Origin of the sequence: Tepidimonas fonticaldi, from assembly GCF_001675355.1 — a bacterium.
Classification (GTDB): Bacteria; Pseudomonadota; Gammaproteobacteria; order Burkholderiales; family Burkholderiaceae_C; genus Tepidimonas; species Tepidimonas fonticaldi.
Genome location: NZ_LZDH01000056.1, coordinates 1 through 55130, shown reverse-complemented (window position 1 = coordinate 55130; position 55130 = coordinate 1). Strand labels below are relative to the sequence as shown.

Sequence of the window (55130 nt, the reverse complement as noted above, 5' to 3'; positions counted from 1 at the left end):
CTGGAAGGGGCGGGGCGCCTGATCGGGGAAATCTTCCCCACCACGCACTTCGTCATCATCTCGCGCGGCACCTTCTCCAAGGCGCTCGAATTCGATGATCTCTGGGCCTCGTTCGTGCCGCTGCTGATCAGCGCGCCGGTGCTGGTCGGCTTGACCGCGATGCTCCTGAGGAAGCAAGCCAGATGATCCGCCAGCGCCTGCGCAACATCGGCCAACTCGGCCTGAAGGAGCTGCGCAGCCTGCTGCGCGACCCGATCATGCTGGTGCTGATCGTCTACGCCTTCAGTTTCTCCATCTACACCGCCGCCACGGCGATGCCGGAGACGCTCAACAAGGCCCCCATCGCGGTGATCGACGAGGATCGCTCGCCGCTATCCCAGCACATCATCGACGCCCTTTACCCGCCGTATTTCATGCCGCCGGTACTGATCACCCCGGCCGAGCTGGACGCGCGCATGGATGCGGGCCTCGACACCTTCGCCCTCCACATCCCGGTCGGCTTCCAGCGCGACGTGCTGGCCGGTCGCGCCCCGGCCATCCAGTTGAGCGTGGACGCCACGCGCATGAGCCAGGCCTTCACTGGCAGTGGCCACATCCAGGTCATCGTTCAGGATCAGGTCAACGAATTCGTGCGTCGCTACCGCGCCGTGGCCAGCCCACCCGTGGACCTGGCGCTGCGCGCCCGCTTCAACCCGCAGTTGAACAAGGCCTGGTTCGGCGGGGTGATGCAGATCATCAACAACATCACCATGCTGTCCATCGTGCTCACCGGCGCGGCCCTGATCCGCGAGCGCGAGCACGGCACCCTGGAACATCTGCTGGTGATGCCGGTCACGCCGTTCGAGATCATGGCCGCCAAGGTGCTGGCGATGGCCGCCGTGGTGCTGGTCGCCTCGGCGTTTGCACTCAACGTCGTGGTGCGCGGGCTGATGGGCGTGCCCATCGACGGCTCGCTACCGCTCTTTTTCAGCGGCGCGGCCCTGCACCTGTTCGCCACCACGTCGCTGGGCATCTTCCTGGCGACGCTGGCGCGCTCCATGCCGCAGTTCGGCATGTTGCTGCTGATGGTGCTGCTGCCGCTACAGATGCTCTCCGGCGGCAGCACGCCGCGCGAAAACATGCCCGAGCTGGTCCAGTGGGTGATGCTGGCCGCACCCAACACCCACTTCGTGATGCTGTCGCAGGGCATCCTCTACCGCGGCGCCGGCCTGGATGTGGTCTGGCCGCAATTGATCAGCCTGGCGGTGATCGGGTCGGCCCTGTTCATGTTCTCGCTGGCGCGGTTCCGCAAGGCCCTGGCGGCCATGGCGTAAAGGCATCGCTGTGCGCCACCCCGCAGTCGACCCTGGCCGATGCCGTTGCGCCGTTCACACAGTCCCGCCGACAAGCGGATCACGCAAAAGGCGTACCAGGACAGACGCAAAGCCCGCCTTGACCCGTGCTGATTTCCGAGGACCGACCCATGGGCACTCCCCCGCCGGTGCACGGCCTGTCCGCCGAGGAGGCGGCACGCCGCCTGGCCCGTGACGGCCCCAATGCCCTGCCCCGTCCCCCGCGGCGCACGGCGCTGCGCATCCTGGCGGAGGTGGCGCGGGAGCCGATGTTCCAGTTGCTGGCGGCGGCGGTGGCCCTGTACTGGCTGCTGGGTGACCAGACCGAGGCGCTGGGGCTCTTGGTATTTCTGGGGGTGATCGTCGGCATCACGCTGGTGCAAGAGCGGCGCACCGAGCGCGTACTGGAGGCCCTGCGCGATCTGACCAGTCCGCGCGCGCTGGTCTGGCGGGACGGACAGCCCTGCCGCATCGGCGGTACCGAGGTGGTGGTGGGCGACTGGCTGGAACTGACCGAAGGCGACCGCGTGCCCGCCGATGCCGTGCTGCGGCAGGCGAACGACCTGGCCATCGATGAATCGCTGTTGACCGGGGAATCGCTGCCCGTGGCCAAGGACGGCGCAGGAACGCCCGTGTACGCGGGCACCATGGTGGTGGCGGGCCGCGGCCTGGCCGAGGTCACGGCCACCGGCGCGGCCAGCCGCATCGGGCGCATCGGCACCCTGCTGGGGACGGTGGAGACCGAAGCCACCCCGCTGCACGTGCAGACGCGGCGGCTGGTGCGGTGGTTTTCGGTGCTGGGACTGGCCGTCAGTGTCGTGGTGGGCCTGGCCTACGCCTGGACGCGCGGCGACTGGCTGGGCGGGATGCTGGCCGGCATCACGCTGGCCATGTCGCTGCTGCCGCAGGAGTTCCTGCTCATTCTGACGGTCTTTCTGACGATGGGGGCGTGGCGCTTGTCACGCCACCGGGTGCTGACCCGGCAACCGGCTGCCATCGAGGCGCTGGGGGCGGCCACGGTGCTGTGCACCGACAAGACCGGCACGCTGACCGAAAATCGGATGGCGGTGGACACGTTGGTGGCGATGACCCCCGAGGGCGAGTCGGTGCAACGCTGGTCAGCGGCCGACGGGCCGGTGCCGGCCGACCTGTGGGGCCTGCTGACCCCGGCCCTGCTGGCCTGCGAGCCGCAGCCGTTTGACGCCATGGAACGCGCCCTGCACGCCACCGCCCGCGCGGCCGGCGTGTCGCTGCCACCGGCGTGCGAGCTGGTGCACGAGTACCCGCTGAGTGCCGAATGGCCCGTGATGACGCACGCTTGGCGTAACAAGGGGCCTGACGATGCCCGCGCAGAGGGGGGGGTCGTGGTGGCGGCCAAAGGCGCCCCGGAGGCGGTGGCTCGGCTGTGCCGCCTGCCCCCGGTGGCCGCCCAGCGCGTGGCGGCCGAGGCGCAGGCGCTGGCGGGCCGGGGCATGCGCGTCCTGGGCGTGGCGCAGGCGCGCTGGTCCGGAGGCGACTGGCCCGAATCGCCGGCCGGTTTTGCCTTCGAGTGGCGAGGATTGGTGGCGCTGGCCGACCCGCTGCGCGCCGGCGTGCCCGCGGCCGTGGCCGAGTGCCGCCGCGCCGGGATTCGGGTGGTGATGATCACCGGCGACCACGCGGGCACCGCCGCCGCCATCGCCCGGGCGGCCGGCATGGACGTCCGGCGGGTGCTGCAGGGCGACGCGCTGGAGGCCCTGGACGATGCCGCGCTGCGCGCTTGTGTGGCCGAGACCGACGTCTTTGCGCGCGTGACGCCCCCGCAGAAGCTGCGCATCGTGCAGGCCCTGAAGGCGCGCGGCGAGGTGGTGGCGATGACGGGCGACGGCGTCAACGACGCCCCGTCGCTGCGGGCGGCGCACATCGGCATTGCGATGGGAGGGCGTGGCACGGACGTGGCCCGCGAGGCGGCGGCACTGGTGTTGCTGGACGACGACTTCAGCACGCTGGTGCGGGGGGTGCGGCTGGGGCGCCGCATCGACGACAACTTGCGCAAGGGCCTGCGCTTCGTGTTCGCGGTGCATGTGCCGATCGCGGGGCTGGCCCTGCTACCGCTGCTGGCGGGCTGGCCGCTGCTGCTGACGCCGCTGCACATCGCGTTTCTGGAAATCGTGATCGACCCGGTGGGCTCGATCGTGTTCGAGGCCGAACGCGAGGAAGCCGACGTGATGGCACGCCCGCCGCACGACCCGGCGGCGCCGCTGTTCTCGCCCGCGATGATGGTGCAGAGCCTGCTGCAGGGAACGCTGGTGCTGGGAGCGGTGGCCGGCTTCTACGCCTGGTTGCTGGCCCAGCCGGTGGGCGAGGCCGCGGCGCGGGCGGCGGCCTTTGTGGCGCTGGTGGCCGGCAACATGGCGCTGGTGCTGGCCAACCGCACCCGCCACGGCGACTGGCGCACCGCGCTGCGCCCGGACAACCCGGCCCTGTTGGGGGTGCTGGGGGCAACCGGGGCCCTGCTGGCTGCGCTGCTGGGCGTGCCGCCGCTGCGCGCGCTGTTTGGGTTCGCGCTACCGCCGGCCTCGCTGCTGGGCGCGGCGGTGGGCATCGGCGTCGGTCTGCTGGCGGTGCTGCTGGTGCTGCGGCGCGCGCAAGCGAGCTGGCTGCACCGCTGAGCTGCCGGCCGGCCAAAGCCCCTGCCCTTGAAAACCGCCGCCGACACCCTTATCATTAGCACTCGTCGGCAGTGAGTGCTAACAACACTACGCTGCCGCCCTTTCCCACACTCTCATCGTCCTTTCGACAGGAGATCGCATGAAACTTCGTCCTCTCGCCGATCGCGTGATCGTCAAGCGTCTGGAAAACGAGACCAAAACCGCCTCGGGCATCGTGATCCCCGACAATGCGGCCGAGAAGCCCGATCAAGGCGAAGTGCTGGCCGTCGGTCCCGGCAAGACCAACGACAAGGGCGAAACCAAGCCGCTGAGCGTCAAGGTCGGTGACCGCGTGCTGTTCGGCAAGTACAGCGGCCAGACCGTCAAGGTCGATGGCGAAGAGCTGCTGGTCATGAAAGAAGACGACCTCTTCGCCGTCGTCGAGAAGTGACCCTGGTCCGCCCGGATCTGACACCGCTCATATCCCCATTCGCAAAGGAAACTGAAAAATGGCAGCAAAAGACGTCGTGTTTGGCGGCGAAGCCCGCGCCCGCATGGTCGAAGGTGTGAACATCCTGGCCAACGCCGTCAAGGTCACCCTGGGCCCGAAAGGCCGCAACGTGGTGCTCGAGCGCTCCTTCGGCGCGCCCACCGTGACCAAGGACGGTGTGTCCGTGGCCAAGGAAATCGAGCTCAAGGACAAGCTGCAGAACATGGGTGCCCAGATGGTCAAGGAAGTCGCTTCCAAGACCAGCGACAACGCCGGTGACGGCACCACCACCGCCACCGTGCTGGCCCAGGCCATCGTGCGCGAAGGCATGAAGTACGTGGCCGCCGGCATGAACCCGATGGACCTCAAGCGTGGTATCGACAAGGCCGTCGATGCGCTGGTGGCGGAGCTGAAGAAGATCAGCAAGCCCACCACCACCAGCAAGGAAATCGCCCAGGTCGGCGCCATCTCCGCCAACAGCGACGAGTCGATCGGCAACATCATTGCCGAAGCGATGGACAAGGTCGGCAAGGAAGGCGTCATCACCGTCGAAGACGGCAAGAGCCTGAGCAACGAGCTGGATGTCGTCGAGGGCATGCAGTTCGACCGCGGCTACCTGTCGCCGTACTTCATCAACAACCCGGACAAGCAGGTGGCGGTGCTGGACAACCCGTACATCCTGCTGCACGACAAGAAGATCAGCAACATCCGTGACCTGCTGCCGGCGCTGGAGCAGGTGGCCAAGGCCGGCCGTCCGCTGCTGATCATCGCCGAGGACGTCGAAGGCGAGGCGCTGGCCACCCTGGTGGTCAACACCATCCGCGGCATCCTGAAGGTGGTGGCGGTCAAGGCCCCGGGCTTTGGCGATCGCCGCAAGGCCATGCTGGAGGACATCGCCATCCTGACCGGCGGCAAGGTCATCGCCGAGGAAGTCGGCCTGACGCTGGAGAAGGTGACGCTGGCCGACCTGGGTCAGGCCAAGCGCGTCGAGGTGGCCAAGGAGAACACCACCATCATCGACGGCGCCGGCAAGGCCGAGGACATCGAAGCGCGCGTCAAGCAGATCCGCGTGCAGATCGAGGAAGCGACCTCCGACTATGACCGCGAGAAGCTGCAAGAGCGCGTGGCCAAGCTGGCCGGCGGCGTGGCGGTGATCAAGGTCGGCGCGGCCACCGAGGTCGAGATGAAGGAGAAGAAGGCCCGTGTGGAAGACGCCCTGCACGCCACCCGTGCGGCCGTCGAAGAGGGCATCGTCCCCGGCGGTGGCGTGGCGCTGCTGCGTGCCCGTCAGGCGGTGGGCGAGCTGCATGGCGCCAACGCCGACCAGGACGCCGGCATCAAGCTGGTGCTCAAGGCCATCGAAGCCCCGCTGCGCGAGATCGTGGCCAACGCCGGTGGCGAGCCCTCGGTCGTGATCAACAAGGTGCTGGAAGGCAAGGGCAACTTCGGCTTCAACGCCGCCAACGACACCTATGGCGACATGATCGAGATGGGCATCCTGGACCCGACCAAGGTGACCCGCACCGCGCTGCAAAACGCCGCTTCCGTGGCCGGCCTGATGCTGACCACCGAGTGCATGGTCGCCGAGACGCCGAAGGCCGAAACCCCGGCGCCGGCTGCCGGCGGCATGGGCGGCATGGGCATGGACATGTAATCGGCCAGCCCAGTCGTCTACGCTCTGCATGAAGCCCGCCAAGCACCGCTTGGCGGGCTTTTTTCATTCATGGCCCGGCGATGGCGCGGGACAGGCTGGCGTTGGGCGGGCTGCCGTTGGGAATCAGCGCGCGGATGTCGCGCTCGTAGGCCTGCAACTGGCTGGCGGCCCGGGCCCGCTGCTCTGGGGTGGCCTGGGCGTGCCAGTCGGCCAGCCAGCTACAGCCCTCAACCCATACGGCCGCCTGATGCGCGGCCAGCACCGGGTCGGGCGATTGCCAGGTCCGCGCCCACAGGGCACGCACCTCCGCGACGGCAACGTCGGGGGCTTGGCCGCGCAGGCGACGGGCCGTTTCCAGCCAGTCGTTCTGGCGGCGCTGCCGCTCCGCCCAGGCCCGGTCGGGGCGGGGGTCGACGGCCCGCAGGCGCTCGCGCAACCAGCGGCGCTGGGTCTCGTCGAGGCGGCCGTAGAACATCTCCAAACGCTCGCGGGTTCGGCCCAGGCGCACGCCCCGATCGATGTCGGACTCCCCCCAGTCGCGGCGCCATTCCCGGTCACCTTCCGCCAGGCGCTCGCGCCAGTGGGCCAGTTGGGCATCGGTCAGGGTGGGCAGCCAATGGGCCAGATCGTCGACCGTGCGGTCGGCGGCCTGGCGCAGCAGAGCGCGCACCGCGTCGGCCTCGCGGCAAACGGTGTCGGCGTCGAGGGGGCCGATCACCAGGGTCTGCCAGCGCCGCAACAGGGCGGCAATGGCGGGGAGCTGCTCGCGGCGGTGCCATTGGTGCCAGCGGCGGGTGGCCTCGTCCAGCCCCTGGCGCTGGGTGGCATCCAGGTCCCACAGGCTGTCCAGCCGCCACATCACCACGGTGGGCAGCCGGTTGTAGGCCAGCCCGATCACGCTGCATCCGGCGGCCGCTACGGCCACGGCGCCAACCGCCACCCAGCGCCCCATGGCGCGCCAGCGGTGCGGCGGCGCGGGGCGCGGCGGTTGCGGGGTGTGCATGGCGGGTGGATCGCGGTGCGCGATCAGGGTTCCGGGGCAGCCCGCTCGGGTCGGTCAGGCCCGCGCCTCCCGCTCGCGGCTGAGCGCGATGAAGCGGGCGAGGTGGTGGTCTTCGTCGCCGAATTCGTGGTCGATCATGACCAAGCGCTTGGCGTAGTGCGACAGCGGCAGTTCCCACGTCATGCCGATGCCGCCATGCAGCTGAATGCTCTCCTCGGCGACCTGGGTGCCGGCGCGGCCGATGGTGGCTTTGGCGGCCGCGATAAGGCGGTCGCGCTCGAGCGGGTCGTCCCCGTCGAAGGCGGCCGCGGCGTTGATGACGGCCGAGCGCGATTGCTCGACCGCCATCCACAGATCGACCGCACGGTGCTGCAGCGCCTGAAAGCTGCCGATCGGGCGCCCAAACTGGCGGCGCGTCTGCAGGTAGTCGCGCGTCATGCGCAACGCGACCTCCATGGCGCCGAGTGCCTCGGCGCACAGGGCGAGCGCCCCACAGGCCAGCCCATGCGCCAACACCTGGCGCGCCCGCGCCGGGCCGGCCACCAAGGCGTCGGCCGGCACTCGCACCGCGGTCAGGGTCACATCCGCGGCGCCACCGCCATCGATGCGGGGATAGGTGCGCACCGACACGCCGGGTGTGCCGCGCGGCACCCAAAACAGCGCGATGCCCTCCGCATCGCGCACGGCGCCGGACAGCCGGGCCGACACCAGCCAGCCCTCGGCCTGGCCGCCATGCGGCACGACCGCCTTGTGACCGTCGAGCACCCAGCCCCCGGCATCATGCTGGGCGGTGGTGGCGACGTGGGTGGGTTCGTAGTGGGCATCGGGCTCCTCGTGGGCCAGCGCGACGACCGCGCCGGCAGCCAGCCGCTCCAGCCACGCGGCCCACGCCTGCGGGGCGTCGGCGCGGGCCAGCATCTGCCCCACCACCGCGGCCCCGAGCAGGGGTTCGATCACCAGGGCCCGGCCCGCGCTTTCGAACACGGTGGCGATGTCAAAGCCGCCCCCGCCCAATCCCCCGGCAGACTCGGGCAGCAGCGCCGGGACGGCCCCCAGCTCCACCAGCCCGGCCCACAGGTCCACGTCGTACCCCTGGGGCGTGGCGGCCGCTGCATGGCGACGGTCGATGGGGTAGCGCTGCGCCAGATAGCGGTCCAGCGAGTCGGCCAGCATGCGCTGGTCATCGGTGAGCGAAAAGTCCATGGGTGGCCCTCCTCACAGGCCGAGCACCGTCTTGGCGACGATGTTTTTCTGAATCTCGTTGGAGCCGCCGAAGATCGACAGCTTGCGGTAGTTGAAATACTGCGCCGCGGCACTGGCCGCCCCGGCGGGACCGACCGCCTGATCGGCGCCCTCCAGCGTCAGCGCCGCCTCGATCCACGGCAGCGCATAGGGGCCCACGGCGCGGCGGGTCAGGCTCAGGATCTCCTGCCGCACCTGCGTGCCCAGGATCTTGAGCAGCGAACTCTGCGGCCCCGGCGCACCGCCACCGGCCACCGCCGCCAGCACGCGCAGGTTGGTGGTCTTGAGGTTCTCCAGCTCGATTTCCACGCGCGCCAGCCGGGCGGCGAACAGCGGATCCTCGATCAGCGGCCGTCCGCCCTTGTGCACCGCACGCGCGATGACCTTGAGCCGCTCCAGCCCCGCGACCGAAAAGCCGATGCCGGCGATGTTGGTGCGCTCGTAGGTCAACAAATACTTGGCGATCGTCCAGCCCTGGTTCTCCGCGCCGACCAGGCGGTCCGCCGGCACGCGCACGTCGGTCAGAAACACCTCGTTGACCTCGTGCTCGCCGTCCAGCGTGATGATGGGCCGCACCTCCACGCCCGGGCTGTCGAGGTCGATGAGCAGAAAACTGATGCCCTCCTGCGGCTTGGCGTTGCGGTCGGTGCGCACGAGGCAAAACATCCGGTTGGCGTAGTGCCCCAGCGTCGTCCACGTCTTTTGGCCGTTGACGACGTAGTGGTCGCCGTCGCGCACCGCGGTGGTCTTGAGCGACGCCAAGTCCGAGCCGGCCCCCGGCTCCGAGTAGCCCTGGCACCACCAGTCCGAGCCGTCCAGGATGCGCGGCAGCCAGTGGCGCTTCTGCGGCTCGGAGCCATATTTGATCAGCACCGGGCCCAGCATGTTGACGCCGAACGGCACGATGCGCGGCGCGCCGGCCAGCGCACATTCGTTTTCGAAAATAAAGCGCTGCACCGGCCCCCAGCCGGGGCCACCCCATTCGCGCGGCCAGTGGCTGGCCAGCCAACCCCGCGCGTGCAAGATGGCGTGCCAGCGCGCCATGTCGTCGCGCGTCAGGCGCAGGCCCTGCCGGACCTTGGTGGCCAGTTCGGGCGGCAGCTCGTCGCGCAGAAAGGCGCGCACCGCGTCGCGAAAGGCGCTCTCGTCGGGGGACAATCGCAAATCCATACAGGCTCCCAAGGCTACCGGCCCACGATTGTGCGCAGGCGCCGCGGACTGTGCCACAGGCGCCTGTCCAACGGGCGACGCCGGGCAGATCGGCCGATTTTGTCGCTATAATGCAGGGCTTACCGATCCCCGATAGCTCAGTCGGTAGAGCGCCGGACTGTTAATCCGTAGGTCCCTGGTTCGAGCCCAGGTCGGGGAGCCAAAAACACACCGCCAAGCCCGCCATCGCGCGGGCTTTGGTTTTTTGGCCCCCGATACCGACCAACCCCGGTATGCCCCTCACACCGATGAGCGCCAGCGCGCCAGCGTGCGCAGCAGCGCCGTATTGACGTGTGAGAGGGCGAAGCCTTCCTCCTGCATCCGGGCGGGCAGGTGTTGCGACTGCGCCGGGTCGGCCAGCCGCCGGGCCAGGTCCAGGTACACGCCGTACGGCCCCTCCCCTGCCAGCAGCGCCTCGGTGATCGCTTCGGACAGGGGCACGCGCTCCAAGGCCTGCGCCAGCGGCACGCGCAGCCAGCGATCCAGCGTGGAGAACAGCCCCGTGAGGTAGATTTCGGTGGCCAGTTCGTGTTGGGCACCGGCATCCATGAGCATTTGCATCAACTGCGCACGCAGCACCAGGGCTTGGCGCACGGGCTGCAGATCGGGGTCGGACACCGCGCCGGGCAGCAGCCGGAGCAGCGCATCGCGGAAACGCCGCTCGCCCAGCAACAGGACGGCCTGCCGCACACTGGACACCTCACGCCCGGTGCCGAAGGCATCGCTGTTGACCAACCGCAACAAGCGGTAGGTCAGCAGTACGTCGCTGTGCACCAGACCGATCACCGTCTCGATGGACGCCTCGCGCAGCAGGGCCTGCTGCACGCGCAACAGCGCGCCCTTGTCAACCCCCAGGCCGCTTGCGGGGCGGGACGCCAGCGCATCGTCATCCGGCCAGCCCACCACCCCCCAGGCTTGGCGCACATCCAGGCAGTGCGCCGCGAGGGCGACTTGGCCAATCGCCCCATACAACTGCCCCGGCAGCACGGGGCTGTCGGCAGGCCGCTGCGCGGACAGGGCCTGTCGCACATGGTCGGGCCACAGGTGCAGCAGGTAGCGGAAGCGCTCGGCCGCGCTCCCGGTGACGGGGTGCGCACGGGCCAAGGGCAGGTTTTGCACCAGCCGGTGCCCCAGGCGCCGGGCCTGCGTCAGGGCCTGCAGCAGCTCCGGCGGCATGCGCGGGCCAAAGTCCGGCACCTCGAGCCAGACGTGATCCGGCGGCGACGCCGACAAGGCCTGCAAAACGGGACGCTGGTCGGCAAACGCCACCAGCAGGAATGGCGATCCCGCAGACCACCAGTCGGCCATCGCATGCAGCAGGTGGGGGGCATCGACGCCGTCGTCCAGCAGACGCACCTGCAGGCGTGCGCCGATCAGGCGGCGCCCGTCACCCCAGATCGGCTGATACGTGAAGACCGCGTGGTCCAGCGGATTGAAGCCCATGGCGCCGACACTGTAGCCGAAGTCGGCACCGCCGCCCACGCGACGGCCGCAGCGCCGTCAAGCTAGGTATTGGAACAGCGACAGCCGCTGCACCTGCGCATACGACGACAGCCCCGCCTGGTAGGCCAGCTGCTGCGTCTGAAAACGCGAGATCGCCTCCACCATGTCGAGGTCGGTCAGCTCGGACTGCTGCTCGATGTGGTAATCCTCGCGCGCCTTCAGGGCGGTCTGCACGGCGTCGGCCCGGTTGAGCCAGTCGCCCAGCTGGCCGCGGGCGGAAAGCACGGCGTCGAGCCGCACGGCTAGATTGGCGTTCGCTTGGCCGAGCTCGGTGGCGAGTTGAGTCGCGGACAAGGCGGGGTTTTTCAGCGCGATGATGGCGCGATCGAGCGTTTCCCAGATGCTGTTGTTACCCTGTTGGCCCGGCAGGTCGGATCGCCCGAAGATACGTTCGCCATCCAGGATATGGGGCAGCGAGGTCTCGCCAGGCGCGGTCTGACCCGACAGCCCGCGCCACTCGACGATGCGGCCGTCGACGCCGTAGGATTCAGGCGTGCCACCGGTGAGGGCCTCGGCGAAGGGTCGGCCGCCGGCGGTGGTCATCCCCTGCCCCATGAACAGCGGCCGCCCCAGCGTGTCCTGCGTGTTGGAAAGCGCCAGAATGCGCTCGCGGATGCCCTCCAGCTCGTCGGCGATGGTGCGGCGGTCGCTGGCGTTGAGCGCGCCGTTGCCCCCCTGCACGATCAGTTCCTTGGCGCGCAGATACAGGTCGTTGACGTCCCCAAGGGTGCTTTCACTCAGCTCGATGTTGCGCCGCGCCGCCTCCAGCGCGCGCTGGTCGGACTGGATGCGCTGCATGCGAGCCTGCTCACGCTCGGCCAAGGCCGCGGCCGACGGGTCGTCGCTGATGCGGCGCACGCGCTTGCCGGAGGAGAGCTGGTCCTGCAGCTCCGCGAGCTGCGCGCCGCGCTGCTGCAGCCGGTTGATCGTGCTGTCGTAGCTGTAGGCCGTGGCCACGCGGTAGACGGTCGACATGATGGGCCTCGTCAACGGAAGGTGCTGATCAGCGTGTCGAAGATGGACTGCACGGTCTGCAGGTATTTGGCCGAGGCTTGATACGCCTGCTGGAACTGCAGCAAGCGCGCGGCCTCTTCGTCGAGGTTGACGCCGGCCTGGTTGGCGCGGCGCTGCTCGGCGTCGTCGGCCTGCGCCTTGGAAAAGCTGGCGCGCGTGGCAGCCTCGTTGACGCGGGAGGCGAGGTTGGAGAACACCGCCACATAGCCCTCCGACAGCTTGATGCTGCCGTCGAACATCACCTGGTCGCGCAGCGCCAGCATCGCCTGGGCGTTGCTGCCGTTGAACACAACCCCGGTGGGAGGGGTGTTCTGGAGCTGGAAGCCGTCGCCCGCATTGGGCTGCCCCCGCAGCGTGATCTTCACCTCCACCGTATCGGAACCCGAGGTGTAGGTGAAGGTCATCGGCTCGCCCGGCGTATACGCCACGGACGCGGGCGAAAACCCCGCCAGGGCAAAGGTGTTGGGCGCGATGAACGTCAGGTTGGCGGGCAGGGGCGGCGTGGCCCACGAGCCCGTCGTCACGGTGGCGGAGACGGCCTCGATCGTGGCGTTGCCGGTGTTGGAGGGGTTTTGCGACAGCGTCACCCGGCCGGCTGCGGCCAATTCCGCCGGCCGCGAGAGCGCCATGCGCAGCGAACCCGCGGCCGTGGCGCCGGGGGACAGCATGAAGCGATCCCCCGCCGCCGGTGAGGTCGGCACACTCAGCGTCAGCCCCTCCAGGGAGTAGCCGTTGACGGTGACCGGGGCGGCGGCGTTGGCCTGCCAGCCGCTGCCGTTCCAATACCACCCGTCGCTGCCGCGCCGGATCAGCGCTTGCGTTCCGGAGGTAAATTCCAGAATGTAATCCTCGGCCTTCAGCTGGGTCGGATCGGCCACCGTCGCGCTCACGCTGCCGCTGCCCGTGTTGGTGACCGCCGCTTTGCCCGCAAGCGAGCCGAATGCCAGCAGATCCGCCCCCCCGTTGCCGAGCAGGTTCAGACCGCTTTGCTGCTGGCGATTCACGGTCGTGGCCAAAGCCAGCGCCATGCGGCCCAATTCGGCCTGGGTGCGGATGACGTCGCGGTTGACGAAGTCGAGCAGGCCCTTGAGCTTGCCGCCGCTCAGAAAGTCGGCCGGCACGTCGTAGGCACTCGCCCCTTGCACGAACTGCAACTGGATCTGGCGGTCGCCGTCCAGCTCGGCGCGCGACACGCGCAGTTCGGCCGCGCGGTTGCCCAGCACCAGTGGCAGGCTGCCGGCCACGAACACCGACAGCGTGCCGTCGTCGGCACGCAGCGTGGTCACCTGCACCTGATCGTTGAGCTGCGCGATCAGGCGATCGCGCTGGTCGAGCAGGTCGTTGGGGCTGGCGCCGGTGCCCTGGGTGCGCGCGATGGCGTCGTTGACGCTGGCGATCGCCTGTGCCAGGCGGTTGATCTCCTTGGTCACTTCGGTCGCCTGCAGGCGCGCACCGGTGGCGATCTCGTCGATGCGCGCGGCACCATCGCGGATGCGCGCGGCCAGCGCATCGAACTGGTCCAGCACCACCTGCCGCGCCGCGCTGTCGTTGGGGCTGGAGGCCACATCGGTCCAGGCGTTGAGCGCATCGTTGAGCAGCTTGCCCACGCTGCCGTCCCCCAGCGGAAAAAGCGACTCCACACCCTGCAAATACTGCAGGCGCACCTGGTCGGCGGCGGCGGTCGCGCGGGTGACGTTGGACTCCCGCGTCAAAAACGCGTCATAGCCCACCCGGGTCACCGCCTCGATCTGCACCCCCTTGCCAAAGTAGCCGCTGCCCATTTGCTGCCCGGGCACGGAGTTGAGCTCCACGCGCTGGCGCGTGTAGCCCTCGGTGTTGGCATTGGCGATGTTGTGGCCGATGACCTGCAGCACGGACTGGTTGGTGGTCAGCGCGCGGGTGGCGATGTTGAGGGCGCTCATGATGTTCTCCCGCCCCTCACGCCAGGGCACGCTGCAGCTGCAGCGTGGTGTTGATGACGCGGCTCAGCTTGGCCGCGTACTGCGGGTCGGTGGCGTAGCCGGCCTGCTGAAGCTGCTGGGCGAATGCCTGCGGCGAGTGCAGGTTGCGCACCACTGCCTGGTAGCGCGGGCTGCCGGTGATCAGCCGCGCGTAGTCTCGGAACGCCTCGGCGTAGCTGTCGTAGGCGCGAAAGCGCTGCACCATCTTGCGCGGCTGGCCGTCCACGTACTCGGTGGTGGTGACCTCGGCGACCTTGCCGCTCCAGCCCGGGCCGGCCTTGATGCCGAACAGGTTGTGCGAGTTGCCGCCGTCGGCGGTGCGGATCTCGCTGCGGCCCCAGCCGGTCTCGTGCGCGGCCTGACCGATCATGAAGGCGGCGGGGATGCCGGTTTCGCGCTGCACCTGCTGCGCCGCGCTGCGGTGCTGCTCGACGAACGCGGCCTGCGACGCCGTCGGGCGCGGCACCGCCCCTGCGCTGGGGGGCGTCGCCGGGGTGGTGGCGGCGGGCGCAGCACCACCGTCCACCGCACGCGGCCGCGACGTGGGGTCGATCTGCTGCTGCAACTGGCGCTCGATCATCTCGCTCAGCCCCCCCGGCAGGCCGGTCATCTTGACCGCCCACTGCTCATCGAGCAGGTCCATGCCCAGGTCGGTGCCTTCGTTGTCCATCAAACCGCTCTTCATCGTCGCCTCGCGCATCGACTTGAGCAGTTCGCGCATGAACAGCGCCTCGAACTGACGGGCGGTCTCCTTCAGCGCCGCCTTCGGGTCGCGGCCGGCGGCGCCCTTGAGGGCGTCGAGGCTGCGGGCATCCGCCGCCAGCCCGCGCGCGGCGTCGGCCCCCAGGGTGAAGCGCACGTCGGCCACCATGTCAGATCACCTCCAGCTCGGCCTTCAGCGCCCCGGCCGCCTTGAGCGCCTGCAGGATGGCGAGCAAATCCTGCGGCGTGGCGCCCAGCTTGTTGAGCGCGCGCACCACGTCCGCCAGCTGCGCGGAGGCCTCCACCTCGATGATCTTGCCGCCGTCTTGCTGGACCTGGATGTCCGCCTTCTCGGTCACGACGGTCTGGGCCCCCGGGGGCGCCAGCGGCGGCGGCTGGCTGACCTGCGGGGTGGAGCTGATGCTGATGGAGAGGTTGCCGTGCGCGATGGCCGCTGGCGCGAGCTTGACCGCCTGGTTCAGCACCACCGAGCCGGTGCGGGCGTTGAAGACGACGCGCGCGGTCGGCGTGGCCAGCTCCACCGGCAGATCCTCCAGGCTGGCCAGGAACGCCACGCGCTCGTTGGGGTCGCGCGGCGCGCGCACCTGCACCGTGCGGCCGTCCAGCGCCTGCGCGGTGCCGTCGCCGATGGCGCGGTTGATCGCCGCCGCCACGCGCGAGGCGGTCTGGAAGTCGTCCGCCCTCAGCGCCAGCGTGACCCCCTCGCCCAGCAGCAGCGGTGTCGGCACGGTGCGCTCCACCAGCGCGCCGTTGGGGATGCGGCCGGCATTCAGGTGGTTGACGGTGACGCTGCTGCCGCCGGCCGACGCCCCGGCCCCGGCCACCACCAGGCTGCCCTGCGCCAGCGCGTAGACCTGCCCGTCGGCGCCGCGCAGCGGCGTCTGGATCAGCGTGCCGCCGCGCAGCGACTTGGCGCTGCCGACCGACGACACCGTCACATCGATCGTCTGCCCGGGCCGGGCAAACGCCGGCAGATCGGCCGTCACCAGCACCGCGGCGACGTTCTTCGGCTGCACCGTCACGCCCTGCGGCAGGCTGATGCCCATTTGCTGCATGAAATTGGCCAGGCTGCGGGTGGTGTAGGCGTTGTTGCCGTCACCCGTGCCGTCCAGCCCCACCACCAGGCCGTAGCCGACCAACTGGTTGCTGCGCACGCCCTGCACGGCGGCCACGTCCTTGACGCGCGTGGCCTGCGCCGGGGCCGGCATCAGGGCCGAGGCGGCCATGATCGTCATGGCGGCCAGCAGCCCGCGGGGGAGAAAAGTCCATCGGTTCATCGCGCATCACCTCGTGAACCGATTGTGGAAAAACTTTAGAACGGCAAAAGCGTCAAAAAGAACCGTGCCAGCCAGCCAAATGTTTGCGCATCGGCCGGCGCCCCGCGGCCGCGCGACAGCACGCGCACGTTGGCCACCTGGGTGCTGGGCACGACGTTGCCCGGCTGGATGACGCGCGGGTCCACCGTGCCGCTGAACTGCAGCACGTCCACCGCTTGGTTGACGCCGATCTGCTTTTCGCCGATGACGACCAGGTGGCCGTTGGGCAGCACCTCGGTCACCACCGCGGTGATGGAGCCGCGGAAGGTGTTGCTGGCCTCGGTCTTGCCGTCGCCCTTGAAGGTGTTGCTGGACTTGGCGCCGGTGGTCAGATCGCCCAGCACCGTGCCGGTGACGAACGGAAAGGCCGACACGCTCGCGCCGATGCTGCTTTCGCGCGCCACATCGGTCTTGGCGCTTTGCGAGGCGGACAGCGACTCGGTGATCTGGATCGTCAGCACATCGCCCGGCAGGCGCGCGCGGTGGTCCTCGAAGCCCGGCCGGTACGCCACCGCGGTGTAGAGCGAGCCGCTGGGCGCTTCGGTCACGGCCGGGCGCGTCTGCGGGTAGCGGATGCCGTCCTCGGGCGGCTTGGCCAGATCCACGTCCGGAATCTGGGACAGCGAGGCGCACCCCCCCAGCAGGGCGGCGGCGGCCACGGCGAGCAGGCGGCGGGCGGCATTCATCGCAAGGCTCCAGCAAAGACGGGGATCACAGCTGCGTCAGGCGCTGCAGCATCTGGTCGGACGTGGTCACGGCCTTGGAGTTGAGCTCGTAGGCGCGCTGGGTCTGGATCATGTTGACCAGCTCCTGCACGACGTTGACGTTGGAGCTTTCCAGATAGCCTTGCAGCGTCTGCCCAAAGCCTTCGGCCCCCGGGAGCCCTTCGACGGGCGCCCCGGAGACCTGCGACTCGCGAAACAGGTTTTGTCCGGTCGGCTCCAGCCCGGCGGGGTTGATGAATTGCGCCAGCGTGATCTGCCCGATGGTCTGCACGGCGTCACCCACGGTGGCGGTCACCGTGCCGTCCTTGCCGATGGTCAGGGCGCGGGCGTTTTGCGGCACCTGGATGGCGTCGGCCAACGGATAGCCCTGGTTGGTCACCAGCTGCCCCTCGGCATTGAGCTTGAAGCTGCCGTCGCGCGTGTAGGCGGTGCTGCCGTCGGGCATGGCCACCCGGAAAAACCCGTTGCCGTTGATGGCCACATCCAGGTTGTTGTCGGTTTGCTGGAGGTTGCCCTGGGTGTAGGTGCGCGCCGTGGCCACCGTGCGCACGCCCAGGCCGATCTGCAGCCCGGTGGGCAGCTCGGCGTTTTCGGTGGCGTTGCCGCCCACCTGCCGCAGGTTTTGGTAGATCAGGTCCTCGAACAGCGCCGTGCTGCGCTTGAAACCCGCCGTCGACACGTTGGCCAGGTTGTGCGAGATGACGTCCAACTGCGTCTGCTGGGCCTGCATGCCCGTCTTGGCGATCTGAAGCGAATTGATCATGAGAATTCTCCCGCTCAGGCGTTGAGGCTGAGCAACTGTGCGGCGCTCTGGTCGTTCTTCTCGGCGTTTTGCAACATCCGCATTTGCACTTCGTACTGGCGCGTGGCCGCGATCATGTCCACCATGGCCTGGATGGGATCGACGTTGGAGCCCTCCAGCATGCCGTCGATCAGGGTGGCGTTCTGGTCGGCCGGCAGGGGCTGGCCGTCACCGCCCCGAAACAGCCCGTCCTCGCCGCGCACCAGCTTTTGGCCCGCCTCCGGGGTCACCAGCTTGAGGCGGCCGACCTCCTGCGGGGCTTGCTCGCCCACCTTGGCGGTGACGGTGCCGTCGCGCCCGATGCGCACCTGCGCCCCCTCGGGGATGGTGAGCGGCGCGCCCCCGGTCCCCAGCATCGGCAGGCCATTGAAGCCGACCAGGTTGCCCTGGGCATTCACCTGCAACGCGCCGGCGCGGGTGTAGGCCTCGGTGCCATCCAGGGCCTGGATGGCGAAGAAGGCGTTGCCCACGGCGGCCACATCCAGCGGGCGCCCGGTGTTTTGCATCGGCCCCGCCTTGTCCAGGTAGCCCGGCGTCGCCTCCAGCGCATGCACCCGCGTCGTCGCCCCCTCGCCCTGCAGAGGCACCGCGCGAAACGTCGACAGCTCGGCCCGAAAGCCGGTGGTGGTGACGTTGGCCAGGTTGTGCGCGATGACCTGATGGCGCTGCATCGCCGCAGACGCCCCGGACAGCGTGGTGTAGATGACGCGGTCCATGCCTTACTCCTCGCGACCTCAGCGCAGGTTGACCAGCGTTTGCTGCACCTGGTCCTGCGTCTTGATCGTCTGCGCATTGGCCTGGTAGTGCCGCTGCGCCACGATCATGTTGACCAGCTCCTGCGTCAGGTCGACGTTGGACTCTTCCAGCGCGCCGGAGCGGATCAGGCCGAAGCGGCCGGTCAGCGGCTGGCCGATGATGGGGTCACCCGACGCCTGCGTCTTCTGCCAGTACCCGCCGTTGACGGGTTGCAGCCCCTGAACGTTGCGGAAGCGGGTCAGCATGATCTGACCGTTGGCCTGGCTCACCCCATTGGAGTAGCGGGCCGTGATGACACCGTCTTCCCCCACGTTAATCGAGGTCAGCTCGCCAGAGGGGTAGCCGTCTTGGGCGACCTCGTAAACCGCAAACTTGGAGCCAAACTGCGTGACCGTGGCCGCTGCGGGGTTGGTGGGATCGCCAAAATTCAGCGCCACATCGATGTTCGTGGCGGGCAGCCCGGCCGTGGCGTTGACCGCGCCAGCCGCAATCTGGATGTTGGTCAGCGTCAGCGGCAGCGTGGGCTTGCCGGTCGCCGGATCGAACGAGATCGTTCCCAGATTGGTTTCCGTGGCCGGCGTATTGGGCGGATCGGTGGGCTGATAAACGGACACGACGTCCCAGGCGTTGGCCGCCGTCTTCACGAAATAGAGCTGCACCGGAATCGCGTTGCCCAGGGTGTCGTACACATTCATGGACGTGCCGAACTCCTTGTTGGCTGCCGTCAACGGTGCACCGACCGTTTGCACATCGGCCCGCGAGTCCAGGTTCATCGTCAGCTTGAGTTCCGTCGACATCTTGGGGTCGATGTTCTTGCCGGTCGGCAGATTCAACGGGACCGGCTCCACCGACGTCGGCTTGCCGGCGGTGTCGGTCTGATACCCGAGCAGCTTGGCCCCATTGTTGGTGATGATGTTGCCGTCGCGGTCGAGCTTGAACTCGCCGTTGCGCGTGTAGGCCAGGGAGCCGTCCGCCATCTGCACCGAGAAGAAGCCCTCCCCGTTGATGGCCATGTCCATGTTGTTGCCCGTGACCTTGATGTTGCCTTGCGTGAACATCTGGGCCACGGTGGCCACGCTCACGCCAATGCCGCCGTTGCTGCCGCCAGCCGCCCCGAGCGAGGCGGCGTACATTTCGGCAAACTCCGCCCGACCGGCCTTCATCCCGGTGGTGTTGGCGTTGGCGATGTTGTGGCCGATGACGTCCAGGTTCTTGCTGGCGGCGTTCAATCCAGACAGGCCGGTTCCGAAACTCATGGTGTGCTCCTCGTCGGGCAATAAACAACAAACGGATCAAAGAAAGGCCAGGACCTGGTCGTAAGCCAGCGTGCCGCCATCGGTGCGCAGGCGCAGCGCGCCCTCGACCAAGCCCACCGACTGCACCTTGTGCAGCGCCAGCGGGGTGGCCGTGACGGATTGCCCGCCGCCCGTGGCGGTGACGCGCAGCGTGGCGACGCGGGCCGGGTCGACCGACCCGAGCGGCCACTCGAACGTCTGCAGGCCCGCCCCCCGTCCGCCCAAATCGACGGTGCCCAGCACCTCGCCGGCGCGGCCCAGAATCTCGACGCTCACGCGGTCCGCGGCGCCGGCCAGGTTGAACGCGCCGCGTGCCTTGCCGTCGGCCACGACCAGGCCGTTGCCTTCGCTCGCCACCTCGCGGCCCACGAGCTGGGCGCCCTGGATGCTGCTGACCATGCCGAACTGCGTCGCCAGACTCTTGAGCGTCTCGTTGACCTGCTGCAGGCCGACCACCTGGTTGATCTGCGCCATCTGCGTGGTCATCTGCGCGTTGTCCAGCGGATTGAGCGGATCCTGGTTGTTGAGCTGCGCGACGAAGAGCTTGAGAAACCGCTCCTGCGCGGCCTTGGGGTCGGTCGATTCGGCCTGCGCGCCGCCGCGGGCGTTGTAGGCGTCGATCTCGCTGTTGCTCAAGGGGGTCATGAACATGGCGTCTGTCCTTCGATGCGGGGATCACTGCCCCATCTGCAGGGTCTTCAACAACAGCGACTTGGCCGTGTTCATGACCTCGACGTTGTTTTGGTACGAGCGCGCGGTGGCGATCATGTGGACCATCTCCTCCACCGGGTTGACGTTGGAATAGGTCACATAGCCCTGCGCGTCGGCGCTCGGGTGGTGCGGGTTGTAGACGCGGCGGTTGGGCGCATCGCTTTCCACCACCGTCTTGACCTTGACCCCGGCCGATGCGGGCTCGCCCATCGGCACGGTCTCGAACATCACTTGCCGCGCCTTGTAGGCCCGTCCGTCGGGGCCCGCGACCGCGTCGGCGTTGGCCAGGTTGCTGGCCACGGTGTTGAGGCGCTGGGCCTGGGCGCTGATCGCGCTGCCCGAGACATCGAAGATGCGAAACATCGACATGGCGGCCTCCCGATCACTGGCCCTGGATGGCGCTGAGCATGGTCTTGACATGCCCGTTGATGAAGCGCAGCGTCGATTCGTACTGGACCGCGTTGTCGACGAAGTTGGCGCGCTGCTGGTCCAGATCCACGCTGTTTTGGTCCAACGACGGCTGGGTCTGCACGGTGTAAGCGACCTTGACCCGATCAACCACGCCCGCGGCGCTGTGCACCGCCGTGCGCAGGTGCCGCGGATCGCTGCCCGCCAGCCCGTCGCTGGCCGAGAGGGTCGTGCGGCGCGTGGCGGCACGGGCCTCTTGCAGAGCGGAGCGAAAGTCGAAATCCCGCGCGACATAGCCCGCGGTTTCGGCGTTGGCGATGTTGCTCGCGATGACCTGCTGACGGTAGGCGCGCAACTGCAGGGCCTGTCCCAGCAGGTCCATGCGATCGGTCAGTCGGTTCAACATGGCGGCCTCGGCGGTTGGCGTGACAAGATTGGCAATTGCCCGGAGGGTCTGGACGGTGTCGCGATCCCGTCGCTCGATGGAGGCATTGTCAAAAACTTGAGGGCGGACGAACCGGCGATAAGCACCCCCGGAGCGGCGCATTTCCCGCGATTGCTCGGGGGCCTGCCGGCCTACAGTGCGCTTGTGTTCTGCTCGGCCTCATCCTCCACTCCCCGCTGGCGGCAAACGGTGTCGGCCGGCTTGGCAGCAGCCGCCCTGTTGTGGGGCGCCGGGGTCGCGCAGGCGCAGTCCACGCCGCCCGCGGCGGCCGAACTGGGCTCCGCCCCGTGGCGTGCCCAGATCGGCCAATGGCTCAACGGCGAGGTGGGGCAGCAATTGCGCAAGGGCGCCCTGCCCGTGCCGCTGCGGGCCGACATCGAGGTCGGCACCCTGGACAGCCGCTTGCGCTTGGCCCCCTGCCAACGGGTGGAGCCCCACCTGCCCCCTGGCACCCGGCTGTGGGGCCGCAGCCGCATCGGGCTGCGCTGCACCGAGGGGCCGGTGCCCTGGAACGTCTTCCTGCCGATCTATGTGCGGGTCTGGGGGCCGGGCTGGGTGCTGCGGCGCCCGGTCGCGCCGGGCGAGACGCTGACCGCCGAGCATGCCGAACCCACCGAAGTGGAGTGGACCGCCCACCGCGACAGCGTGCTGGTCGCGCCCAAAGACTGGGTGGGACTGGAAGCCGCGCGCGGTCTGGCCGCCGGACAGGTACTGCGCACCGGGTTGGTGCGCGCGCCCCACGCCTTTGGCATGGGCAGTGTGGTGCGGGTGCGGGTCGAAGGCCAAGGCTTTACACTGACCGCCACCGCCGAGGCACTGGGCGACGGGCGCGTGGGCGAGTCTGTGCGCGTGCGGCTGGCCAACCGCCGGGTGCTGACCGGCACCGTGGTGGATGCCCAGACGGTCTCGGTTCCCTTGTGAATCCCCACAAACGTCAAAAAAGGGGTAAAGTCCGGGCTCATCCTGCCGATAACGCTCTCAGATGACCTCTGGTACGGGGTCTGGAGAGTGCCATGAAAGTCAACAACTCGCCTGAATCCAAGTTCGGCCTGCCGACTCCGGTGTCCAAGCGCACCGCGGAGGGGGTGAGTTCGCCCGCGACCAGCAATGCGCCAACGCCCGCCGAGACGGCCAGCGCCAGCGTCAAGTTCTCTCCGGTCACGCAAGCCATGACCAACGGTGTGGCGCGCTCCGGCACGGACAGCTTCGACGCCGCCAAGGTGGAGGCCATGCGGACCGCCATCCAAAACGGCAGCTTTTCGGTGAACGCCGAAGCCATTGCCGACAAATTGCTCAGCAGCGCCCGCGAGCTGCTCGGTGTCGCCGCGGCCGGAGCGCGCCGCTCCAGTTGATGGCGTTCCATGGCCGACGTCGATTGGACGCCTGCGCTCGAAGGACTGCGTGATCGGCTCGATCAAGCCTTGCAAGTGTTGACACGGCATGCCGCCGGCGAGGTGGATGCCGACGCCTGGGTGGCAGCCTGCGCGGATCTGGCCCAGGCCTTTTCGTCCGTGCGCCCGCTGATTCAGCGCCCCGCTCCCGCCAACCGTTCCGCGGATGTGGCCGTCCTGCTGGCCGATATCGGCCAACGGCTGCTCACCCTGACCGATCTGCAAGCCCGCTTGTCGGGTGCGACGCGCCACGCGCTGGCGCAACTGCTGCCACAGGACGATCTGCAGGCCTACGCCCGCCTGGGACGCCAGCGCCCAGGCCGCGGTGGCGTGGGCGGCTACGGCTGACCGCAGCCGCAGACCGTGTCAGTGCTCGCGCAGGCGGGCGCGCAGACGGGCCACCGCCTGCGAATGGAGCTGGCTGACCCGCGACTCGGTAACGCCCAGCACGGCCGCGATCTCTTTCAGGTTCATGTCGTGCTCGTAGTACATGCTCATCACGTACTGCTCGCGCTCGGGCAGTTTGCCAATCGCCTCGACGAGCGCCGCGCGCATGCGCTGATCGGCCAGGATGCTCTCCGGGTTGTGCTCGCCGTCGTCGGGCAAAAAGCGATCCCAAAACCCCTCGTCGTCTTCGCTGCGGCCCCCCAAATCCTCCAGGTAGACCAACTGCGTCCCGCGCATGCGGGCGAGAGTGTCGTGGTAGTCGGCCAGCGACATGCCCAACTCCTGTGCGATCTCGGATTCCTTGGGAGGGCGCTGCAAGCGCTGCTCCAGCCGGTGGATGGCCGCCTCGATGTCTTTTTGCAGCTTGCGCGAGCTGCGCGACATCCAGTCCGCGTCGCGCAGCTCGTCGAGCATGGCACCGCGGATGCGCTGGCTGGCGAAGGTCTCGAACTGCACCCCCATGGACGGCTCGTAGCGGGCCAGCGCCTCGGTCAGGCCGATCATGCCCACCTGGATGAGGTCATCGATCTCGACGCTGGCCGGCAGGCGCGCAATCATCAAATGGGCCAGCCGATGCACCAAAGGGGCGTACTGCCGCAACTGCGCATCTCGGTCGAGCGTGCCCTTGGGCGTATACATCAACAACTCCGACGATCGGATCGGCCGGGGCGGTGATACCGGGCAGAACATCAGCATGGCCGCCGTCCGCCTCCCTCGCCGCCGGGCACGTCCAGCGTCCACGCGGCATCCAGTATCTTGTACAGCACCGCCTCGCCTCCTGGCTCGGCCGATGGGTATTCATGATACCCCAGCCGCCACACGGCCGGCACCCAACCCAGGTGCGCCTGGCAGGTGCGCTGCAGCGCGGACAGCGCGGCATGCAACGGCGCCGGCGCGCAATCGCCCCTCGCACCGGCGCAGCCTTGCGCCTCGTCGGGCAGAGCCACCACGACGGGCTGCAATCCCGCCTGCCGCAGAACCTTGAGGGCGCGGTAAGCGGCCACCAGGGCGGCGGGCTCCGCGGTCAGCGCCACGAGCGGCCGGCCCCCGTCTTCGACCGGCCACCAGGATACGGCGGTATTGACCGGCGTGTGCCAGAGCCAGACGCCCCCGGCCTGCGGACCGTCGTCCGGCCATGTGCCGGGCAGCCCCTCGACCACGGCGGACGCCACCCCGATCGCCTCGCACCCTTGGCGCAGGCGCCACAGCAGCTCCAGCGACGCCGAGCCCCGCTCGGTCGCCACCACCGCCAGCACGCGGGTGGGCGGCTGCAGGTTCCACGCCAGCAGGCCGGCGGCCTGGTCGTGAACGGGCTCAAGCATGCGCAGCCCCTTCGGGCTGCCAGCCCGCGTGCACCGGGTCCGCAAAGAAGAACGGCAGCTCGGCCTGGGTGGGGTCGAACGCCGACTTGCCGTGCCCGCCCATGGACATGCGCACCAACGCGGTGGCATCCGGGCGCTGCCAATCCTCCGGCACGCGCTGGCCGGTGGTCAGCCCGCGCAGCACGACTTGGTGGCGAATCAGCGCATCGACGGCCGGCCCCAGCTTGGCGGCTTCGTCCACCTTGGACAGGATCACGCCGTGCAGCGGGGTCTCGCGGTAGGCCTGGAACACCTCATCCAGCGTGTCGCCGTGGCTGCCGGCGTTGACCACCAGCAGCTTGCGGATCTGCGGTGCCTGCAGCAGCGCCATCATCTCCTGGATGCGCGGATCTTTCTGACCCAGCCCGGCGGTGTCGATGATCACCATGCGCTTGTTGGCCAGCAGCTCCAGCAGATCCTGCAGGGCGGCCCGGTCGTGCGCTAGGTGCGCGACCACGCCCAGCATGCGGCCGTAGGCGCGCAGTTGCTCGTAGCCCGCGACGCGATAGGTGTCCAGCGTGATCAGGCCCACGCTGTTGGCGCCGTAGGCCTTGACGCACTGCGCGGCCAGCTTGGCGGCGGTGGTCGTCTTGCCGACGCCGGTGGAGCCGATCAGGGCGAAAACCCCGCCCTCGTCGCACAGCTGGCCCGGCTCGCGCGCCACGCGCAGGTTGCGCGCCAGCACCTCCAGCGTCCAGCGCCAGGCCTCGGCCGCCCCCAGCTGCGCGGGCAGGCGCTCGAGCACGGCCCGGGCCACGGTCGGCGAGTAGCCGGCCCGGATGAATTTGTGCATGAGCTGGGACTGGATGGGGTTGTGGCGCGCCTGCCCCAGCCAGGCCAGGGTCTGAAAGCGCTCCTCCATCATCGCCTGCAGCGCCGCCAACTGGGCCGCGAGCGGGTTGGCCTGCCCCGCGGCTGCGGCATCGGCCGGCGCGGCGGGGCGTTGGGGGGCCGCCGCAGCCGCTGGCGCCGCCTGGGTGCGGCCAAAGGGGAGCACCATGGCATCGTCCGCACGCGGCGCAACAGGGGCCTGGGGCGGGTGCTGCGGCTGGGGCTGCGCCCGCACCGGCGCCGCGGGCCGGGCGGCCGCCGGCGCTTCCGCCGGCCGTGCCCCCCCTTGCAAGGCCTCGCGGCGCTTGCGCAGCATGCGCTCGCGCACGTACTCCTGGAACGACAGCGTGCTCATCGCCAGCGTCTCGGTGTCCTGCGCCACGGAGCTGTCCGGCGACACCGGCGGCAACTGCGCCGCCGCGCGCTGCTGCAGCCCCAGCGTCGCGCGCCCGGACCGCCCCACCGGCGACTCGGGCAGCGCACGGCCCGTCGCCGCGGCGGGCGTAGCCACCTGTGCGGCAATCGCCGAGAGCTGATCCTCGGACGTGGCCACCACCTCGAAACCCTGCTCCGTCGAGCGGGTGGACAGGATCACGGCCTGCTCGCCAAAAGCGGCTCGCGCCAGCGCCATGGCCTCGCGCGAGTTGGGGGCGACGAATCGTTGCGCATTCATGCAGGCTCTCCAATGATCGGGCCGATGCGGATGGTGTGGGTGTCAGGGATCTCGCTGTGCGCCAGCACTTGCAGGCGCGGCGCGGCGCGCTTGAGCAGCCGCGCGATGCCCTGGCGAATGGCGTCGGGCACCAGCAGCACGGCGGGCACGCCGCTTTCTTCCTGGCGCGATGCGACGCGGGCGGCCGACTGGGTCAACATGTCCGCCACGCCCGGGTCCAGCGCGCCCATGCTCTGCGGACCGAGGGCCTGGGTCAGCAGCCGCTCCAGCCCCGGCTCGATGGCGATGACCTCCAGCTCCTGCACCGGCCCGTAAATCTGTTGCACGATGGCCGGCGCCAACGCTTGACGCACCCGCCGCGCCAGCTCCACCGGGTCTTGAATCTGCCCGGCGTGTTCGGCCAGCGTCTCGATGATGGTGCGGATGTCGCGGATGTGCACGGCCTCCTCCAGCAGCAGCTGCAGCACTTTCTGGAACACGCCGATGGGCACCATGGCCGGGATCACTTCCTCGATCAGTTTGGGGGCCAGCTTGCGCACATGCTCGACGAGTTCTTGCACCTCGGTCCGGCTGAGCAGCTTGGCCGCGTGGACTTGCATCAAGTGTGACAAATGCGTGGCCAGCACGGTCTCCGCATCAACGACGGTGTAGCCCGCCATTTGCGCGCTTTCTTTCTGGTGCTCTTCGATCCACGTCGCCGGCAGACCGAAGGCCGGGTCCGTCGTGGACTGCCCGATCAGGGGCGTGCGGATGTGGCCGGGATTGATGGCCAGAAACTGCCCCGGGAACACCTCGCCCTCGCCCACCACGACGCCGCGCAGCGTGATGCGGTAGGCACTGGGCTTGAGCTCCAGGTTGTCGCGCACATGCACGGGGGGCGGCAAAAAGCCCACCTCTTGCGCAAACTTTTTGCGCACGCCCTTGATGCGCGTGAGCAGATCGCCGCGGCGGGAGCGGTCCACCAGCACGATCAGGCGGTAGCCCAACTCCAGCCCCAGCAGGTCCACCGGCTGCAGGTCGTCCCAGGTGGCCTCGGTCTCGGCCGGCGCCTGTGCGGCCTGCTGGGCGGCCAGCTCCTGCGCCGAAGGCTTGCGCCGCTCGCGCGCCAGCCAGAACGCCACCGCACCGATGATCGCCGCAAAACCCAGAAACACCAGATTGGGCATGCCGGGGATGCTGCCCAGCAGCGCCATCACCGTGGCGGTCACGCCCAGCACCTTGGGCGAGTCGAACATCTGCGCGACGATCTGCTGGCCCAGGTCCTCCTCCTTGCCGACGCGCGAGACCACCATGGCCGCCGCCACCGACACCAGCAGGCCCGGCACCTGCGCCACCAGCGCATCGCCCACGGACAGCGTGATGTAGCTGTGCGCGGCCTGCTCCAGGGACAGGCCGTGCTGCAGCATGCCGATCGCAAAACCGCCGACGATGTTGATGATCAAGATCAGGATGCCGGCGATGGCATCGCCGCGCACGAACTTGGACGCACCGTCCATGTTACCGAAGAAGTCCGCCTCCTCCGACACCTCGGCGCGGCGGCGCTTGGCCTCGGCCTGGTCGATCAGGCCGGCGTTCAGATCGGCGTCGATGGCCATCTGCTTGCCGGGCATGGCGTCCAGGGTGAAGCGCGCGCCCACTTCGGCGATGCGCTCGGCGCCCTTGGTGATGACGACGAAGTTGATCACCACCAGGATCAGGAACACGATCAGGCCGACCGCGAAGTTGCCGCCGATCAGAAAGGTGCCGAAGGCCTCGATCACCGCGCCGGCCGCGCCCGGCCCCGTGTGCCCTTCCATCAGCACCACGCGGGTGGAGGCCACGTTGAGCGACAGCCGCAGCAGCGTGGTGATCAGCAGCACGGTGGGGAAGACCGCAAAGTCCAGCGCGCGCCGCATGTAGGCCGCCACCATCATCACCGTCAGCGCAATCGCGATGTTGAGGGTGAAGAAGGTGTCCAGCAACCACGGCGGCAGGGGCAGCACCAGCATGGCCAGCACCAGCATCACCAGGGCCGGGGCGGCCAGCGCCTGACCGTGGCCCCGCCAGGGGCGCAGCGACTGTTGCAGCGATTGCAGAACGGCGTTCATGGGTCGGAAGGCTCAGGACAGGGTTCAGGCCGGCTGGTGACCGTGCAGGGGATCGAGTTCGACGGGCACCTCGGGACGGGGCGGCTTGGGCATGGGCCCTTGTCCCTTGAGCGCGGCGCGCAAACGGTAGACGTAGGCCATCACCTGCGCCACGGCCGTGAACAGCGCGGCCGGCACGGGATGGTCGAGTTCGGTGTGGGCATACAGGGCCCGCGCGAGCATGGGCGACTCCAGCACCGGCACGCGCGCATCGCGGGCGACGTCGCGGATGCGCAGGGCCAGCAGATCGGTCCCCTTGGCGATCACATGCGGGGCTGCCATGGTGCGCTCGTCGTAGCGCAGCGCCACCGCGTAGTGGGTCGGGTTCATGACGACCACGTCGGCCTCGGGCACGCGCCGCACGCTCTGGCCGTAGGCAATCTCGCGCGCCCGCTGGCGGCGCTTGCTCTTGACCAAGGGGTTGCCCTCGGTCTCCTTGTGCTCGTCCTTCACCTCCTGCAGCGACATGCGCAACTGGTGGCGATACAGGTACTGCTGCAGCGGCACGTCCACCAGCGCCACGAGCAGCACCACGGCCAGCATCCAGGCCACGCCGATCATGAACCACTCGCCCGTCTGGGCCAGGGCCGCATCCAGCGGGCGCAGCAGCAGGCTGGCGAATGCGCCGATGTGCGACTCGACATACAACCCGCCGATCAGCGCGATCATCGCCGTGATGGCCAGCAGCTTGAGCACCTCGACCACCTGCTGGCGCGAAAACAAGCGCTTCATGCCGCTGAGCAGCCCGATCTTGGACCAGTCGGGCATCAGGGGCTTGGCGCTCAGCGCGTACGACCCGGCCGCCACCAGCGCGATCACCGCGATGGCGATCACCGCCAGACCCAGCGGCAGGTAGTAACCCAGCGCCAATTGCAGGGCATCCGCCAGGCGCTCGAGCATGCGCTGCGGTTCGCGCACGGTGACGGCGTCGAAGCGCAGGCCCTCGCGCATGGCGCCCCGCAGGCGCTCAAAGGCCCACGGCAGCGTGGACCACAGCAGCACGAGCCCGCCGCCCAGCACCGCCAGGTGCGTCAGGTCCCGCGACCGGGGGACCTGGCCATCCGCGCGCGCCTTTTGCAGGCGTCGCGGGGTGGCGGGTTGGTTCTTGTCCTGGGTCGATTCCATGGCGGCCGTTCAGTGGCTGACGACCGCATTGTCCGGCGGCACCCGGGTTTTCTAAAGGCCCAAAAGGCGGCCAAAACCCGCCACTTCCGCGTCCGCCCCTGCCCCCGGGGGCCCGCCGTCAGAAACCCAGACTGGCCAGCAGATCGTCCACCTGCGCCTGGCTGGTGACGACGTCGGTGCGCCCCTCGGGGTTGACCACCGGCCCGGACAGCTCCGGCCGCCGCGGCTCGTTCGACGCGGTGCTGCCGGACGCCTCCGCCGGCGCCGCGGGCGGGGCGGTTTCGATCAGCAGTTGCAGCAACTGCTGCTCCAGCGTGCCGGCCAGGGCGACCACTTTCTTGATCACCTGCCCCGTCAGATCATGAAAATCCTGCGCCATCATGATCTCGGTCAGGTGGTGGTCGGTGCGCTCGGCCGCCGCCTGGATTTTGTGCGACCACTCCAGCAGCTCCGGCATGGCCCACTTCAGGCCCGGCACCGCGCCGATCGTCTCGACCAACTGGCGGCTGCTGTCGATCACCGTGTGCTGCTCGGCCTTGGCCTCGTCCACCCGGTTGAGCACCTTCTCCGCCGCCTCGCCCGTCAGGCGCGCGATGTACTCCAGGCGGCTGCGCGCGTCGGGCAGCTCACCGACGGCGTCCTTGAGCGCGGGCATGTAGCCCAGCGCCTTGAGCGCCTCGTGCAGCTCGCGCGTGATCTCCCCCAGACGCTGATAGATGTCGCCTTTGCCGTCGGGCTTGGGCGCTTCGGATGCGGCATCGGTCATGGCCTACCCTCCCCGTGGTGCCGTCAGGCCCAACCCATCTTGCGGAAAATGTTGGTCAGCTTTTCTTCGAGCGTGGCTTTCGTGAACGGCTTGACGATGTAGCCGGCCGCCCCGCCCTGCGCCGCGGCGATGATGTCTTCCTTGCGCGCCTCGGCCGTGACCATCAGCACCGGCAGGTGCTTGAGCTTCTCGTCGGACTTGATCTGCGTGAGCAGCTCGAAGCCGTTCATGTTCGGCATGTTGATGTCGGTGATGACCATGTCGAACTTGCCATTGCGCAGCTTGTGCAACGCCGCCGAGCCGTCCTCCGCCTCGTCGGCATCCCCATGCCCCAATTCCTTGAGCAGGTTGCGCACGATCCGGCGCATCGTGGAAAAGTCGTCGACAATCAAAAAACGCACATCGGCCATGGAAGACTCCGTCCGGGACGCCCTTAGTTTAAGGGCACGGCCCGCCCACTGGCAGCGGGTGGCGCTTTGACAGCGGGATTTTGCGCCGCCTCGAGCGCCGATCGGGCATCGCCTTCGTCGTTGATGGTGGGCGCAGCCTCGAGGGATTTGGACATGCGCTCCTCCGCCTCGCGGGTGAGCACCAGAATGCTGATGCGGCGGTTGCGCGGGTCGAACGGCTGGTCGGGAAACAGCAGCTGCTTGTCGGCCATGCCAACCACGCGCGCCAGCTTGCCCTCGGGCAGCCCGGCAGCCACCAGCTCGCGGCGGGACGCATTGGCCCGGTCGGCCGACAGCTCCCAGTTGCTGTACGAGCGCTCGCCGCTGCCATACGGGGTGGCGTCGGTGTGGCCGGACAGCGCAATGCGGTTGTCCACCTCGGCCACCGCCTGCGCGATGGCACGCAGGATCTCGCGCATGTAGGGCTTGACCAGCGCGCTGCCGGTGTCAAACATCGCCCGGTTCTGGTCGTCGACGATCTGGATGTTCAGGCCGTCCTGCACCATCTCCAGGCGGATCTGGCTTTTGAACTCGGACAGTTGCGGGTTGAGGTTGATGATGTTTTCGATCTTGTCGCGCAAGGTGGCGATGCGTTGCTTGTCCTGGCGGATCGCCTCGGCCCGGGCGAGCTGCGCGCCCAGCTCGCGCATCTTCTCGTCGACATTGCCGCTGGCGTCCTCGCCCACGCTCTTGGTCAGGTCGTCGCCACCGCCGTCCAGAATGCTGTTCGCGCCGCCCGACCCCGGCCCGCCAAACAGCATCACCTTCAGCGGCTGGTTGAAGTAGTCGGCCAGCCCTTTGCGGTCGCCCTCGGTGGTCGAGCCCAGCAGCCACATCAGCAGGAAGAACGCCATCATCGCCGTCACGAAGTCGGCGTAGGCGATCTTCCAGGCCCCCCCGTGCGCGCCATGCCCGCCTTTCTTGACGCGCTTGACGATGATGGGCTGCAGCGGCTTGCCGGAGGAGGCCATGGGACGTGCGGATTCGGGGCGGCGAGCGGGGGGTCAGGGTGGCGTCGTCACTTTTTCTTGACGTGGGCCTCGAGCTCGCTGAAGGTTGGCCGCTCGGTCGAGAAGAGCACCTTGCGCCCGAACTCGACCGCCGTCATCGGCGCGTAGCCCTGCATGCTGGCCAGCAGCGTCGTTTTGACGCATTGAAACTCTTTGCTGGCCTCTTCGACCTTTTGCTCCAGCAGGCTGGCCAGGGGCTCGGCAAAGCCATAGGCCAGCAAAATGCCCAGGAACGTCCCCACCAGGGCCGAGCCGATCATGCCGCCCAGCACCGCCGGCGGCTGACCGACCGAGCCCATCGTGTTGACCACGCCCAGCACCGCCGCCACGATACCGAAAGCCGGCAGGGCCCCCGCCAGCCGCTGCAGGGCCGCCACCGCCGCATGCTCCTCGGCGTGGTGCGTGTCGAGCTCGGCGTCCATGATGGCCTCGATCTCGTGCGCATTGAGGTTGCCCGACACCATCAGGCGCAGGTAGTCGGTGATGAACTCGACCGTGTGGTGATCGCTGGCGATCGTCGGGTATTTCTGGAACAAGGGCGAGGCGTCGGGGTTCTCGACGTCGCTCTCGATGGCCATCAGGCCCTCCTTGCGGGCCTTTTGCAGAATGTCGTACAGCAGCGCCAGCAGGTCCATGAACCGGGCCTTGGTGTACTTGGAGCCCTTGAAGCAGGCCCCCAGCCCCCGGCCGACGCCCTTGAGCACCTTCATCAGGTTGCCGGCGATGAACGCCCCGATGGCCGCGCCGAAGATGGTGATCATCTCGAAGGGCAGCGCCTTCATGATGACCCCGATGTTGCCACCGTGGATGATGAAGACACCGAAGATACAGCCGATGGCCACCAGCCAGCCGACGATGACGAACATGGGGCGCGTCCTGTCTATACGTTGCGAAGCATTGTATCGGCATACCCTAACGGGTTAGGCGCGGCCTGCACGCCCCCCAACCCCCGGGACGCGGCGTCCGGGCCGCACCCCCAACGCATCCAGCCAGATGGCGTAGCGCTGCCACAGCCGCCATCCCCGCCACGCCCACCAAACCCCGCGCCAGACCATGCGCGGGCGCCGCAGGACCAGCACCGCCGCTGCGGCCAGGGGCACCCAGGGGTGGGCGCGCATCCAGCGCCAGCCCTCGCGCGCGCGATCGGCCCAGTCCATGGCCGGTGCCAGCGCAGCGCCGTGCATCGCCAAGCGCTCGCGCAATTCGGTCGAGCGCTGCTGCAGCGCCTGCCGGCGCGCGGCGAGGCGCTCGCGTGCCTCACCCCCGGCCACGCAGGCGCTCCAGGTCACGGGCCAGTTCGGCGGTGCTGGCGGCAAACCAGCGGACCCCACGCAAGCGGCGCTGCGCCCGCGCCAGGGCCACGGCCCCCAGCGTCAAAAACACCGCCGTGAACACCGCCAGGGCCAGCAGCCGGTGGCTGTCCCAGAGCAGCACCGTCAGCAACACCGCCAGAAAACCCAGCCCGAGCGACAACAGCACGGCGGCGGCCACCGCCGCGCCCATCGCTTCGGCGACATCCTGGGCGTGTTCGGCCGCCTCGACGCCCAGCAGCGCCAGGCGCACGCGCAACAACTCGGCAGTGTCGTGCAGCCAGCCCCGAACGGCCGACCCGAGCGATTCCGACGCCGCGCTGCCCGCCGACCTTGCGTCTTGTGCCATGCCGTTGGCTCGCAGAGCGGCAACCGCCCCGGCGCGGCGAATCAGCGGCGGCCGATCAGCATCCCCACCAGCAGGCCGATGCCGGCGGCCACGCCGATGGCCTTCCAGGGGTGCTCATGCACATAGTGGTCGGTGGCTTTGGCCACTTCGCGCGTGCGCTCGCGCAGAGCCGCTTCGGCATCCGCCAGACGGTGCCGCGCCGAGCGCAGGTTGTCCTGCAGGCGCTCGCGCAGTTCGGCCACCTTCTCCCCCGTGGAATGGGCGGTGGCCGCCAGCAGTTCCTCTGCATCCGCCACGACCACCTTCAGGTCGGCGACGAGCTTGTCCTTGGGTTGCAGCGTGTTGTCGGTCATGAGAGGGCTCCTGTGGTAACAATTGTTTCCACTGTATCACGCCGGCTGCGGGTTGCGCAGGCGGATGTGCAGTTCGCGCAACTGCTTCTCGTCCACCGGGCTCGGGGCGTGCGTCAGCAGGCACTGCGCGCGCTGCGTTTTCGGGAAGGCGATGACGTCGCGGATCGACTCGGCGCCGGTCATCAGCGTGATCAGACGGTCCAGGCCGAAGGCCAGCCCGCCGTGCGGCGGCGCGCCGTACTGCAGCGCGTCGAGCAGGAAGCCGAATTTGGCGCGCGCCTCCTCCGGGCCGATTTTCAGTGCGGCAAACACCTTGCTCTGCACGTCGGCGCGGTGGATGCGCACCGAGCCGCCGCCCAGCTCCCAGCCGTTGAGCACCATGTCGTAGGCCTTGGCCAGGCACGCGCCGGGGTCGGTGTCCATCAGGTCCTCATGGCCGTCTTTGGGCGCGGTGAAGGGATGGTGCACCGCCACCCAGCGGCCCTCGTCCTCGTCGTACTCGAACATCGGGAAGTCCACCACCCACAGCGGCGCCCAGCGGTCCTCGAACAGGCCGTTCTTGCGGCCGAATTCGCTGTGGCCGATCTTGACGCGCAGCGCGCCGATGGCGTCGTTGACGATCTTGGCCTTGTCGGCGCCGAAGAACAGCAGGTCGCCGTTTTGCGCCCCGCTGCGCTGCAGGATGGCCTGCAGGGCGGCGTCGTGCAGGTTCTTGACGATCGGCGACTGCAGGCCGTCGCGGCCGGCGGCCAGGTCGTTGACCTTGATCCACGCCAGCCCCTTGGCGCCGTAGATCTTGACGAACTCGGTGTAGGCGTCGATCTCGGAGCGGCTCATTTCAGCACCGCCCGGCACGCGCAGGGCAACGACGCGCCCGCCCGGCTGATTGGCCGGCCCGGAGAACACCTTGAACTCGACGTCCTTCATGACGTCGGTCAGCTCGGTGAACTCCATCTTGACGCGCAGGTCGGGCTTGTCCGAGCCGTAGCGCGCCATCGCCTCGGCATACGGCATGACCGGAAATTCGCCCAGATCCACGCCGATGGTGTTGGCGAACACCGTCTTGATCATGCCCTGGAACAGGTCGCGGATCTCCTGCTCGGTCAGGAACGAGGTCTCGATGTCGATCTGCGTGAACTCCGGCTGGCGGTCGGCGCGCAGGTCCTCGTCGCGGAAGCACTTGGTGATCTGGTAGTAACGGTCGTAGCCCGCCACCATCAACAACTGCTTGAACAACTGGGGCGATTGCGGCAGGGCAAAGAACATGCCGTCGTGCACGCGGCTGGGCACCAGGTAATCGCGCGCGCCCTCCGGCGTGCTCTTGGTCAGCATCGGCGTCTCGATGTCGATGAAGCCGTTGGCGTCCAGGAACTTGCGCACCTCCATCGCCACGCGGTAGCGCAGCATCAGGTTGCGCTGCATGTACGGGCGGCGCAGGTCCAGCACGCGGTGAGTCAGGCGCGTGGTCTCGGACAGGTGCTCGTCGTCGAGCTGGAACGGCGGCGTCACGCTCGGGTTGAGTACCGTGATCTCGTGGCACAGCACCTCGATGCGGCCGCTGCGAATCGACTCGTTGACGGTGCCCTCCGGGCGCGCGCGCACCACGCCTTTGACCTGGACGCAAAACTCGTTGCGCAGCCCTTCGGCGGTGGCAAACATCTCCGGGCGGTCCGGGTCGCAGACCACCTGCACGGTGCCCTCGCGATCGCGCAGATCGACGAAGATCACGCCGCCATGGTCGCGGCGCCGGTTGACCCAGCCGCACAGGGTCACGGTTTGCCCCATCAGGGCCTCGGTCACCAGACCGCAGTAGGTGGTGCGCATGTGCATGGAAAAAACCTTGGAAGGGAGAGGAATCGAACGGGACTCAGGCCGACCCGGGCGCCGCAGCCGCCGACGGGGGCAGCGGGCCCTTGCGGCCGCCGGGCACGATGACGCCCATGGAAATGACGTAGGTCAGCGCCTCGTCCACCGTCATGGCCAGCGGCACGACGTCACGGCGGTGCACCATCACGAAGTAGCCGCCCGTGGGGTTGGGCGTGGTGGGCACATAGACGCTGAGGTAGTCCTGGGGCGGCAGGTGGCGCGCGACGTCGCCGCCGGGCGCCCCGGTCAGAAAGGCGATGGTCCACATGCCCTCGCGCGGCCATTGCACCAGCAGGGCCTGACGGAAGGCGTTGCCCTTTTCGGACAGCAGCGTGTCCGAGACCTGCTTGACCCCGGAGTAGATCGAGCGCACCACCGGGATGCGCTGCAACAGCGCATGCCACCAGGCCACCAACTGGTTGCCGACATAGTTGGACGCGAGCGCCCCGATCCCGAGCACGATGGCCAGCGCCAGCAGCACCCCCATGCCCGGCACGCGCATGCCGAGCCAGCGCTCCGGCTGCCACGCAGCCGGCAGGATGTCGAGCGTCTGGTCCAGCGTCGAGACCACCCAGTCGAGCACCCACAGGGTGACGATCAGGGGGACGAGCACGAGCAGCCCCGCGAGCAACCATCGCCGCAGGGCGCCGACCACACGCGCCCGGTCAATGACAGGCACAGGCCGCCCCGCACGGGGTGGAGCCCGCGGCGCCGTCGGTCGCCGCGGCCGCGCTGGCCCCGCCGGTGGCCGTGGCGGCGGCCGCGCCGGTGGACGCGGACGATGCCGACCCGCCGCCGTTGCGGAAATCGGTCACATACCAGCCGGTCCCCTTGAGCTGGAAGCCGGCGGCCGTCAACTGCTTGCGAAACGTCGCCGCGCCGCACGCCGGGCACACGCTCAGCGGCTCGTCAGACACCTTTTGCAACACGTCCTTGGCGTGGCCACAGGACTCGCACTTGTACGCGTAGATGGGCATGGCTGCACCTGCAAGGAAGTCGAAGTTGGGACACGAATCCGGAAAAACTTCCCATTATAGGTGGGGGATGCGTGCCGGACCTTCAAGGGGCGGCGCTCACCACAGGCGCATGCGCAGCCACCACTGCATCGCCATCAAGCCCGCAACGAAGCCGAACAGCACATAGATCACCATCATCAGCAGCCGCTGCGTGCGGCGCTGCTCCTGCACCAGGCGGTCGATCTCGCTGCGCAGGTCGGTCGGCCGCTGGCGCAAATAGTCGTGCAGCAGGCGCGGCAGCTCCGGCACCAGCTTGGCGTAGTGCGGCGCCTCGGCCTTGAGCTGGCTCCAGAATTTTTTCGGGCCCACCTGCTCCAGCATCCACCGCTCCAGGAACGGCTTGGCCGTGCTCCAGAGGTCCAGGTCCGGGTCGAGCTCGCGCCCCAGCCCTTCGATGTTGAGCAGCGTCTTTTGCAGCAGGACGAGCTGTGGCTGGATCTCGACATTGAAGCGGCGCGAGGTCTGGAACAGCCGCATGAGCACCAGCCCGAGCGAGATGTCCTTGAGCGGCCGGTCGAAGTAGGGCTCGCACACGGCCCGGATGGCCGCTTCGAGCTCATCGACGCGCGTGCCGGCCGGCACCCACCCCGACTCGATGTGCAGCTCGGCCACGCGCTTGTAGTCGCGCCGGAAGAAGGCCGTGAAGTTCTGCGCCAGGTACTCCTTGTCGAACTGCGTGAGCGTGCCGACGATGCCAAAATCCAGCGAGATGTAGCGCCCAAAGGTCTCGGGCTCGAGGGACACCTGGATGTTGCCCGGGTGCATGTCGGCATGGAAAAAGCCGTCGCGAAAAACCTGGGTGAAAAAAATCGTCACGCCGTCGCGCGCGAGCTGGCGGATGTCCACGCCGGCCTCGCGCAAACGCTGCACCTGGCTGATGGGTACGCCGCGCATGCGCTCCATGACCAGCACGTCGCTGCGGCAGTGGTCCCAGTACATCTCGGGGATCAGCACCAGGTTCAAGCCGGCCATGTTGCGGCGCAGTTGCGCGGCGTTGGACGCCTCCCGCACGAGGTCGAGCTCGTCGTGCAGGTATTTGTCGAACTCCGCCACCACCTCGCGCGGCTTGAGGCGTCGGCCGTCGTGCGACAGGCGCTCCAGCCACCCCGCCATGGTGCGCATGAGCGCCAGGTCTTTCTCGATGACCGGCAGCATGTTGGGGCGCAGCACCTTGACCGCCACCTCGCGCCCGTCGCGCAGCGTGGCAAAGTGCACCTGCGCGATCGAGGCGCTGGCCACCGGCTCGCGCTCGAAGGTGGCGAACACCGCATCCAGCGGTCGGCCGAAGGCCCGCTCGATGGTCGCGATGGCCACCTCGGTCGGAAAGGGCGGCACGCGGTCCTGCAGCCGCGCCAGCTCGTCCGCAATGTCCGGGGGCAGCAGATCGCGGCGGGTGGAAAGCACCTGCCCGAACTTCACGAATATCGGCCCCAGCCGCTCCAGCGCCTCGCGCAGGCGCTGCCCGCGCGGGGCCGACAGGTTGCGCCCGACCGTGACCAGCCAGCGCAGCGACGCCAGCACCGGGTGCCGAAAGCCCGACAGGACGAGTTCGTCGAGGCCGTAGCGCAGAGCGACCCAGACGATGAACCAGCCGCGCAGCCACCGCCTCATGGCGCCGTCCCGCCGCTGTCGTCCGGCGCGCGCCGGGGCGCGACACGCTCGCGCAGCGCTGCGGCCCGCTCCCGGGCGGCCTGCGCGGCGGGGACGACCCAGGCGCGCAGGGCCGAGGCTGCCGTGCGGGCCGTCTGCACCAGGGTGTGGGCCATGGCGTCGCCCATCAGCCGGGCGAGGTCCTCCTCCACATCCCAGCGCACGTTGTCCACCAGCCACGCCACGTCGGCGGCCAGTTGCACATCCCCCTCGATGGCCACCGCGGGCTTGTCGCCCCGCGCCAGCTTGCCGGCCAAGGTCAGCGGGGACGGCTCGTCGATCGCGAGCACCAGATCGGCGCGGACCTCGTCGGCCGCGCTCTCCAGCAGACCGGCCGGCGAAATGCGCACGACCAGCCCCATGTCCCCCGCACCCGCGGCCGGCCCCCCCCGGCCCCAGCGCACCCGCACCCACTTGCCGGCCTGACGGCGCAGGCGGTGCATGGCCTCGGGCTCCTGCTGCAGCACATGGTTGAGGAGCAGCACGATGCGGTTGCGGGCCTCGTCGAGCAGCCAGGCCGGCGGCGTCGGCAGCCGCCACGGGCCCGTGCCGGGCCGGGGCCGAAAAAAAATCGGGGGCTCAGTCATGCCCCCGATTCTGCCGGATCGGCACGCGGTCGCGCCGCCGCGTCACTGCAAGGCTTGCACACCCGCGACCAGCCAGCCGCCGCGCCCTTCCTTGGGCCGGGTGATGTTCCACACCTCACGGAACGGCGCCGGCCCCTCCGCCGGGTTCTCGCGGATCAGACCGGAGAACTCGACGCTGGCCATGTACTCCCGACCCAGGTCCTCGATACCGAGCAGCTGCGCGTCCAGCGACACGACCTCGGTGACGTTGGGCACACCGGACTGAGCCGCTTCGCGCTCGGCAAGCTGCGCCTCGATCTGCGCCAGCATCTCATCGGTCATGAGCGCGCGCAGGGCGGGGATGTCGCCGCGGTCCCAGGCCGCCTGCAGGCGCACGAAGTTGTCCTTGGACGCCCGCAAAAAGCCCTCGGTGTCGAAGTCGGCCGGAATGCCCCAGGACTGGGAGCCCGACAGGGCCGCGTGGCTGCCGAGGGCGCTGCCGATCAGGCTGCCCGAGGCCCCGGCGGTGCCGGAGGCGCCCGCATCGACCCCGCTGAACTGGGTGCGCTCCCACGGGCGGGCCGAGGCGTCGTTGCCCACATTGCCCGGCTGGTAGCTGCGCGGCGTCACCGGCGAGGTGGCGGTGCCCGCCCCCTGAACCGCCAAGGGCGAGCGAGTGGCCGAGCCCGCGCGGCCGCGCCGCATCCAGGCGATGACCGCCAGCACCGCGACGGCGAGCAGCAGGACCAGCAGGAACTGCGCGAACGCTTCGCCAAAGCCCAGCGCCGACGCCAGCCACGCGAGGCCCAGCCCCGCCGCCAATCCCCCCAGCATCGCGCCCCAGGGGCGCTGCGGCTTGGCCGCCGCCCCGGCCGCGGCCCCGGCGGGCGCAGCGGGCGCGGGCTGGGCCTGCGACGGTGACGGAGCGGGGGCTTGCTGCGGCGGCGCGCTGTTGCGCTGCACCACGTTGCTGGATTGCTTGCCCATCGAGCCACCGCCCCCCAGCCGCTTGGCCCACACCTCGGCCGACGACAGCGTCATCACCGCCACGAGCAGCCAGGTCCCGATTTTCGTGTTCACGTCGATGTCTCCGTACAGCCCCGGCGCCGGGGCAGGTTTCAGGTCTTCAGTCCCACATGCAAGGCGACGACGCCACCGGTCAGGTTGTGCACGTCGACGTGGCCGAAGCCCGCTTCGCGCACCATGGCCCGCAGCGTCTCCTGATCGGGGTGCATGCGGATCGACTCGGCCAGATAGCGGTAGCTGGCCTCGTCGTTCGCCACCCAGCGCCCCAGTCGCGGCAGCACGTGGAAGCTGTACCAGTCGTAGGCTTTGCGCAGCGGGGGCGCGACCTTGGAGAACTCGAGCACCAGCAGCTTGCCGCCGACCTTGAGCACTCGATTCATTTCGCGCAGCGCAAGTTCCTTGTGCGTCATGTTGCGCAAGCCGAACGCCACGGTCACGAGGTCGAAATGCCCGTCCGGGAAGGGCAGCTGCTCCGCGTCGCACACCACCGTGGGTAACACGATGCCGTGGTCGAACAGCCGATCGCGGCCCTCGCGCAACATGGCGGCATTGATGTCGGTGTGCACGACCGTCCCGCCGGGCCGCACCCGCGGGGCGATCGCCAGCCCCAGATCGCCCGTGCCGCCCGCGATGTCCAGCACGCGCTGCCCGGGCTGCGGATTGGCCACCATGACCGCATAGGCCTTCCACCAGCGGTGCAGGCCGGCGGACATGAGGTCGTTCATCAAGTCGTAGCGCGGCGCCACCGAATCGAACACGGCGCGCACGCGCCGCGCCTTCTCGCGCTCGTCGACGGTCTCGAAGCCAAAATGCGTCTGCGTCATGGCGCCATGGTACGCCAAAGACGCTGGGGCGGCGGCACCGTTCAGTGGCGGCCACACCCGGCCGCGGCCGGGTCGGGCATTGGCGCGTCGCGGTCCACACCGGCTTCGGCCAGGCGGCGTTCGTAATCCACCCACAGCTCGGCCTGCCGGCTGCCCAGGAAGTACAGATACTCCCAGGTGTAGATGCCGCTGTCGTGCCCGTCGGAGAAGGTCGGCTGCACGGCATAGTGGCCCACCGGCTCCAGCGCGACGATCTCGACGTGGCGCTTGCCGGTCTGCAGCACCGCCTGACCGGGGCCGTGCCCTTGCACCTCGGCCGAGGGCGAATAGACGCGCATCAGCTCGAACGGGATGCGGAAGCGCGCACCGTCGTCGAAAGCGATCTCCAGCACGCGCGAGGCGCCGTGCACGGTCAGCTCGGTGGGGTGGGGATGGGGCGCAGAGGTCATCGCGGATTCTCCTGAACGGGGGTGATCGACAGCGCATCCAATGCCTGCACGACGGCGGCGTCGCAGGCCGGCAGCCGCTCGCGCAGCGCCGCGAGCCTCAGCGCGTCGTCACCGCGCTGCGCCGGCACCCACACCGGCGCCGGAAAGCGGCTGTCCCAGTCGAAGCGCGCGATCACGTGCCAGTGCAGGTGCGGCACCACGTTGCCGAGGCTGGCCAGGTTGACCTTGGTGGGCGCGAGCGTGGCGCGCAGCGCGCGCTCCACCGCCGTCACAAGCGTCATCGCGCGCGCCTGCCCGGCCGGCGGCAGGTCGCTCCACTCGGCCACGTGCGCCGCGGCGATGACGCGGTACCACGCCGGCGCGGCGGCCACCTCGGCGCCGAGCGCGCGCACCACGCGCCAGCCCTCGCCGCGCCACAGCAGCAGGCCGCCGTCGTCTCGGCACAGCGCGCAATCGGTCACACCAGCACCCGCTCGATGCCGCCGGCGTTGGCGCGCGCCACGTAATCGGGCAGCCAGTTTTCGCCCAGCATCTGGCGCGCAATCTCGACGACGATGTAGTCGGCCTCCAGCAAACCGTTGCTCAGGTCTTCGCCGTAGCGGCTCAGGCCCTGCAGACAGCTCGGGCAGGAGGTCAGGATCTTGGTGCGGCCCGGCGTGGCCTGTGCCCCGGTGCGCTGCGCCAATTCGGCCAGCTGGCGCTCGTTCTTGCGCAGCTCCTGCTCCTTGCGGAAGCGCACCTGGGTCGAGACGTCGGGCCGCGTCACCGCGAGCGTGCCGGACTCGCCGCAGCAGCGGTCGCTGGCCACCACCGTCTCGCCCACCAGCGCCTTGACGGTCTTGAGCGGCTCCTGCAACTTCATCGGGCTGTGGCAGGGGTCGTGGTAGAGGTAGGCCTCTTTGCCTTGGAGCTTGACGCCCTTTTCCAGCAGGTATTCGTGGATGTCGATGATGCGGCAGCCGGGGAAGATCTTGTCGAACTCGTAGCCCTGCAACTGGTCGTAGCAGGTGCCGCAGCTCACCACCACGGTCTTGATGTCGAGGTAATTGAGCGTGTTGGCCACGCGGTGGAACAGCACGCGGTTGTCGGTGATGATCTGCTCGGCCTTGTCGAACTGGCCGCTGCCGCGCTGCGGATAGCCGCAGCAGAGGTAGCCCGGCGGCAGCACGGTCTGCACGCCGACGTGCCACAGCATGGCCTGCGTGGCCAGGCCCACTTGGCTGAACAGCCGCTCCGAGCCGCAGCCGGGGAAGTAGAACACCGCCTCGGCGTCGGCGCTGGTGCGCTGCGGGTCGCGGATGATCGGCACATAGGCCTTGTCCTCGATGTCCAGCAGCGCGCGCGCGGTCTTCTTGGGCAGGTTGCCGGGCATCTTCTTGTTGATGAAGTGGATGACCTGCTCCTTGACCGGCGCCGCGCCGACGGTGGCCGGGGGCGCGCCGGTCTGCCGGCGTGCCAGCCCCTTGAGGGCGTCATGGGCCAGCCGCTGCGCCTTGTAGCCCACGTCCACCATGGCCGAGCGCATCAGCTTGATGGTCTCGGGGCGGGTGGCGTTGAGGAAGGCCATCGCCAGCGCATTGCCCGGGCGGAAGGATTTCTGCCCCATCTTGCGCAGCAGGTTGCGCATGGCCATCGACACGTCGCCGAAGTCGATCTTGACCGGGCAGGGGCTCTCGCACTTGTGGCAGACCGTGCAGTGGTCGGCCACGTCCTCGAACTCCTCCCAGTGCTGGATGGACACGCCGCGGCGCGTCTGCTCCTCGTACAGAAAGGCCTCGATCAGCAGGCTGGTGGCCAGGATTTTGTTGCGCGGGCTGTACAGCAGATTGGCGCGCGGCACATGGGTGGAGCACACCGGCTTGCACTTGCCGCAGCGCAGGCAGTCCTTGATGCTGTCGGCGATGGCGCCGATGTCGCTCTGCTGCATGATGAGCGACTCGTAGCCCATGAGGCCGAAGCTGGGGGTGTAGGCCTGGCTGAGGTCGGCGGCGTGCACGTCGGGGCCGAGCGCCGCGGCGTCGCGCAACAGCTTGCCGCGGTTGAAGCGCCCCTGCGGGTCCACGCGGCGCTTGTAGTCGGCAAAGGGGGCGATTTCGTCGTCGCTGAGGTACTCCAGCTTGGTGATGCCGATACCGTGCTCGCCCGAGATCACCCCGTCCAGGCTGCGCGCGAGGGCCATGATGCGGCCCACCGCCTCGTGCGCGGTCTGCAGCATCGCATAGTCGTCGCTGTTGACCGGGATGTTGGTGTGCACATTGCCGTCGCCGGCGTGCATGTGCAGCGCCACCCAGACCCGGCCTTTGAGCACGCGGCGATGGATGGCCTCGCACTCGGCCAGCAGCGGCGCGAACACGGCCCCGGTGAACAGGTCGCGCAGCGGCTGGCGGATCTGCGTCTTCCAGCTCGCGCGCCAGGTGTGGTCCTGCAACTGCTCGAAGACCGTGCGCCCGCCGTCGGCCGGCACCGTGTCCAGGCCGTCGCACCACGCCTGCCACTGGCTGCGCACATCCCGGATCAGGGCGAGCGCCTGCTCGGTGCGCTCGGCCAGCCACTCGGGGCTCGGCGCATCGTTGGGGTCTTCGGCCTTGCCCAGCGGCAGCGACCCCCGGGCGAAAAAGGCCTCCAGCTCGTCGCACAGGCGGATCTTGTTGCGCAGGCTCAGCTCGATGTTGATGCGCTCGATGCCCAGCGTGTACTCGCCCATGCGCTCCAGCGGGATCACGACGTCTTCGTTGATCTTGAAGGCGTTGGTGTGCCGGCTGATCGCCGCGGTGCGCTTGCGGTCGGCCCAGAATTTTTTGCGCGCCTCGGGGCTGACCGCGGTGAAGCCCTCGCCCGCACGGGCGTTGGCCAGCCGCACCACTTCGCTGGCGGCGCGGGCCACGGCGTCCGGGTCGTCGCCCACGATGTCGCCGATCAGCACCATCTTGGGCAGGGTGCCGCGCTTGCTCTTGGTGGTGTAGCCCACCGCCTTCAGGTAACGGTCGTCCAGGTGCTCCAGCCCCGCCAGCAGCGTGCCCGTGCGCTTTTGCTCGGCGAACATGAAGTCCTTGATCTCGACGATCGAGGGCACGGCGTCCTTGGGGTTGCCGAAGAACTCCAGACACACCGTGCGCGTGTGCGCCGGCATGCGGTGCACCACCCAGCGCGCGCTGGTGATGATGCCGTCGCAGCCCTCCTTCTGCACGCCGGGCAGGCCGCTCAAAAATTTGTCGGTGACGTCCTTGCCCAGACCGGCCTTGCGGAAGCGCGCGCCGGGGATGTCCAGCCGCTCGGTGCGCAGGGGCGTCTTGCCGTCGGCGGCAAAGTAGCGCAGCTCGAAGCTGGCCACCTCGGCGTCGTGGATCTTGCCCAGGTTGTGGCCGATGCGGTGCACCTCCAGCCACTCGGCATCCGGGGTGACCATGCGCCAGCTCGCCAGGTTGTCCAGCGCCGTGCCCCACAGCACCGCCTTCTTGCCCCCGGCGTTCATCGCGATGTTGCCGCCGATGCACGAGGCCTCGGCCGAGGTCGGATCCACCGCGAAGACGAAGCCGGCCCGCTCGGCGGCGTCGGCCACGCGCTGGGTGACGACGCCGGCCTCGGTCCAGATGGTCGGCACGGGCTGGTCCAGGCCGGGCAGGCGCACATGCTCGACCTCGGTCATCGACTCCAGCTTCTCGGTGTTGATGACCGCGCTCTTCCACGTCAGGGGCACCGCACCGCCGGTGTAGCCCGTCCCGCCGCCGCGCGGGACGATGGTCAGGCCCAACTCGATGCAGCCCTGGACCAGTCCGGCCATCTCGGCCTCGGTGTCGGGGGTCAGGACGACGAAGGGGTATTCCACGCGCCAGTCGGTCGCGTCGGTGACGTGGCTGACGCGGCTGAGGCCGTCGAACTTGATGTTGTCTTTGTGGGTGTGGCGGCGCAGCACCTTGACGACGCGCTGGCGCAGGGCCGCCATGTCGTCGAACGCCTGGGCAAAGGCCTGCACCGCGCGCCGCGCATGGTCCAGCAGTTCGCCGACCAGGGCGTCGCGCTGCGCGTCCTCTTGCGGGCGGCGGCGCTTCTCGATCTCGCCCAGCCGGTGGTGGAGGGCCTCGATCAGCGCGGCGCGGCGCTTGGGGTTGGCCAGCAGATCGTCCTGCAGGTAGGGGTTGCGCTGCACCACCCAGATGTCGCCCAACACCTCGTACAGCATGCGGGCGGAGCGGCCGGTGGCGCGCTCGCGGCGCAATTGCTCCAGCAGCGCCCAGGCGCGCGCGCCCAGCAGCCGCAGGACGATCTCCCGGTCCGAAAACGAGGTGTAGTTGTACGGAATCTCGCGCAGGCGCGGGGCGTCGGGCTCGGCGTCGAGCAGGGCGTGAAGGGGCGTCGGAGCGTTCATGGGCGGTAGCGGCTGGCGGACCGCGCGCCGGCGGGGCCCGCTGGGGAGGCGCGGCGGCCGACACGGGGACCGGATGTTACCGCAGCGCACCCCGGCACCACTGGCATCAGGGTCGGCGCCCCGATACCCGTGGGGGTCATCGGCGTCCGGCCCCGTCCCGCCAGGCCGCGACCGTGCCCATCACGCCCACCAGCGCGGCGTAGGTGGCCATGCGGCCGTCCCGGCCGGTCAGCACCAGGCCCGCGATCAGCACGGCCGAGCCCCACACCCCCAGCCATGCCCCATGCGCCAGCCCGGCGCGCCAGCGCGGGCGCGCGCCCCCCCGCCAGGCCAGCGCCGGCGCCAGCAGCGCCGCCAGGCCCCAGGCCGGCGCCACGAGGTTGAGCAAATGGAGAAGCAGGGCCAAGGCATCCACGGAGCCCAAAATTTTATAATCCGCAACCATGGCAGTCTGGGCGCTCGGCATCAACCACCAAACGGCCCCGCTCGATGTGCGGGGGCGGTTTGCCTTCGCCCTCGACCAGGTGCCCGAGGCGCTGCGGCGGTTTCGCGCGTCGGTGGCGCGCCAGCCCGAAGCCGCCCTGCTGTCCACCTGCAACCGCACCGAGCTGTACTGCGCCGCCGACGAGCCGCTGATCGAGCCCGCCGCGCACTGGCTGGCCGAGGCCGCGGGCGTGCCCCCCGAGACGCTGATGCAGCACGCCTATGTGCTGCGCGAGGATGCGGCGGCACGCCACGCCTTTCGCGTCGCCAGCGGGCTGGACAGCATGGTGCTGGGCGAGGCCCAGATCCTGGGTCAGCTGAAGGACGCGGTGCGCGTCGCGGACGAGGCCGGCGCACTCGGCACCACGCTGCACCAGTTGTTCCAGCGCTCGTTCGCGGTCGCCAAACAGGTGCGCAGCAGCACCGAGATCGGCGCCCACTCCATCAGCATGGCGGCCGCGGCAGTGCGGCTGGCCGGGCAGTTGTTCGAGGACCTGCGCGACATCCGCATCCTGTTCGTCGGCGCGGGCGAGATGATCGAGCTGGCCGCCACCCACTTCGCGGCGCGCCAGCCGCGCGCGATGGTCATCGCCAACCGCACGCTGGAGCGCGGCGAAAAGCTGGCCGCCCGGTTCGGGGCCGAGGTGATGCGCCTGTCCGACCTGCCAGCGCGGTTGCACGAGTTCGACGCCGTGGTGAGCTGCACCGCCAGCACCCTGCCGCTGATCGGGCTGGGCATGGTGGAAAGCGCGCTCAAGCGCCGCCGCCACCGCCCCATGTTCATGGTCGATCTGGCCGTCCCGCGGGACATCGAGGCCGAGGTCAAGGCCCTCGACGATGTGTACCTGTACACCGTGGACGACCTGGCCGCGGTCGTGCAGACCGGCAAAGACCAGCGCCAAGCCGCCGTCGCCCAGGCCGAGGCCATCATCGACGCCGGCGTGCAGAGCTTCATGCACTGGCTGCGTCAGCGCGATCCGAACGCGGGCGTGGTCGCGCTGATCCGCGATCTGCAGGCGCAGACCGACGCCTGGCGCACGGCCGAAATCGCCCGCGCGCGGCGCCTGCTGGCCCGTGGCGAGGATGTGGACACCGTGCTGGAGGCGCTCTCGCGCGGACTGACGCAAAAAATGCTGCACGGTGCGCTGGCCGAGCTGCACAGCGGGGACGAAGCGAGCCGCCGCCACACGGCCGAGGTGGTGTCGCGCCTATTCCTGCGCGGACGGCTGGAGGCACCGTCCGCACGCTCCGGTACCGCGGACGGGCCCGCCCCACGCCCATGAAACCCTTCGTTCGCGAGACGCTCGAGCGCCTGCGCCTGCGCCTGCACGAGCTGGACGCCCAACTGGCGGCGCCGGACGCGACCACCGACCTGGAACGCTTTCGCGCCCTGACGCGCGAGCACGCCGAGACCGATGCCATCGTCCAGCCCTATCGGCGCTACCTGCAGCGCGAGGCCGATCGGGACAGCGCCCGGCAGCTGGCGGCCGAGGCCCAGCTCAGCGGCGACACGGCCCTGGCCGCGCTGGCCGCGGACGAGGAAGCCGCGGCGCAGACCGAGCTCGACACCCTGGCCGCGCAACTGCAGACCCTGCTGCTGCCGCGCGACCCCGACGACGAGCGCAATGCCTTCGTCGAAATCCGCGCCGGCACCGGCGGCGAGGAGGCCGCACTGTTTGCCGCCGAACTCGCGCGCATGTACGTCCGCGACGCCGAGCGGCAGGGCTGGCGCGCCGAGGTCATCAGCGAATCCCCGAGCGAGCTCGGCGGCAGCAAGGAGGTCGTGCTGCGCATCATCGGCCGGGGCGCGTATGGGCGGCTGCGCTTCGAGTCCGGCGGGCACCGCGTTCAGCGGGTGCCGGTCACCGAGTCGCAGGGGCGCATTCACACCAGCGCCTGCACCGTGGCCGTGCTGCCCGAGCCGGACGAAGCGCAGACGGTCCAGATCAACCCCGCCGACTTGCGCATCGACACCTTCCGCGCCAGCGGTGCCGGCGGCCAGCACGTCAACAAGACCGACTCGGCCGTGCGCATCACCCACCTGCCCACGGGCCTGGTGGCCGAATGCCAGGACGACCGCAGCCAGCACCGCAACAAGGCCCGTGCGCTGCAGGTGCTGCTGGCGCGCCTGCAGGAGCGCGAACGCCGCGAGCGCGAGGCCCGCGAGGCCGCCGCGCGCAAGGGCCTGATCGGCAGCGGCGACCGCAGCGACCGCATCCGCACCTACAACTTTCCCCAGGGCCGGGTCACGGATCACCGCATCAACCTGACCCTGTACAAGCTGCCCGCCGTGCTCGAGGGGGATCTGGACGATCTGATCCACGGGCTGCAGCTGGCGCACGGCGCGGAGCTGATGGCCGAGCTGGAAGCGCGGGCCACCGGCGCCGCCTGACCCACCGACCGGACATGGATGCGCCCCCCCACCCCCCACCGGCCTGCGGTGCGGATGCGCCGTCCACCCTGCGCGACGCGCTGCGGGCGGCCCAGGCGCGGGGCATGGACCGGTTGGACGCCCAGTGGCTGCTCCTGCATGCGCTGGGGCGACCGCTGGCGGACCGGGCCTGGCTGCTGGCCCACGACGACACCCCGTTGGCGCCCGAGGCCGCCGCGCGCTACGCGGCCCTGTGCCAGCGCAGAATCGACGGGGAGCCCCTGGCGTACCTGACCGGCGAGCGCGGCTTCTATGGCCTGACCTTGCGGGTGGACGCACGCGTGCTGGACCCCCGCCCCGACACCGAAACCCTGGTGGACTGGGCGCTGGCGGTGCTGCCCGCACACGCGGGCGTGCGGGTGGTGGACCTGGGCACCGGCAGCGGTGCCATCGCGCTGGCCCTCCAGCACGCCCGGCCGGACGCAGCCGTCTGGGGCCTGGACCAGAGCGCCGACGCCCTGACCGTGGCCGCGGCCAACGGGCGGCGGCTGGGGCTGCCGGTGCGCTGGGTGCAGGGACGCTGGTGGTCGGACTGGCGGCCCTGGCCGGGGGGGGCCGATGACGCCGGCATGGCCGATGCCCCCCCGTGGCCGGCGCGCTTCGACCTGATCGTTGCCAACCCGCCCTACCTGCGGGCCGACGACCCGCACCTGGACGCGTTGCGGCACGAGCCCATCGGCGCCTTGGTCGGGGGGGCGGATGGGCTGGACGACCTGCGTGCCATCGTCGCTGGGGCCCCTGCGCGGCTGGAACCCGGCGGCTGGCTGCTGCTGGAGCATGGCTGGGACCAGGCCGAGGCGGTTGCCGCCTTGCTGCAACAGGGGGGTTGGCGGGACATCGATCACCGGCGCGACCTGGGCGGCCACCGCCGCTGCACCGGCGGCCGCTGGCCGGGGTGATACCGCCCCCGGTGGGGGCATGGGCGACCGGGCACCCGTCAGGTCGAGGGACTGGCGATAATCCAGGGTTTCCATCACCTCATTCGCAGGGACCCATGAGCGACGTACAGCAGCGCATCGACCAACTGGTCAAATCCCACGACCTCGTGCTGTTCATGAAGGGCACGGCGAGCTTTCCGATGTGCGGCTTTTCCGGCCGCGCGGTGCAAATCCTGAAGGCCTGCGGGGTCGATCCCAAGCGCCTGGTCACGGTCAATGTGCTGGAGGACCCCGAAATCCGCCAAGGCATCAAGGAATACAGCAACTGGCCGACCATCCCGCAGCTTTACGTGCGCGGGGAGTTCGTCGGCGGCTCGGACATCATGATGGAGATGTACGAGTCCGGCGAGCTGCAACAGCTCCTCGGGGCATCAACCTCATAAGGTCGCGCCGGCGGCGCGGATGCGCCATCCGGGATTGCCCGGGTTGGGCCGTTGGCACGGTCCATGCTTCAATGACCGCAGGATTGGTCGTCGAAGGAGAGTGCCATGGAAGCCAGCCCCGTCCCCACCATCCCCGCCACCCGCGGCCTGCCGATCGCGCGGGTGCGCGACGTCTTCAGCCCCGAGGAGGTCGAGCAGCGCCTGCGGCGCCTGAAGGCCCAGGGCAACGATCGCGAACAGGCGGCGTTGTGCCAAACCTACGAGCGCATGCTGGAGCGCGGCCCGCAGCGCTTCGCGGTCAAGCCCTCCGGCGTGCCCGATCTGGAGCCGCTGTACGAACAGCTGCCCAATTTCAGCGCCGTGCTCGACGACGTGCGGCGCCACGTCGCACTGGCGCAGGAAAGCAGCGACAGCCTGGAGATCACCCCCTTGCTGCTGCTGGGGCCGCCGGGCGTTGGCAAAACCCACTTCGCCCAGCAGCTCGCCGATCTGCTGGCCACCACCATGACCCTGGTGCCCATGAGTTCGATGACCGCCGGCTGGCTGCTGTCGGGCTCGTCGTCGCAATGGAAAGGCGCCAAACCCGGCAAGGTGTTCGAGGCCCTGGTGGAAGGCAATTACGCCAACCCGGTGCTGGTGGTGGACGAAATCGACAAAGCCAGCGACGCGCAGTACGACCCCCTGGGCGCCCTCTACGGCCTGCTGGAGCCGCAGACGGCGCAGCGCTTCGTGGACGAGTTCGCCGAGGTGCCCATCGATGCCAGCCAGGTCATCTGGATCACCACCGCGAATGACGAGCGGACCATTCCGGACCCCATCCTCAACCGCATGAATGTGTTCGAGATCGCCCCGCCCACACGCGACGAGGCCCGCGGCATTGCGCGCCAGCTCTACCAGCGGCTGCGCGCCGCGCACGACTGGGGCCGGCTGTTCGACGAAGAGCCCGGCGACGATGTGCTGGACCAGCTCGCGGGGCTGGCCCCGCGCGAGATGCGGCGCGCCCTGATGACAGGCTTTGGCAACGCCCGGCTGGATCGACGCGACCACCTCAAGCCGACCGATCTGCCCGCCGCCCCCGGCGGACGGCCCCGAATCGGCTTTGTGCAGTGAGGGGGTGGGGTCGGCCCGCTCAGATCCAGCTACGCAACAGGTGCTCGACCACCTGCCACAGCGTGATCAGGTAGAGGATCGCCCCGGCCCCGAACGCCCCCGACACCAGCAGTGCCAGACCATCGCGGAACATCCAGCCCAGGCTGAGCGCGATCAGGCTCATGCTGGGCAGCACGTTGCCGAACGGCAACGGCAGAAAGATGATCCCCGCCATCAGGGCAATCCACAGGCCCCACCACAGCCGCAGGCGTGGATGCACCAAGGCGTGCCAGCGAGGCCGCAGCCAGCGGCCTGCGGTCTCGTAGGTCATGGCCAGCAGTTCCAGGCCGTGGGCCACCCAGCGTCCGCGCAGAGTGACCGCACCCACCCGACGCGGCAGCGCTACGGCGTCGCGCCCCGCCATCCAAGCCAACGCCAACATCCACAGGCCAAAGCTGAGCACCGTACCGGCGCCAGCCACTGGCAACACCGACAACAACGACATCACCATCAGCATCACGGCCCCGGAGCCGTGGCCATGCAGGTCCACCACTTCGCGCAGGCTCATGGACACCGCCACGGTGCCCGAGTCCGGGGCCTGAGGATCGATGCGCCGCTCGGCCGCAGCCTCCCGCAGCACACGCGCCAGCTCAACGGCCATGAAACCCCTTCAGCATCGCGGCCTTGCCGCCCCAGCCCCGATCGATGCGGCCGCTCAGCCAATGCAGGCCGATGGCCACGGCCAGCATGCCCACGCCGACCACGCCCCAGAGGATCCAGACCAGCGGCACCAGCCAGCCGGCCAGCGTGGCCAAGACAGGCAGCACCGTGGTCAGCCACGCCCAAGACTGGGCGACGGCCTCGCCCAACTGCTGCAGCCAGGCTGGATCGATCCACAGGGCCAGCCAGGCCGGCCATGCAAACCCCTGCATCGCCTGCTGGACGGCCGCCGCGTCCTGCCCGGACGACAGCAGACCAGCAGCCCAGCCCAGCACCTGAGTGCCGATGAACACCGCCACCGTCCACAACGACATCACCAAGGCAAACCCCACCCAGATCAGCCAACGCATCGGGAACTCCTCATGGCTTGGGCCCCGCCGAGGCCCGGTCATTCGCCTCGCGTAGGAGGCAAAAACACGCCCAAAGTTCGACTAGCAGGCCGCCCCGCGGCTCACGCCAGACGCCAGCGGCGCTCGGCGGCAAACACGGCGTTCGGATAGGCCGAGCGGCCACGGCTGCCGTTGTAGCGCCCCAGGGCCAAAAACAGGTCCCCGCGCTCGCGCTGCAGGTAGTGGCGCAGGATCACGCAACCGTAGCGCAGGTTGGTCTGCAGGTGGAACAGCTTGTCCGGATCCCCGTCGCCGATGACCCGGGTCCAGAACGGCATCACCTGCATGTAGCCCCGCGCCCCAGCGCGGGAGATGGCGTACTTGCGAAAGGCACTTTCGACTTCGATCAGCCCCAGCACCAGCGCCGTGTCCAGGCCGGCGCGTTTGCTCTCGTACCAGACGGTCTGCAAAAAATCGATGCGTGCCTGCGGCTCCGGCTTGCGGCGACGCAACTGCCAGCTCGCCCGGCTCAACCAGCGCAGGTAGGCCAGCCGCTCCTCGGCCGTCAAAAACGCCGGCTCCGGCGGGTCGAGCTGCTCGACGGCCGCCCGCAGCGCATGGCGCACGGCGTCCGACAGCGGCTCCTCGATCTGCGCCCCGGCCCAGGCCGGCCCGGCGACCGCGCAGGCCAGCGCTGGCGCCGCCCACCCTGCCAGGCGCCCCAGGCAGCGGCGCCGGTCCAGCGCAGGCCCGCGGGCCAGGTCCATGATCACCCCGTGATGCGCTCGCGCAACCACCCCACGATGTCGGCCAGCGGCACGGGCGTGGCCGCGGTGTCGCGCCGGTGCTGGTATTCGACCAGACCGTCCTTGAGCCCGCGCTCGCCAAGGGTGACGCGGTGCGGCACGCCGATCAGCTCCCAGTCGGCAAACATGGCCCCGGGCCGCTCGCCGCGGTCGTCCAGCATCACGTCCACGCCGAGCGCGGCCAGCTCGTCGTGCAGGCGCTCGGCGGCCTCGCGCACGGTGGGGCTGCGGTCCATGCCGATCGGGCAGATCACTACTGTGAACGGCGCGATCGCGTCCGGCCAGATGATGCCGCGCTCGTCGTGGTTCTGCTCGATGGCCGCCGCCGGCAGGCGCGTGATGCCAATGCCGTAGCAGCCCATCTCGAACGGCTTGGGCTTGCCATCCTCATCGAGGAAGGTGGCGTTCATCGCCCGGCTGTACTTGGTGCCGAGGTAGAACACGTGCCCGACCTCGATGCCGCGCTCGATCGCCAGCACCCCTTTGCCGTCCGGCGACGGGTCGCCGGCGACGACGTTGCGGATGTCGGCCACCAGATCCGGCTCCGGCAGGTCGCGCCCCCAGTTGACGCCGGTCAGGTGAAAATCGACCTCGTTGGCGCCGCAGATCCAGTCGGCCATCACCGCCACCTCGCGGTCGGCCACCACCGTCACGGCTTTGCGCGTGCCGACCGGCCCCAGGTAGCCGGGGCGGCAGCCGAAGTGCTCGACGATCTCGGCCTCGGTGGCGAAGCGGAATCCCAGCTCCAGCCCGGGCAGCTTGCCGACCTTGACCTCGTTCATGTCGTGGTCGCCGCGCAGCAGCAGCAGCCAGATCCGGGTGGCAACGATCTCGTCGCGCTCGTTGACCTCGTCGGTGGCCAGCACGATGGACTTGACGGTGCGCGCCAGCGGCACGCCGAGCAGCTCGGCCACCTGCGCGCAGGTGCTTTTGCCCGGCGTCGGGGTCTTGGCCATCGGCTGCGCGGGCGCCGGGCGCGGGCCCGCGGGCGGCAGCGCCTCGGCCTTTTCCAGGTTGGCGGCGTAGTCGCTGGTCGGGCAGTAGACGATGGCATCCTCGCCGGTGGCCGCGATCACCTGGAACTCCTCGCTCAGGTCGCCGCCGATGGCGCCGCTGTCGGCCGCCACCGCGCGGTAGCGCAGCCCGAAGCGGTCGAAGATGCGCCGGTACGCCTGCGCCATGATCTGGTAGCTGCGCTGCGCGCTCTCGGCATCGCGGTCGAAGCTGTAGGCGTCCTTCATGATGAACTCGCGCCCGCGCATCAGGCCAAAGCGCGGCCGGCGCTCGTCGCGGAACTTGGTCTGGATCTGGTAGAAGTTCTTCGGCAACTGCTTGTAGCTGCGCAGCTCCTGGCGGGCGATGTCGGTCACCACCTCTTCGCTGGTGGGCTGCACGACGAAGTCGCGCTCGTGCCGGTCGCGGATGCGCAGCAGCTCCGGCCCCATCTTGTCGAAGCGCCCGGTCTCCTGCCACAGCTCGGCGGGCTGGATGATGGGCATGGTCAGCTCCACCGCGCCGGCGCGGTTCATCTCCTCGCGCACGATGCGCTCCACCTTCTGGATGACGCGCAGCCCCATGGGCATGTAGGTGTAGATGCCGGCACCGAGCTTTTTGATCATGCCGGCGCGCATCATGAGCCGGTGGCTGACGACCTCGGCGTCGGCCGGGGCTTCCTTGAGGGTGGAGATGAAGAACTGGGAGGCTTTCATGGCGACACAAATCCCGACCTGCGATGCATAATCGAGACAGTTTTTGAAAATTGGGGTCGATTATGCTTGACAGAGACGGCTTCAGGCCCAATGTCGGCATCATCCTGCTCAACCAGAAGAACCAGGTGTTCTGGGGCAAGCGCATCCGCACCCACTCCTGGCAGTTCCCGCAAGGCGGCATCGACCGCGGCGAGACCCCGGAACAGGCGATGTACCGGGAGCTGCACGAGGAGATCGGTCTGCGCCCGGAACACGTGGCGATCATCGCCCGCACACGGGACTGGTTGCGCTACGAGGTGCCGGACCGCTACATCCGCCGCGACGCGCGCGGCCACTACAAGGGCCAAAAGCAGATCTGGTTTCTGCTGCGCTTGGTCAGCGGCGACTGGAACCTGAACCTGCGCGCCACGGATCACCCCGAATTCGACGCCTGGCGCTGGAACGACTACTGGGTGCCGCTCGATCTGGTGATCGAGTTCAAGCGCGACGTGTACCAGCGTGCGCTGGAGGAGCTGTCGCGCTACCTGCCGCCCCTGGACCACGCCGGCAGCGGCCGAGACAGCCGCAACCGCTATCTGCGCGGCAACAACCGGGGCCGCTCGCCCGCCCCCCCGAAAGCGCCCGGAGCGGGCCGGCGCCCCCGAGCGCTGCCGGCGCACCTGGCCATGCCCGCCCACCTGGAGCTGCCCCCAGGGGGCAGCTTCGACCCCCAGCCGGCCCCGCCCGATGCGGGCCCGCTGGCCGAAGGGGCCATGCCGCTCCGTCCCCCATCCCCCTGACCCGGAGCCCTGCGCGCGTGTCCCGCCCCGCCCCACCCCCCCCCTCCGCCCTCGCCCCCACCGGATACCGGGCGCGCCCGGCCGGCCGGCTACTGCTGGCTGCGCTGCTGCTAGGGGTTGCGGCCGCCGGGGCCCAGGCACAACTGCTGACCGACCCCAACCGCGAGTGGCGAGAGGCCGATGCGCCGCCGCCCCCGCCGCCGCGGCAGGACGGCTTGGTGCCGTTCGTGGTGTCGGTCAACAGCCCGTTGCGCTTTGGCGTGGACCCGGCCTCGGTGACGCTGGGCCCTG

Annotated in this window: 57 protein-coding genes and 1 tRNA gene (1 of these 58 running past the window's edge); 16 read left to right on the top strand and 42 right to left on the bottom strand. The window is 69.4% G+C overall.

The genetic code is table 11. From position 1 onward, the window contains the following. The 5 genes from rbbA to groL form a co-directional block, all read left to right on the top strand. A protein-coding gene (gene rbbA / locus A9O67_RS06055; RefSeq protein WP_197484448.1) for a ribosome-associated ATPase/putative transporter RbbA crosses the window boundary here: on the top strand, positions 1-186 show its 3' end. It extends 2562 nt beyond the left edge of the window; 186 of the gene's 2748 nt are visible here — the last part of the coding sequence; its start codon lies off the left edge, out of view; its stop codon occupies positions 184-186. Beyond that, positions 183-1313 (top strand): ABC transporter permease, encoded by a 1131-nt coding sequence (locus A9O67_RS06050; RefSeq protein WP_068608447.1) that lies wholly within the window; start codon positions 183-185, stop codon positions 1311-1313. The genes rbbA and A9O67_RS06050 overlap by 4 nt, the downstream gene beginning before the upstream one ends. 149 nt (positions 1314-1462) lie before the next feature. Continuing rightward, positions 1463-3982: a cation-translocating P-type ATPase gene (locus A9O67_RS06045; protein WP_068608445.1), complete on the top strand. Its 2520-nt coding sequence runs from the start codon at positions 1463-1465 to the stop codon at positions 3980-3982. A gap of 139 nt (positions 3983-4121) precedes the next feature. Next, entirely contained in the window at positions 4122-4412 is a 291-nt protein-coding gene (gene groES, locus A9O67_RS06040) for a co-chaperone GroES (protein WP_068608443.1), read from the top strand. A gap of 58 nt (positions 4413-4470) precedes the next feature. Further along, positions 4471-6105 carry a chaperonin GroEL gene (gene groL / locus A9O67_RS06035; protein ID WP_068608441.1) on the top strand — a complete coding sequence of 545 codons (1635 nt, stop codon included), beginning with the start codon at positions 4471-4473 and terminating at the stop codon, positions 6103-6105. Positions 6106-6172: 67 nt separating this feature from the next. On the opposite strand, the gene A9O67_RS06030 is transcribed toward groL, so the two are convergent. The 3 genes from A9O67_RS06030 to A9O67_RS06020 are packed head-to-tail and all read right to left on the bottom strand — an operon-like array spanning position 6173 to position 9520. Beyond that, the gene (locus tag A9O67_RS06030) at positions 6173-7108 is read right to left on the bottom strand and encodes a DUF6279 family lipoprotein (protein WP_068608439.1); all 936 of its coding nucleotides are present in this window, start codon (positions 7106-7108) and stop codon (positions 6173-6175) included. A 54-nt stretch (positions 7109-7162) separates the two neighbouring features. Continuing rightward, positions 7163-8311, bottom strand: coding sequence for an acyl-CoA dehydrogenase family protein (locus tag A9O67_RS06025; RefSeq protein WP_068608437.1), 1149 nt, complete (start codon positions 8309-8311; stop codon positions 7163-7165). A gap of 12 nt (positions 8312-8323) precedes the next feature. Beyond that, positions 8324-9520 (bottom strand): acyl-CoA dehydrogenase family protein, encoded by a 1197-nt coding sequence (locus tag A9O67_RS06020; RefSeq protein ID WP_068608435.1) that lies wholly within the window; start codon positions 9518-9520, stop codon positions 8324-8326. Between the two features lie 126 nt (positions 9521-9646). Between A9O67_RS06020 and A9O67_RS06015 the strand changes: the two genes are divergently transcribed. Beyond that, positions 9647-9722: transfer RNA gene (locus tag A9O67_RS06015), tRNA-Asn, on the top strand. A gap of 77 nt (positions 9723-9799) precedes the next feature. On the opposite strand, the gene A9O67_RS06010 is transcribed toward A9O67_RS06015, so the two are convergent. From A9O67_RS06010 to flgB, 12 genes are read right to left on the bottom strand one after another with little or no spacing between them, the layout of a single operon-like run. Continuing rightward, positions 9800-11002, bottom strand: coding sequence for an HDOD domain-containing protein (locus A9O67_RS06010; protein ID WP_156682268.1), 1203 nt, complete (start codon positions 11000-11002; stop codon positions 9800-9802). A gap of 57 nt (positions 11003-11059) precedes the next feature. Continuing rightward, positions 11060-12037: a flagellin N-terminal helical domain-containing protein gene (locus A9O67_RS06005; protein WP_068608430.1), complete on the bottom strand. Its 978-nt coding sequence runs from the start codon at positions 12035-12037 to the stop codon at positions 11060-11062. A gap of 11 nt (positions 12038-12048) precedes the next feature. Beyond that, positions 12049-13998 (bottom strand): flagellar hook-associated protein FlgK, encoded by a 1950-nt coding sequence (flgK, locus tag A9O67_RS06000; protein ID WP_068609787.1) that lies wholly within the window; start codon positions 13996-13998, stop codon positions 12049-12051. Positions 13999-14014: 16 nt separating this feature from the next. Continuing rightward, on the bottom strand, positions 14015-14908 hold the full coding sequence (flgJ, locus tag A9O67_RS05995) for a flagellar assembly peptidoglycan hydrolase FlgJ (protein WP_068608428.1): 894 nt from the start codon (positions 14906-14908) through the stop codon (positions 14015-14017). A gap of 1 nt (position 14909) precedes the next feature. Then, positions 14910-16037: a flagellar basal body P-ring protein FlgI gene (locus A9O67_RS05990; RefSeq protein WP_068608426.1), complete on the bottom strand. Its 1128-nt coding sequence runs from the start codon at positions 16035-16037 to the stop codon at positions 14910-14912. A gap of 35 nt (positions 16038-16072) precedes the next feature. Further along, entirely contained in the window at positions 16073-16762 is a 690-nt protein-coding gene (locus tag A9O67_RS05985; RefSeq protein WP_068608424.1) for a flagellar basal body L-ring protein FlgH, read from the bottom strand. Positions 16763-16787: 25 nt separating this feature from the next. Then, entirely contained in the window at positions 16788-17564 is a 777-nt protein-coding gene (gene flgG, locus A9O67_RS05980; RefSeq protein WP_068608423.1) for a flagellar basal-body rod protein FlgG, read from the bottom strand. Between the two features lie 14 nt (positions 17565-17578). Beyond that, positions 17579-18319, bottom strand: a complete 741-nt coding sequence (gene flgF, locus A9O67_RS05975) for a flagellar basal-body rod protein FlgF (protein ID WP_068608420.1) — start codon at positions 18317-18319, stop codon at positions 17579-17581. 18 nt (positions 18320-18337) lie between these two features. After that, a complete protein-coding gene (gene flgE / locus A9O67_RS05970) occupies positions 18338-19615 on the bottom strand; it encodes a flagellar hook protein FlgE (RefSeq protein WP_068609785.1) in 1278 nt (425 codons plus the stop codon). A 36-nt stretch (positions 19616-19651) separates the two neighbouring features. Beyond that, positions 19652-20305: a flagellar hook assembly protein FlgD gene (locus tag A9O67_RS05965; protein ID WP_068608418.1), complete on the bottom strand. Its 654-nt coding sequence runs from the start codon at positions 20303-20305 to the stop codon at positions 19652-19654. Positions 20306-20329: 24 nt separating this feature from the next. Then, positions 20330-20734, bottom strand: a complete 405-nt coding sequence (flgC, locus tag A9O67_RS05960) for a flagellar basal body rod protein FlgC (RefSeq protein ID WP_068608416.1) — start codon at positions 20732-20734, stop codon at positions 20330-20332. A 13-nt stretch (positions 20735-20747) separates the two neighbouring features. Further along, positions 20748-21179 carry a flagellar basal body rod protein FlgB gene (gene flgB, locus A9O67_RS05955; RefSeq protein WP_068608414.1) on the bottom strand — a complete coding sequence of 144 codons (432 nt, stop codon included), beginning with the start codon at positions 21177-21179 and terminating at the stop codon, positions 20748-20750. A gap of 240 nt (positions 21180-21419) precedes the next feature. Here flgB and flgA point away from each other — a divergent pair, with 240 nt between their 5' ends. From flgA to A9O67_RS05940, 3 genes are all read left to right on the top strand, one after another. After that, positions 21420-22139: a flagellar basal body P-ring formation chaperone FlgA gene (gene flgA / locus A9O67_RS13585; protein ID WP_197484447.1), complete on the top strand. Its 720-nt coding sequence runs from the start codon at positions 21420-21422 to the stop codon at positions 22137-22139. 92 nt (positions 22140-22231) lie between these two features. Continuing rightward, on the top strand, positions 22232-22570 hold the full coding sequence (gene flgM / locus A9O67_RS05945) for a flagellar biosynthesis anti-sigma factor FlgM (protein ID WP_068608409.1): 339 nt from the start codon (positions 22232-22234) through the stop codon (positions 22568-22570). A 9-nt stretch (positions 22571-22579) separates the two neighbouring features. Next, positions 22580-22957, top strand: coding sequence for a hypothetical protein (locus A9O67_RS05940; RefSeq protein ID WP_068608407.1), 378 nt, complete (start codon positions 22580-22582; stop codon positions 22955-22957). An 18-nt stretch (positions 22958-22975) separates the two neighbouring features. Here the strand turns inward: A9O67_RS05940 and A9O67_RS05935 are convergent, their stop codons facing one another. From A9O67_RS05935 to A9O67_RS05825, 23 genes are all read right to left on the bottom strand, one after another. Next, on the bottom strand, positions 22976-23695 hold the full coding sequence (locus A9O67_RS05935) for an RNA polymerase sigma factor FliA (RefSeq protein ID WP_068608405.1): 720 nt from the start codon (positions 23693-23695) through the stop codon (positions 22976-22978). 50 nt (positions 23696-23745) lie between these two features. Further along, positions 23746-24378 carry a hypothetical protein gene (locus tag A9O67_RS05930; RefSeq protein WP_156682266.1) on the bottom strand — a complete coding sequence of 211 codons (633 nt, stop codon included), beginning with the start codon at positions 24376-24378 and terminating at the stop codon, positions 23746-23748. Continuing rightward, entirely contained in the window at positions 24371-25921 is a 1551-nt protein-coding gene (flhF, locus tag A9O67_RS05925) for a flagellar biosynthesis protein FlhF (RefSeq protein ID WP_068608401.1), read from the bottom strand. Before flhF ends, A9O67_RS05930 begins: the two co-directional genes overlap by 8 nt. Next, a complete protein-coding gene (gene flhA, locus A9O67_RS05920) occupies positions 25918-28008 on the bottom strand; it encodes a flagellar biosynthesis protein FlhA (RefSeq protein WP_068608398.1) in 2091 nt (696 codons plus the stop codon). Before flhA ends, flhF begins: the two co-directional genes overlap by 4 nt. Positions 28009-28032: 24 nt before the next feature. After that, positions 28033-29172 (bottom strand): EscU/YscU/HrcU family type III secretion system export apparatus switch protein, encoded by a 1140-nt coding sequence (locus A9O67_RS05915; RefSeq protein ID WP_068608396.1) that lies wholly within the window; start codon positions 29170-29172, stop codon positions 28033-28035. A gap of 118 nt (positions 29173-29290) precedes the next feature. Beyond that, positions 29291-29938 (bottom strand): protein phosphatase CheZ, encoded by a 648-nt coding sequence (locus A9O67_RS05910; protein ID WP_068608394.1) that lies wholly within the window; start codon positions 29936-29938, stop codon positions 29291-29293. A gap of 23 nt (positions 29939-29961) precedes the next feature. Beyond that, entirely contained in the window at positions 29962-30348 is a 387-nt protein-coding gene (gene cheY, locus A9O67_RS05905; RefSeq protein ID WP_068608392.1) for a chemotaxis response regulator CheY, read from the bottom strand. Positions 30349-30371: 23 nt separating this feature from the next. Beyond that, the gene (motB, locus tag A9O67_RS05900; protein ID WP_068608390.1) at positions 30372-31358 is read right to left on the bottom strand and encodes a flagellar motor protein MotB; all 987 of its coding nucleotides are present in this window, start codon (positions 31356-31358) and stop codon (positions 30372-30374) included. A gap of 47 nt (positions 31359-31405) precedes the next feature. Beyond that, positions 31406-32263 carry a flagellar motor stator protein MotA gene (gene motA / locus A9O67_RS05895; protein ID WP_068608388.1) on the bottom strand — a complete coding sequence of 286 codons (858 nt, stop codon included), beginning with the start codon at positions 32261-32263 and terminating at the stop codon, positions 31406-31408. A 54-nt stretch (positions 32264-32317) separates the two neighbouring features. Next, entirely contained in the window at positions 32318-32686 is a 369-nt protein-coding gene (locus tag A9O67_RS05890) for a YqjK family protein (RefSeq protein WP_082955403.1), read from the bottom strand. After that, positions 32655-33056 carry a phage holin family protein gene (locus A9O67_RS05885; RefSeq protein WP_068608386.1) on the bottom strand — a complete coding sequence of 134 codons (402 nt, stop codon included), beginning with the start codon at positions 33054-33056 and terminating at the stop codon, positions 32655-32657. Before A9O67_RS05885 ends, A9O67_RS05890 begins: the two co-directional genes overlap by 32 nt. 41 nt (positions 33057-33097) lie before the next feature. After that, positions 33098-33409 (bottom strand): DUF883 family protein, encoded by a 312-nt coding sequence (locus tag A9O67_RS05880; protein WP_068608384.1) that lies wholly within the window; start codon positions 33407-33409, stop codon positions 33098-33100. Between the two features lie 36 nt (positions 33410-33445). Beyond that, positions 33446-35239: an aspartate--tRNA ligase gene (aspS, locus tag A9O67_RS05875; protein ID WP_068608382.1), complete on the bottom strand. Its 1794-nt coding sequence runs from the start codon at positions 35237-35239 to the stop codon at positions 33446-33448. Between the two features lie 37 nt (positions 35240-35276). Continuing rightward, on the bottom strand, positions 35277-35954 hold the full coding sequence (locus A9O67_RS05870) for a DUF502 domain-containing protein (protein WP_231960242.1): 678 nt from the start codon (positions 35952-35954) through the stop codon (positions 35277-35279). After that, positions 35941-36252, bottom strand: coding sequence for an FmdB family zinc ribbon protein (locus A9O67_RS05865; RefSeq protein WP_068608378.1), 312 nt, complete (start codon positions 36250-36252; stop codon positions 35941-35943). The genes A9O67_RS05870 and A9O67_RS05865 overlap by 14 nt, the downstream gene beginning before the upstream one ends. Positions 36253-36348: 96 nt before the next feature. Then, positions 36349-37902: a ubiquinone biosynthesis regulatory protein kinase UbiB gene (ubiB, locus tag A9O67_RS05860; protein WP_068608376.1), complete on the bottom strand. Its 1554-nt coding sequence runs from the start codon at positions 37900-37902 to the stop codon at positions 36349-36351. Next, on the bottom strand, positions 37899-38528 hold the full coding sequence (locus A9O67_RS05855; RefSeq protein ID WP_068608374.1) for a ubiquinone biosynthesis accessory factor UbiJ: 630 nt from the start codon (positions 38526-38528) through the stop codon (positions 37899-37901). The genes ubiB and A9O67_RS05855 overlap by 4 nt, the downstream gene beginning before the upstream one ends. Before the next feature lie 42 nt (positions 38529-38570). Then, positions 38571-39548 (bottom strand): Tim44 domain-containing protein, encoded by a 978-nt coding sequence (locus A9O67_RS05850; RefSeq protein ID WP_068609782.1) that lies wholly within the window; start codon positions 39546-39548, stop codon positions 38571-38573. Between the two features lie 77 nt (positions 39549-39625). Then, on the bottom strand, positions 39626-40357 hold the full coding sequence (gene ubiE / locus A9O67_RS05845; protein WP_068608372.1) for a bifunctional demethylmenaquinone methyltransferase/2-methoxy-6-polyprenyl-1,4-benzoquinol methylase UbiE: 732 nt from the start codon (positions 40355-40357) through the stop codon (positions 39626-39628). Between the two features lie 41 nt (positions 40358-40398). Next, on the bottom strand, positions 40399-40806 hold the full coding sequence (locus A9O67_RS05840; RefSeq protein WP_068608370.1) for a gamma-butyrobetaine hydroxylase-like domain-containing protein: 408 nt from the start codon (positions 40804-40806) through the stop codon (positions 40399-40401). Next, positions 40803-41267 carry an HIT family protein gene (locus tag A9O67_RS05835; protein WP_068608368.1) on the bottom strand — a complete coding sequence of 155 codons (465 nt, stop codon included), beginning with the start codon at positions 41265-41267 and terminating at the stop codon, positions 40803-40805. The genes A9O67_RS05840 and A9O67_RS05835 overlap by 4 nt, the downstream gene beginning before the upstream one ends. Beyond that, the gene (locus A9O67_RS05830) at positions 41264-45172 is read right to left on the bottom strand and encodes a DUF3683 domain-containing protein (RefSeq protein WP_068608366.1); all 3909 of its coding nucleotides are present in this window, start codon (positions 45170-45172) and stop codon (positions 41264-41266) included. The genes A9O67_RS05835 and A9O67_RS05830 overlap by 4 nt, the downstream gene beginning before the upstream one ends. 136 nt (positions 45173-45308) lie before the next feature. Then, complete coding sequence (locus A9O67_RS05825) at positions 45309-45587, bottom strand: hypothetical protein (RefSeq protein WP_068609780.1); 279 nt, start codon at positions 45585-45587, stop codon at positions 45309-45311. A 28-nt stretch (positions 45588-45615) separates the two neighbouring features. On the opposite strand from A9O67_RS05825, the gene hemA reads away from it, so the two are divergent. The 5 genes from hemA (at position 45616) to A9O67_RS05800 (ending at position 50517) form a co-directional block, all read left to right on the top strand. Further along, complete coding sequence (gene hemA / locus A9O67_RS05820; RefSeq protein WP_068608365.1) at positions 45616-46938, top strand: glutamyl-tRNA reductase; 1323 nt, start codon at positions 45616-45618, stop codon at positions 46936-46938. Further along, positions 46935-48047, top strand: coding sequence for a peptide chain release factor 1 (prfA, locus tag A9O67_RS05815; protein WP_068608363.1), 1113 nt, complete (start codon positions 46935-46937; stop codon positions 48045-48047). The genes hemA and prfA overlap by 4 nt, the downstream gene beginning before the upstream one ends. Before the next feature lie 14 nt (positions 48048-48061). Continuing rightward, on the top strand, positions 48062-48985 hold the full coding sequence (prmC, locus tag A9O67_RS05810) for a peptide chain release factor N(5)-glutamine methyltransferase (protein WP_068608361.1): 924 nt from the start codon (positions 48062-48064) through the stop codon (positions 48983-48985). A 95-nt stretch (positions 48986-49080) separates the two neighbouring features. After that, positions 49081-49407, top strand: a complete 327-nt coding sequence (grxD, locus tag A9O67_RS05805) for a Grx4 family monothiol glutaredoxin (RefSeq protein WP_068608359.1) — start codon at positions 49081-49083, stop codon at positions 49405-49407. A gap of 105 nt (positions 49408-49512) precedes the next feature. Continuing rightward, positions 49513-50517, top strand: a complete 1005-nt coding sequence (locus A9O67_RS05800; protein ID WP_068608358.1) for an AAA family ATPase — start codon at positions 49513-49515, stop codon at positions 50515-50517. 19 nt (positions 50518-50536) lie between these two features. Here the strand turns inward: A9O67_RS05800 and A9O67_RS05795 are convergent, their stop codons facing one another. From A9O67_RS05795 to A9O67_RS05780, 4 genes are all read right to left on the bottom strand, one after another. Beyond that, entirely contained in the window at positions 50537-51157 is a 621-nt protein-coding gene (locus A9O67_RS05795; RefSeq protein WP_068608356.1) for an exopolysaccharide biosynthesis protein, read from the bottom strand. Then, a complete protein-coding gene (locus A9O67_RS05790) occupies positions 51147-51566 on the bottom strand; it encodes a DUF4349 domain-containing protein (RefSeq protein ID WP_068608353.1) in 420 nt (139 codons plus the stop codon). The genes A9O67_RS05795 and A9O67_RS05790 overlap by 11 nt, the downstream gene beginning before the upstream one ends. Before the next feature lie 101 nt (positions 51567-51667). Then, positions 51668-52312, bottom strand: a complete 645-nt coding sequence (locus tag A9O67_RS05785; protein ID WP_082955402.1) for a lytic transglycosylase domain-containing protein — start codon at positions 52310-52312, stop codon at positions 51668-51670. Positions 52313-52314: 2 nt separating this feature from the next. Continuing rightward, positions 52315-54060: a proline--tRNA ligase gene (locus A9O67_RS05780; protein WP_068608351.1), complete on the bottom strand. Its 1746-nt coding sequence runs from the start codon at positions 54058-54060 to the stop codon at positions 52315-52317. 62 nt (positions 54061-54122) lie between these two features. Here A9O67_RS05780 and A9O67_RS05775 point away from each other — a divergent pair, with 62 nt between their 5' ends. After that, a complete protein-coding gene (locus A9O67_RS05775; protein WP_068608349.1) occupies positions 54123-54839 on the top strand; it encodes an RNA pyrophosphohydrolase in 717 nt (238 codons plus the stop codon). Between the two features lie 17 nt (positions 54840-54856). Further along, positions 54857-55130: CNP1-like family protein (locus A9O67_RS05770; protein ID WP_331711356.1), on the top strand; the 274-nt coding region annotated here is incomplete at its 3' end.

Coding starts and splice junctions, on each gene's coding strand:
- flhF (WP_068608401.1), bottom strand. CDS start 25,921: ATGAATGCGCAACGATTCGTCGCCCCCAACTCGCGCGAGGCCATGGCG.
- A9O67_RS05940 (WP_068608407.1), top strand. CDS start 22,580: ATGGCCGACGTCGATTGGACGCCTGCGCTCGAAGGACTGCGTGATCGG.
- prmC (WP_068608361.1), top strand. CDS start 48,062: ATGGATGCGCCCCCCCACCCCCCACCGGCCTGCGGTGCGGATGCGCCG.
- A9O67_RS06010 (WP_156682268.1), bottom strand. CDS start 11,002: ATGGGCTTCAATCCGCTGGACCACGCGGTCTTCACGTATCAGCCGATC.
- A9O67_RS05965 (WP_068608418.1), bottom strand. CDS start 20,305: ATGTTCATGACCCCCTTGAGCAACAGCGAGATCGACGCCTACAACGCC.
- A9O67_RS05930 (WP_156682266.1), bottom strand. CDS start 24,378: ATGCTTGAGCCCGTTCACGACCAGGCCGCCGGCCTGCTGGCGTGGAAC.
- A9O67_RS05865 (WP_068608378.1), bottom strand. CDS start 36,252: ATGCCCATCTACGCGTACAAGTGCGAGTCCTGTGGCCACGCCAAGGAC.
- A9O67_RS06030 (WP_068608439.1), bottom strand. CDS start 7,108: ATGCACACCCCGCAACCGCCGCGCCCCGCGCCGCCGCACCGCTGGCGC.
- A9O67_RS06025 (WP_068608437.1), bottom strand. CDS start 8,311: ATGGACTTTTCGCTCACCGATGACCAGCGCATGCTGGCCGACTCGCTG.
- A9O67_RS05910 (WP_068608394.1), bottom strand. CDS start 29,938: ATGACCGATGCCGCATCCGAAGCGCCCAAGCCCGACGGCAAAGGCGAC.
- A9O67_RS05795 (WP_068608356.1), bottom strand. CDS start 51,157: ATGGCCGTTGAGCTGGCGCGTGTGCTGCGGGAGGCTGCGGCCGAGCGG.
- motB (WP_068608390.1), bottom strand. CDS start 31,358: ATGGCCTCCTCCGGCAAGCCGCTGCAGCCCATCATCGTCAAGCGCGTC.
- A9O67_RS05935 (WP_068608405.1), bottom strand. CDS start 23,695: ATGTATACGCCCAAGGGCACGCTCGACCGAGATGCGCAGTTGCGGCAG.
- A9O67_RS05840 (WP_068608370.1), bottom strand. CDS start 40,806: ATGACCTCTGCGCCCCATCCCCACCCCACCGAGCTGACCGTGCACGGC.
- flgE (WP_068609785.1), bottom strand. CDS start 19,615: ATGAGTTTCGGAACCGGCCTGTCTGGATTGAACGCCGCCAGCAAGAAC.
- A9O67_RS05800 (WP_068608358.1), top strand. CDS start 49,513: ATGGAAGCCAGCCCCGTCCCCACCATCCCCGCCACCCGCGGCCTGCCG.
- A9O67_RS05885 (WP_068608386.1), bottom strand. CDS start 33,056: ATGGCACAAGACGCAAGGTCGGCGGGCAGCGCGGCGTCGGAATCGCTC.
- A9O67_RS06020 (WP_068608435.1), bottom strand. CDS start 9,520: ATGGATTTGCGATTGTCCCCCGACGAGAGCGCCTTTCGCGACGCGGTG.
- A9O67_RS05855 (WP_068608374.1), bottom strand. CDS start 38,528: ATGACTGAGCCCCCGATTTTTTTTCGGCCCCGGCCCGGCACGGGCCCG.
- hemA (WP_068608365.1), top strand. CDS start 45,616: ATGGCAGTCTGGGCGCTCGGCATCAACCACCAAACGGCCCCGCTCGAT.
- A9O67_RS05880 (WP_068608384.1), bottom strand. CDS start 33,409: ATGACCGACAACACGCTGCAACCCAAGGACAAGCTCGTCGCCGACCTG.
- flgG (WP_068608423.1), bottom strand. CDS start 17,564: ATGATCAATTCGCTTCAGATCGCCAAGACGGGCATGCAGGCCCAGCAG.
- flgC (WP_068608416.1), bottom strand. CDS start 20,734: ATGTCGATGTTTCGCATCTTCGATGTCTCGGGCAGCGCGATCAGCGCC.
- A9O67_RS05780 (WP_068608351.1), bottom strand. CDS start 54,060: ATGAAAGCCTCCCAGTTCTTCATCTCCACCCTCAAGGAAGCCCCGGCC.
- flgM (WP_068608409.1), top strand. CDS start 22,232: ATGAAAGTCAACAACTCGCCTGAATCCAAGTTCGGCCTGCCGACTCCG.
- A9O67_RS06005 (WP_068608430.1), bottom strand. CDS start 12,037: ATGTCGACCGTCTACCGCGTGGCCACGGCCTACAGCTACGACAGCACG.
- groES (WP_068608443.1), top strand. CDS start 4,122: ATGAAACTTCGTCCTCTCGCCGATCGCGTGATCGTCAAGCGTCTGGAA.
- A9O67_RS05790 (WP_068608353.1), bottom strand. CDS start 51,566: ATGCGTTGGCTGATCTGGGTGGGGTTTGCCTTGGTGATGTCGTTGTGG.
- A9O67_RS05990 (WP_068608426.1), bottom strand. CDS start 16,037: ATGAACCGATGGACTTTTCTCCCCCGCGGGCTGCTGGCCGCCATGACG.
- motA (WP_068608388.1), bottom strand. CDS start 32,263: ATGTTCGTCATCGTCGGCTGGCTGGTGGCCATCGGCTGTATCTTCGGT.
- ubiE (WP_068608372.1), bottom strand. CDS start 40,357: ATGACGCAGACGCATTTTGGCTTCGAGACCGTCGACGAGCGCGAGAAG.
- grxD (WP_068608359.1), top strand. CDS start 49,081: ATGAGCGACGTACAGCAGCGCATCGACCAACTGGTCAAATCCCACGAC.
- A9O67_RS06050 (WP_068608447.1), top strand. CDS start 183: ATGATCCGCCAGCGCCTGCGCAACATCGGCCAACTCGGCCTGAAGGAG.
- A9O67_RS05850 (WP_068609782.1), bottom strand. CDS start 39,548: ATGACGCTGTCGTCGGCCGAGGTGTGGGCCAAGCGGCTGGGGGGCGGT.
- cheY (WP_068608392.1), bottom strand. CDS start 30,348: ATGGCCGATGTGCGTTTTTTGATTGTCGACGACTTTTCCACGATGCGC.
- ubiB (WP_068608376.1), bottom strand. CDS start 37,902: ATGAGGCGGTGGCTGCGCGGCTGGTTCATCGTCTGGGTCGCTCTGCGC.
- A9O67_RS05915 (WP_068608396.1), bottom strand. CDS start 29,172: ATGGAATCGACCCAGGACAAGAACCAACCCGCCACCCCGCGACGCCTG.
- flgK (WP_068609787.1), bottom strand. CDS start 13,998: ATGAGCGCCCTCAACATCGCCACCCGCGCGCTGACCACCAACCAGTCC.
- A9O67_RS05830 (WP_068608366.1), bottom strand. CDS start 45,172: ATGAACGCTCCGACGCCCCTTCACGCCCTGCTCGACGCCGAGCCCGAC.
- A9O67_RS06045 (WP_068608445.1), top strand. CDS start 1,463: ATGGGCACTCCCCCGCCGGTGCACGGCCTGTCCGCCGAGGAGGCGGCA.
- aspS (WP_068608382.1), bottom strand. CDS start 35,239: ATGCACATGCGCACCACCTACTGCGGTCTGGTGACCGAGGCCCTGATG.
- groL (WP_068608441.1), top strand. CDS start 4,471: ATGGCAGCAAAAGACGTCGTGTTTGGCGGCGAAGCCCGCGCCCGCATG.
- prfA (WP_068608363.1), top strand. CDS start 46,935: ATGAAACCCTTCGTTCGCGAGACGCTCGAGCGCCTGCGCCTGCGCCTG.
- flgB (WP_068608414.1), bottom strand. CDS start 21,179: ATGTTGAACCGACTGACCGATCGCATGGACCTGCTGGGACAGGCCCTG.
- A9O67_RS05775 (WP_068608349.1), top strand. CDS start 54,123: ATGCTTGACAGAGACGGCTTCAGGCCCAATGTCGGCATCATCCTGCTC.
- flhA (WP_068608398.1), bottom strand. CDS start 28,008: ATGAACGCCGTTCTGCAATCGCTGCAACAGTCGCTGCGCCCCTGGCGG.
- A9O67_RS05785 (WP_082955402.1), bottom strand. CDS start 52,312: ATGGACCTGGCCCGCGGGCCTGCGCTGGACCGGCGCCGCTGCCTGGGG.
- flgJ (WP_068608428.1), bottom strand. CDS start 14,908: ATGGTGGCCGACGTGCGCTTCACCCTGGGGGCCGACGCCGCGCGCGGG.
- A9O67_RS05985 (WP_068608424.1), bottom strand. CDS start 16,762: ATGAATGCCGCCCGCCGCCTGCTCGCCGTGGCCGCCGCCGCCCTGCTG.
- flgF (WP_068608420.1), bottom strand. CDS start 18,319: ATGGACCGCGTCATCTACACCACGCTGTCCGGGGCGTCTGCGGCGATG.